The 57,671-nt window shown below is 61.6% G+C and carries 47 protein-coding genes and 2 pseudogenes (2 of these 49 cut by a window edge); 26 read left to right on the top strand and 23 right to left on the bottom strand.

The genetic code is table 11. The annotated features are described in order from the left end of the window. The 4 genes from FJ946_RS06155 to FJ946_RS06140 form a co-directional block, all read left to right on the top strand. Positions 1-792: the 3' portion of a sugar ABC transporter ATP-binding protein gene (locus tag FJ946_RS06155; protein WP_140498344.1), read on the top strand. 720 nt of this gene lie to the left of the window's left edge; the window shows 792 of its 1,512 coding nt (coding positions 721-1,512); its start codon lies off the left edge, out of view; its stop codon occupies positions 790-792. A gap of 9 nt (positions 793-801) precedes the next feature. Continuing rightward, positions 802-1,764, top strand: a complete 963-nt coding sequence (locus FJ946_RS06150) for an ABC transporter permease (RefSeq protein ID WP_140498343.1) — start codon at positions 802-804, stop codon at positions 1,762-1,764. 3 nt (positions 1,765-1,767) lie between these two features. After that, positions 1,768-2,721, top strand: coding sequence for an ABC transporter permease (locus FJ946_RS06145; RefSeq protein WP_140498342.1), 954 nt, complete (start codon positions 1,768-1,770; stop codon positions 2,719-2,721). An 88-nt stretch (positions 2,722-2,809) separates the two neighbouring features. Continuing rightward, positions 2,810-3,493: an SGNH/GDSL hydrolase family protein gene (locus FJ946_RS06140; RefSeq protein WP_140498341.1), complete on the top strand. Its 684-nt coding sequence runs from the start codon at positions 2,810-2,812 to the stop codon at positions 3,491-3,493. Positions 3,494-3,720: 227 nt separating this feature from the next. Here FJ946_RS06140 and FJ946_RS06135 read toward each other — a convergent pair whose 3' ends face one another. After that, positions 3,721-4,629: a hydrogen peroxide-inducible genes activator gene (locus tag FJ946_RS06135; RefSeq protein WP_140498340.1), complete on the bottom strand. Its 909-nt coding sequence runs from the start codon at positions 4,627-4,629 to the stop codon at positions 3,721-3,723. A 127-nt stretch (positions 4,630-4,756) separates the two neighbouring features. On the opposite strand from FJ946_RS06135, the gene katG reads away from it, so the two are divergent. Beyond that, entirely contained in the window at positions 4,757-6,955 is a 2,199-nt protein-coding gene (gene katG, locus FJ946_RS06130; RefSeq protein WP_140566498.1) for a catalase/peroxidase HPI, read from the top strand. 77 nt (positions 6,956-7,032) lie between these two features. On the opposite strand, the gene FJ946_RS06125 is transcribed toward katG, so the two are convergent. After that, the gene (locus FJ946_RS06125; RefSeq protein WP_140498338.1) at positions 7,033-7,710 is read right to left on the bottom strand and encodes an MIP family channel protein; all 678 of its coding nucleotides are present in this window, start codon (positions 7,708-7,710) and stop codon (positions 7,033-7,035) included. A gap of 317 nt (positions 7,711-8,027) precedes the next feature. On the opposite strand from FJ946_RS06125, the gene FJ946_RS06120 reads away from it, so the two are divergent. The 4 genes from FJ946_RS06120 (at position 8,028) to guaA (ending at position 12,324) form a co-directional block, all read left to right on the top strand. Then, on the top strand, positions 8,028-9,317 hold the full coding sequence (locus tag FJ946_RS06120; protein WP_140566501.1) for an RsmB/NOP family class I SAM-dependent RNA methyltransferase: 1,290 nt from the start codon (positions 8,028-8,030) through the stop codon (positions 9,315-9,317). A 128-nt stretch (positions 9,318-9,445) separates the two neighbouring features. Further along, positions 9,446-9,904, top strand: a complete 459-nt coding sequence (locus tag FJ946_RS06115; protein ID WP_027146613.1) for a PaaI family thioesterase — start codon at positions 9,446-9,448, stop codon at positions 9,902-9,904. Positions 9,905-10,038: 134 nt separating this feature from the next. Further along, positions 10,039-10,707 (top strand): 5'-methylthioadenosine/S-adenosylhomocysteine nucleosidase, encoded by a 669-nt coding sequence (locus FJ946_RS06110; RefSeq protein WP_140566504.1) that lies wholly within the window; start codon positions 10,039-10,041, stop codon positions 10,705-10,707. Positions 10,708-10,761: 54 nt separating this feature from the next. After that, the gene (guaA, locus tag FJ946_RS06105) at positions 10,762-12,324 is read left to right on the top strand and encodes a glutamine-hydrolyzing GMP synthase (protein ID WP_140498335.1); all 1,563 of its coding nucleotides are present in this window, start codon (positions 10,762-10,764) and stop codon (positions 12,322-12,324) included. A 401-nt stretch (positions 12,325-12,725) separates the two neighbouring features. Here guaA and FJ946_RS06100 read toward each other — a convergent pair whose 3' ends face one another. The 9 genes from FJ946_RS06100 to FJ946_RS06060 form a co-directional block, all read right to left on the bottom strand. Next, positions 12,726-13,478: a TIM barrel protein gene (locus FJ946_RS06100; RefSeq protein WP_140566507.1), complete on the bottom strand. Its 753-nt coding sequence runs from the start codon at positions 13,476-13,478 to the stop codon at positions 12,726-12,728. After that, positions 13,478-14,131, bottom strand: coding sequence for a 3-oxo-tetronate 4-phosphate decarboxylase (otnC, locus tag FJ946_RS06095; protein WP_140566510.1), 654 nt, complete (start codon positions 14,129-14,131; stop codon positions 13,478-13,480). The genes FJ946_RS06100 and otnC overlap by 1 nt, the downstream gene beginning before the upstream one ends. Further along, the gene (gene otnK, locus FJ946_RS06090; protein ID WP_140566513.1) at positions 14,128-15,393 is read right to left on the bottom strand and encodes a 3-oxo-tetronate kinase; all 1,266 of its coding nucleotides are present in this window, start codon (positions 15,391-15,393) and stop codon (positions 14,128-14,130) included. Before otnK ends, otnC begins: the two co-directional genes overlap by 4 nt. A gap of 53 nt (positions 15,394-15,446) precedes the next feature. Next, on the bottom strand, positions 15,447-16,433 hold the full coding sequence (gene denD, locus FJ946_RS06085; RefSeq protein WP_140560426.1) for a D-erythronate dehydrogenase: 987 nt from the start codon (positions 16,431-16,433) through the stop codon (positions 15,447-15,449). Positions 16,434-16,474: 41 nt separating this feature from the next. Continuing rightward, on the bottom strand, positions 16,475-18,430 hold the full coding sequence (locus tag FJ946_RS06080; RefSeq protein ID WP_140566515.1) for a hypothetical protein: 1,956 nt from the start codon (positions 18,428-18,430) through the stop codon (positions 16,475-16,477). A 15-nt stretch (positions 18,431-18,445) separates the two neighbouring features. Next, a complete protein-coding gene (locus FJ946_RS06075) occupies positions 18,446-19,384 on the bottom strand; it encodes an ABC transporter permease (protein ID WP_224619126.1) in 939 nt (312 codons plus the stop codon). Positions 19,385-19,407: 23 nt separating this feature from the next. Next, positions 19,408-21,315, bottom strand: coding sequence for a sugar ABC transporter ATP-binding protein (locus FJ946_RS06070; protein WP_140515078.1), 1,908 nt, complete (start codon positions 21,313-21,315; stop codon positions 19,408-19,410). A gap of 80 nt (positions 21,316-21,395) precedes the next feature. After that, a complete protein-coding gene (locus FJ946_RS06065; RefSeq protein WP_140498327.1) occupies positions 21,396-22,379 on the bottom strand; it encodes a substrate-binding domain-containing protein in 984 nt (327 codons plus the stop codon). 51 nt (positions 22,380-22,430) lie between these two features. Beyond that, on the bottom strand, positions 22,431-23,177 hold the full coding sequence (locus FJ946_RS06060) for an FCD domain-containing protein (protein ID WP_140566516.1): 747 nt from the start codon (positions 23,175-23,177) through the stop codon (positions 22,431-22,433). 97 nt (positions 23,178-23,274) lie between these two features. On the opposite strand from FJ946_RS06060, the pseudogene FJ946_RS31070 reads away from it, so the two are divergent. The 3 genes and pseudogenes from FJ946_RS31070 to FJ946_RS06045 form a co-directional block, all read left to right on the top strand. Further along, positions 23,275-23,412: pseudogene (locus FJ946_RS31070) on the top strand (tyrosine-type recombinase/integrase); the annotation flags it as partial. Between the two features lie 261 nt (positions 23,413-23,673). After that, the gene (speB, locus tag FJ946_RS06050; protein WP_140498325.1) at positions 23,674-24,642 is read left to right on the top strand and encodes an agmatinase; all 969 of its coding nucleotides are present in this window, start codon (positions 23,674-23,676) and stop codon (positions 24,640-24,642) included. A gap of 17 nt (positions 24,643-24,659) precedes the next feature. Next, entirely contained in the window at positions 24,660-25,292 is a 633-nt protein-coding gene (locus tag FJ946_RS06045) for an urea carboxylase-associated family protein (protein ID WP_140566519.1), read from the top strand. A gap of 75 nt (positions 25,293-25,367) precedes the next feature. On the opposite strand, the gene FJ946_RS06040 is transcribed toward FJ946_RS06045, so the two are convergent. Continuing rightward, positions 25,368-26,327, bottom strand: a complete 960-nt coding sequence (locus tag FJ946_RS06040; RefSeq protein ID WP_140566522.1) for a LysR family transcriptional regulator — start codon at positions 26,325-26,327, stop codon at positions 25,368-25,370. A 298-nt stretch (positions 26,328-26,625) separates the two neighbouring features. Between FJ946_RS06040 and FJ946_RS06035 the strand changes: the two genes are divergently transcribed. From FJ946_RS06035 to FJ946_RS06000, 8 genes are all read left to right on the top strand, one after another. Beyond that, positions 26,626-27,480: a transporter substrate-binding domain-containing protein gene (locus tag FJ946_RS06035; RefSeq protein WP_140566525.1), complete on the top strand. Its 855-nt coding sequence runs from the start codon at positions 26,626-26,628 to the stop codon at positions 27,478-27,480. A 110-nt stretch (positions 27,481-27,590) separates the two neighbouring features. Beyond that, entirely contained in the window at positions 27,591-28,238 is a 648-nt protein-coding gene (locus FJ946_RS06030) for an amino acid ABC transporter permease (RefSeq protein WP_140515083.1), read from the top strand. A 3-nt stretch (positions 28,239-28,241) separates the two neighbouring features. Further along, positions 28,242-28,892: an amino acid ABC transporter permease gene (locus FJ946_RS06025; protein ID WP_140566528.1), complete on the top strand. Its 651-nt coding sequence runs from the start codon at positions 28,242-28,244 to the stop codon at positions 28,890-28,892. A gap of 30 nt (positions 28,893-28,922) precedes the next feature. Beyond that, positions 28,923-29,741, top strand: a complete 819-nt coding sequence (locus FJ946_RS06020) for an amino acid ABC transporter ATP-binding protein (RefSeq protein WP_140498319.1) — start codon at positions 28,923-28,925, stop codon at positions 29,739-29,741. Positions 29,742-29,782: 41 nt separating this feature from the next. Further along, on the top strand, positions 29,783-30,793 hold the full coding sequence (locus tag FJ946_RS06015) for an agmatinase family protein (protein ID WP_140547660.1): 1,011 nt from the start codon (positions 29,783-29,785) through the stop codon (positions 30,791-30,793). 61 nt (positions 30,794-30,854) lie between these two features. Continuing rightward, complete coding sequence (gene speB, locus FJ946_RS06010) at positions 30,855-31,799, top strand: agmatinase (protein WP_140498317.1); 945 nt, start codon at positions 30,855-30,857, stop codon at positions 31,797-31,799. A gap of 88 nt (positions 31,800-31,887) precedes the next feature. Beyond that, positions 31,888-32,331 (top strand): transposase, encoded by a 444-nt coding sequence (locus tag FJ946_RS06005; RefSeq protein ID WP_348640509.1) that lies wholly within the window; start codon positions 31,888-31,890, stop codon positions 32,329-32,331. 416 nt (positions 32,332-32,747) lie between these two features. Continuing rightward, positions 32,748-33,113 (top strand): hypothetical protein, encoded by a 366-nt coding sequence (locus FJ946_RS06000; RefSeq protein ID WP_140566533.1) that lies wholly within the window; start codon positions 32,748-32,750, stop codon positions 33,111-33,113. Positions 33,114-33,280: 167 nt separating this feature from the next. On the opposite strand, the gene FJ946_RS05995 is transcribed toward FJ946_RS06000, so the two are convergent. Together FJ946_RS05995 and FJ946_RS05985 are read right to left on the bottom strand one after the other, a co-directional pair. Next, a complete protein-coding gene (locus FJ946_RS05995; RefSeq protein ID WP_140515085.1) occupies positions 33,281-33,580 on the bottom strand; it encodes a DUF1236 domain-containing protein in 300 nt (99 codons plus the stop codon). An 823-nt stretch (positions 33,581-34,403) separates the two neighbouring features. Next, a complete protein-coding gene (locus tag FJ946_RS05985) occupies positions 34,404-35,858 on the bottom strand; it encodes a caspase family protein (protein ID WP_140498313.1) in 1,455 nt (484 codons plus the stop codon). Positions 35,859-36,047: 189 nt separating this feature from the next. Here FJ946_RS05985 and FJ946_RS05980 point away from each other — a divergent pair, with 189 nt between their 5' ends. From FJ946_RS05980 to FJ946_RS05965, 4 genes are all read left to right on the top strand, one after another. Then, positions 36,048-36,773, top strand: coding sequence for a hypothetical protein (locus tag FJ946_RS05980; RefSeq protein WP_140498312.1), 726 nt, complete (start codon positions 36,048-36,050; stop codon positions 36,771-36,773). Positions 36,774-37,008: 235 nt separating this feature from the next. After that, a complete protein-coding gene (locus tag FJ946_RS05975; RefSeq protein WP_140566536.1) occupies positions 37,009-39,684 on the top strand; it encodes an autotransporter outer membrane beta-barrel domain-containing protein in 2,676 nt (891 codons plus the stop codon). A gap of 246 nt (positions 39,685-39,930) precedes the next feature. Then, the gene (locus FJ946_RS05970; RefSeq protein WP_140566538.1) at positions 39,931-41,037 is read left to right on the top strand and encodes an OmpA family protein; all 1,107 of its coding nucleotides are present in this window, start codon (positions 39,931-39,933) and stop codon (positions 41,035-41,037) included. Positions 41,038-41,056: 19 nt separating this feature from the next. Then, on the top strand, positions 41,057-42,301 hold the full coding sequence (locus tag FJ946_RS05965) for a caspase domain-containing protein (protein WP_140560437.1): 1,245 nt from the start codon (positions 41,057-41,059) through the stop codon (positions 42,299-42,301). 56 nt (positions 42,302-42,357) lie between these two features. Here the strand turns inward: FJ946_RS05965 and FJ946_RS05960 are convergent, their stop codons facing one another. Further along, complete coding sequence (locus FJ946_RS05960; RefSeq protein ID WP_224619122.1) at positions 42,358-42,867, bottom strand: hypothetical protein; 510 nt, start codon at positions 42,865-42,867, stop codon at positions 42,358-42,360. A 259-nt stretch (positions 42,868-43,126) separates the two neighbouring features. Between FJ946_RS05960 and FJ946_RS05955 the strand changes: the two genes are divergently transcribed. Continuing rightward, positions 43,127-43,660 (top strand): OmpA family protein, encoded by a 534-nt coding sequence (locus FJ946_RS05955; protein WP_140498307.1) that lies wholly within the window; start codon positions 43,127-43,129, stop codon positions 43,658-43,660. Between the two features lie 68 nt (positions 43,661-43,728). Here FJ946_RS05955 and FJ946_RS05950 read toward each other — a convergent pair whose 3' ends face one another. The 8 genes and pseudogenes from FJ946_RS05950 to FJ946_RS31510 all read right to left on the bottom strand — a co-directional run. Further along, complete coding sequence (locus tag FJ946_RS05950; RefSeq protein WP_140566541.1) at positions 43,729-46,059, bottom strand: M23 family metallopeptidase; 2,331 nt, start codon at positions 46,057-46,059, stop codon at positions 43,729-43,731. After that, positions 46,056-46,463 (bottom strand): DUF1036 domain-containing protein, encoded by a 408-nt coding sequence (locus FJ946_RS05945; protein ID WP_181165311.1) that lies wholly within the window; start codon positions 46,461-46,463, stop codon positions 46,056-46,058. Before FJ946_RS05945 ends, FJ946_RS05950 begins: the two co-directional genes overlap by 4 nt. A 104-nt stretch (positions 46,464-46,567) precedes the next feature. After that, positions 46,568-48,994, bottom strand: a complete 2,427-nt coding sequence (locus FJ946_RS05940; RefSeq protein ID WP_140566543.1) for a serine/threonine-protein kinase — start codon at positions 48,992-48,994, stop codon at positions 46,568-46,570. Further along, positions 48,994-49,773 carry a protein phosphatase 2C domain-containing protein gene (locus tag FJ946_RS05935; protein ID WP_140515093.1) on the bottom strand — a complete coding sequence of 260 codons (780 nt, stop codon included), beginning with the start codon at positions 49,771-49,773 and terminating at the stop codon, positions 48,994-48,996. The genes FJ946_RS05940 and FJ946_RS05935 overlap by 1 nt, the downstream gene beginning before the upstream one ends. A gap of 158 nt (positions 49,774-49,931) precedes the next feature. Continuing rightward, a complete protein-coding gene (tssM, locus tag FJ946_RS05930; protein ID WP_140566546.1) occupies positions 49,932-53,486 on the bottom strand; it encodes a type VI secretion system membrane subunit TssM in 3,555 nt (1,184 codons plus the stop codon). A gap of 22 nt (positions 53,487-53,508) precedes the next feature. Further along, positions 53,509-54,873 carry a type VI secretion system protein TssL, long form gene (tssL, locus tag FJ946_RS05925; RefSeq protein WP_348642170.1) on the bottom strand — a complete coding sequence of 455 codons (1,365 nt, stop codon included), beginning with the start codon at positions 54,871-54,873 and terminating at the stop codon, positions 53,509-53,511. Positions 54,874-55,347: 474 nt separating this feature from the next. After that, positions 55,348-56,127, bottom strand: a complete 780-nt coding sequence (gene tagH, locus FJ946_RS05920; protein WP_318012495.1) for a type VI secretion system-associated FHA domain protein TagH — start codon at positions 56,125-56,127, stop codon at positions 55,348-55,350. After that, a pseudogene (locus tag FJ946_RS31510) lies at positions 56,128-56,397 on the bottom strand (FHA domain-containing protein); the annotation flags it as partial. A 275-nt stretch (positions 56,398-56,672) separates the two neighbouring features. Between FJ946_RS31510 and tssI the strand changes: the two are divergent. Next, positions 56,673-57,671, top strand: the 5' portion of a protein-coding gene (tssI, locus tag FJ946_RS05915) for a type VI secretion system tip protein TssI/VgrG (RefSeq protein WP_140566554.1). The gene runs 1,329 nt beyond the window's last position; the window shows 999 of its 2,328 coding nt (coding positions 1-999); the start codon lies at positions 56,673-56,675; its stop codon lies off the right edge, out of view.

Below are 57,671 nucleotides of genomic sequence, written 5' to 3'. Positions count from 1 at the left end.
GAACTCCAGGACCTGTTCCCAGATCGCACGGGCGACAGGGGCGGCGAAATCCTGCGCGTCGAGAATCTCAGGATCACCGAGACATCGCAGCCTCTGTCGCTGACGTTGCACAAGGGCGAGATCGTCGCCCTCGCCGGGCTTGAGGGACAGGGCCAGCAGCGCTTCTTGCGCTCCCTCATCGGCCGCTACCATCCTTTTGCCGGGACGATTTCCATCAACGGCAAAACGCTCGACATGCCGCTCCCGACATCATCAGGCGTTCGCCATTTGCAGCAGCTGAAGGTCGGTTTCGTCCCCGAGGACCGCAAGGAGGAGGGGCTCTTTCTCGCTTTGCCGATCGCCCACAACATCGCCATCGGATTGCATTCGAGGCGACGCGAACTTGCGCCGGCGCGGCCCTATCGAAGCGTCATCGCCCGCATGATGGATGTCATGAACATAAAGGCGACAGGGCCGTCCGCTCCGGTCGGTTCGCTGTCGGGCGGCAATCAGCAAAAAGTACTGCTCGGCCGCTACCTCGCCGCGGATCTCGATCTTCTCCTGGTGGAAGAGCCGACCCGTGGCGTCGACATCGGCGCCAAGTCCGAGATCTACCATCTGCTGCGCGACTTCACCCGCAAGGGTGGCGCGGTGCTGGTGCTGTCGCGCGAGACGATCGAGCTGATCGGGCTGTGCGACCGCATCTATGTCGTCCACCACGACACAGTCGTGGCCGAAATGCCGGCAGCACAGGCGACGGAGCACAAGATCCTCGACGCGGCCCTGACGGGCGGCTCGGCGCGCCGGCACTAGGGGCCTTCCATGTATCGTAGCCTGTCCAACATCGTGAGTGGCCGGAACACACGGCAGGGCCAATGGGTTCTGCCATTGTTGGTTGCCTTGCTCATTTCGCTGTGGCTGTCGGTTCAGACGACGCAGTTCGCAACGGCCGAAAACCTTTTCAACCTGGTTGCGCAGGCGATGCCGCTGGTCATCGCGGCGGCCGGACAACTCGTCGTCGTGCTCGTCGGCGGGCTCGATCTATCGGTCGGCTCGGTCATCAGTTTCACGACGGCGGTGCTGGCGCTCGACCAGCCGGCGATCGTGCTGATCCCGGCGGTCTTCGTGCTGGCCGCATTCATCGGGCTGATCAACGGCCTGGCGATCACCCGTTTCAACGTCCATCCAATCATCGCCACGCTATCGACGCAGTACATTGTCCTTGGCATCACGCGCATCTTGCGTCCCGTCTCCGGCGGCACCGTTCCGGAGATCGTCATTGCTGCCGTCTCAGGCAGTTTCCTCGGTATTCCTTATCCGGTCTTTTGGGGAATCGTCGTGATGCTGTTGGCCTGGAAGCTGCTCTACGGATCGCGATACGGCCTGCATCTGTTTGCGATCGGCGGCGGCATCGCGTCGGGGGCCGAAAGCGCTGCCCGCAATTTCGGCGTCTCCGATCGCCGCAACATCATCCTCGCCTATGTGGTCTGCTCCTGTTTCGCGGCCGTTGCCGGTGTCTTCCTGGCCGGGCGCATCGTGTCGGGTGATCCAAATGTCGGGTTGCTTTTCGAACTCGACACGGTCACCGCCGTGGCACTTGGAGGCACCCAGCTTTCAGGCGGAATCGGCAGCTTGCACGGCACGGTGATCGGCGCGCTTGTGATGGCACTGCTGGCCAATGGCATGAACCTCGCCAACGTCTCGCCCTTTGTCCAGACGGCGATCAAGGGCGGCATTCTCTTGGCCGTGGTCGGGCTGCAATCCCGCAAGAAGATGGGGCTCTGAGCGATGACTGCCGTTCTCGCAAACCCGATCGCCCGGCGTCTGCTTCGCATACCGCCGTCCTACTTTGTCTTCCTCGTGCTTCTGGCCACGCTGTGGGTCGCACGGCCGAACATGCTCAACCTCAACATCATGGGCATCTTCATCAGGCAGATCGTTCCGCTCGGCATTCTCGTGCTGGGGCAGCTCGTCGTCATGCGCGTGAAATCGATCGACCTCTCCGGCGGCGGCATCATCCTGCTGATCAACTATTTCATCTCGTCGGGCAGTTTCCCGGGCGCGTCGCTGCCCTTCTTCGTCGTACTGGCGCTCGCCACGGGCCTCGTCATTGGCCTGTTCAACGGCTTCATGATCGGCATCCGGCGGGTGTCGGCCGTCATAGTCACGCTGGCCGTCAGCATCATCCTGGTCGGACTGGTGCAGTTCCTGTCGAGCGGCAATCCACCCGGCGATGTGCCGAAACTGTTCAACGACCTCTACAACACGAAGTTCCTGTCGGTTCCGACGCCGGTGCTGTTCTGGATCATGCTGACCGCCGCGGTGTGGCTGCTTCTGTCGCAGACAGTGTTTGGTCGTTACGTGGCCTCTGTCGGCGAGAATGCCGAAGCCGCCCATTTTTCCGGCGTGCCGGTCCAGCGCACGGTCATCCTGGCGCATACGCTCGCCGGCCTGATCGCGGCGATCGCGGCCCTGGTACAGACAGGTTCAATCGCCGTCGGCAGCGTGCGCGTCGGTCTCGACCTGCCGATCCTGGCAGTCGCGGCGACAATCCTTGGCGGCGTCGCCTTCGGTCGCGGCGACGGCGGCGTCTGGGGACCTTTCTTCGGCTCGCTGTGCTTCGCGCTTTTGTTCGTCGTGATGACGGTGCTCGGCATCGACGAACCCGGCAAGCTCATCGCCCAGGGCGTCATCATCCTCGGTGCGGCGATCTTCTACGGAGTGCGCGTGCGAACCTCCTGAATCGAAACAAGGCAAGCCGGCACCGGCGTTAGGGCTGGATCGATAGATCTGCACGTTCAGACAACTGCAAACAGATGGAGAAACATGGATGTCACCGCCAAAAAATATCATGTGCTACGGCGACTCGCTGACCTGGGGCTGGGTTCCGGTCAAGGAAGGGTCGCCGACCTACCGCTACCCCTATGATCAGCGCTGGACGGGTGTTATGGCGGCGGCGCTGGGAGCGGGCTACCACATCATCGAAGAAGGTTTGAGTGCGCGCACGACCTGTCTCGACGATCCCAACGATCCGCGCCTCAATGGCGCCAATTATCTGCCCTCGGCCATCGCCAGCCATCTGCCGCTGGATCTGGTCATCGTCATGCTGGGCACCAATGACACGAAGTCCTATTTTCGCCGGACACCCTACGAGATCGCCAACGGAATGGCGAAACTGGTCGGGCAGATCCTGACGAGCGCCGGCGGTATCGGCACGCCTTATCCGGCTCCGAAGGCGCTGGTCATCGCGCCGCCGCCGCTGACCCCGATGCCCGATCCCTGGTTCGAGGGTATGTTCGGCGGCGGCCACGAAAAGTCCAGGGAGCTGGCCAGGCAGTACAAGGCGATGGCGGATTTCATGAAGATCGACTTTCTGAATGCCGGCGATTTCGTCACCACGGACGGTATCGACGGCATCCATTTCACCGCTGGCAACAACGCCGATCTCGGCCGCGCGGTCGCCGACAAGGTCAAGTCTATTCTTGAGCCAAGCCGCGCCAGCACCGCCGCCTGAAGTCGCGACGCCCGCCGGCTTGCGCAACGGCCGGTTCGCAGGCGTGTCGCATTCTTCCTGTATGCCATTATGGACCCAACGATGAGCCCGGTCCGTAATTCTGCCCAACACGTTCCGTGGCACTTGACCCACTTGCTTTTATGAAGACGAGCTATCCACTCAAGCCGTTCAACAGGCGCACATTCGAGGTTTGCCTGGGCCGATAGTAAGCTTGGGCTCCTCGTCCTTCACACCGCCTGCACCGCCGCCGCCAATCCTCGTATGATCTTCGCCAGCTCCCTGCACTCATTGTGCAAGGTGCTGTTGCGCCGCCAGGCAAAGCAGATCGTGCGCTGCGGCATGGGTTCCTGGAACGGCACGATCTTGAGATCGGGGATAGTGCCGGCAGGTCCCGTGGCCATTTCCGGGATCAGCGTCACGCCGAGCCCGTGCGCCACCATCTGCAAGAGCGTGGTCAGGCTGGTGGCGCCGTAGCTTGCCATCGCCACCGGCCGCACATTGCCGCAGACAGCCAGTGCCTGTTCGCGCAGGCAATGGCCCTCCTCCAGCAGCATCAGCCTTTCCAGCGCCGGGCTTTCAGGCGGCACCGGCGGCGAGGCGAAAGCCGGATCGCCTGACGGCACGGCCAGGAAAAACCGGTCGGGGAACAAAGCCTCGGTCACCAGGCCGGGATGGTCGAGCGGAAGCGCGGCGATGAAGGCATCGAGCTTTTGCGACGCGATGTCCTCGACGAGCGAGGCGGTCACCGCCTCGCGCAGTTCGAGCAGCAAGTCCGGGAAATGCATTTTCAGCTCGGGCAGCGCACGCGGCAAAAGATAGGGCGCGACGGTCGGGATGATGCCCAGCCGGAAGCGCCCTCCCATGGCAGGGCGGCCACGCCGGGCGATGGTCTCGACCTCGCGTATGTCGGAAAGGATGCGTTCGATGCGCGGCAAAAGGGCTGCCGCCTCGTCGGTCATGCGCACCGATTTGCCGCCGCGTTCGAACAGCCGGCAGTTCAGCCGCTGCTCCATTTCCGCGATCTGCGAGGACAGCGCCGGCTGGCTCACGCCTGCAAGTTTCGCCGCACGCCCGAAATGCAGCGTCTGCGCAAGTGCGTCGAAATAATGCATCTGGCGGACGGTTAGGCCTATCATAAGAAAATCCTATTGAAAGGAACAGGAAAGGCAATTTGTTTTTATCGGCAGGCTGGCCTAGTCTGGAATCATTCCAGGATGGCGGCGCTGGCTGCCCGGAACCCTCGGCAAAAAATTGGAGTGCAAGATGGACGCGAAAACCGACGACAACAGCGCGGGCAACTGCCCTGTCGCGCATGGACCCGGTGCCAGGACCAACCGTGACTGGTGGCCCAACCAACTGGACCTCAGCGTTCTCCACCAGCAGTCGAACCTCTCCGACCCGATGGGCGAGGACTTCGACTATGCCAAGGAATTCGCGAGCCTCGATCTCGACGCGGTGATCAAGGACCTGCACCATGTCATGACGGATTCGCAGGATTGGTGGCCGGCCGACTTCGGCCATTACGGGCCGCTGTTCATCCGCATGGCCTGGCACAGCGCCGGCACCTACCGCATCGGTGACGGCCGCGGCGGCGCCGGCGCCGGCCAGCAGCGTTTCGCACCGCTCAACAGCTGGCCTGACAACGCCAATCTCGACAAGGCGCGCCGCCTGCTGTGGCCGGTCAAGCAGAAATATGGCCGCAAGATTTCCTGGGCCGACCTGCTGATCCTCACCGGCAATGTCGCCCTGGAATCGATGGGCTTCAAGACCTTCGGCTTCGCCGGCGGCCGCGCCGACGTCTGGGAACCCGAGCAGGACGTCGATTGGGGATCGGAAACCAAATGGCTCGACGACGAGCGCTACTCCGGCGACCGCGAGCTTCGCGGCCATCTCGGGGCCGTGCAGATGGGCCTGATCTACGTCAATCCGGAAGGCCCGAACGGCAAGCCCGATCCGCTGGCCTCGGCACGCGACATCAGGGAAACCTTCGGCCGCATGGCGATGAATGACGAGGAGACGGTGGCGCTGATCGCCGGCGGCCACACCTTCGGCAAAACCCACGGCGCCGGCGATGCCTCGCTGGTTGGCGCCGAGCCGGAAGGCGCCGGCATCGAGGCGCAGGGCCTCGGCTGGTCGAGCAAGCACGCGTCGGGCATTGCCGGCGATGCCATCACTTCGGGGCTCGAGGTCACCTGGACCACGACGCCGACCAAATGGAGCAACAACTTCTTCGACAACCTGTTCAACTACGAATGGGAATTGACGAAAAGCCCGGCCGGCGCCCATCAGTGGACGCCTAAGGGCGGCGCCGGTGCCGGCACGGTGCCGGACGCGCATGATCCCTCCAAGCGCCGCGCGCCGGCCATGCTGACCACCGACCTCGCGCTGCGGGTCGACCCGGCTTACGAGAAGATCTCGCGGCGGTTCCACCAGAATCCGGATCAGTTCGCCGACGCCTTCGCCCGCGCCTGGTTCAAGCTCACCCATCGCGATATGGGCCCGGTCGTTCGCTACCTTGGCCCGCTCGTGCCGAAGGAAGAGCTGATCTGGCAGGATCCCATCCCGGCCGTCGATCATGAACTGGTCAGCGAACAGGATATCGCATCGCTGAAGGCCAAGATCCTGGCCTCGGGCCTGTCTGTTTCCGAACTGGTCTCGACCGTCTGGGCTTCGGCCTCGACGTTCAGGGGTTCCGACAAGCGCGGCGGCGCCAATGGCGCCCGCATTCGGCTAGCGCCGCAGAAGGACTGGGACGTCAATCAGCCTGCTGAATTGGCCAAGGTGCTTGCCACGCTCGAAGCCATCCAGAAGACCTTCAACGCCGCACAGACCGGCGGGAAAAAGATCTCGCTGGCCGATCTGATCGTGCTCGGCGGCGTCGCCGCGATCGAGAAGGCGGCGAAGGATGGTGGAAACGAGGTGAAGGTGCCGTTCACGCCGGGCCGCATGGATGCCTCGCAGGAACAGACCGACGTCGCCTCCTTTGCCGCGCTTGAGCCGAAAGTCGACGGCTTCCGCAACTATGTCCGGGGGCCGCAGCCGATGTCGATCGAGGCGATGCTGGTCGACCGGGCACAGTTGCTGACGCTGACCGCGCCGGAGATGACGGTGCTGGTCGGCGGCCTGCGGGTGCTCGGCGCCAATACCGGCAAGTCCAGGCACGGCGTTTTCACCGACAGGCCGGGCACGCTGACGAACGACTTCTTCGTCAACCTGCTCAGCATGAACACGGTCTGGGATCCGGCCGCCGGTTCGGATGAGATCTACGAAGCGCGCGACCGCAAGACCAAGGCGGTCAGGTGGACCGGTACCCGCGCCGACCTGATCTTCGGCTCGCATGCTCAACTGCGTGCGCTGTCTGAGGTGTACGGCTCCGCGGATGCCGGGCAGAAATTCGCCAGGGATTTCGTCGCGGCGTGGACCAAGGTGATGAACGCCGACCGGTTCGATATCACCGCCTGATTCAGGCGGAATTTTTCCATCCCATAAAAAAGGCGCGAGGCTCGGCCCCGCGCCTTTTCTTGTCCAGGCTTTAGAAATCAGTCCTTTTCGAAGACGCGCGCCTTGGCGACGACGCCGGCAATGGCGCCGCCGATCAGCGGCGCGACGATGAACAGCCAGAGCTGGCTGATCGCGGCGCCGCCCGAGAACAGCGCCGGGCCAATGGAACGGGCCGGATTGACCGATGTGCCGGTCACCGGGATCATGGCGAAGTGAATACCCGCCAGCGTCAGGCCAATGACCAGTCCGGCGAAGGCCGTCGCATGCCTTTCCGCGGTAACGCCGAGGATCACGGTGACGAAGGTGAAGGTGCCGATCAACTCCCACAGGAACGCGGAAGAGACGCCCCATTTCGTCTCGTCCCAGCCATTGGCGCCGAAGCCGCCAGTGTGTCCCCCGGCCTGGCCGGAGACGATGATCCACAGCGCCAGCGATGCCAGGATGGCGCCGATGATCTGCGCGATCCAGTAGGGGATGACGTCCTTGGCCGGCAACCGGCCGGCAAGGAACACGCCGAGTGTTACAGCCGGGTTGAGATGCGCGCCCGAAATGGGGCCGATCGCGTAGGCGGCCGCGATAAGGCCGATGCCGAAGGCCAGCCCGATGCCTTCCTGCCCGAGCGGCAGCGCGCCGCCGAAGCCACCCGTCACCACCGACGCGGTACCGATGAACACCAACAGAAATGTGCCTAGAACTTCCGCCAGATAAGTCTTCATTGCCATCTCCTCGTGACGATCCGCCGGTCCACGCTTTCCGCGCCGCGAATCATGGCGGCAAGAGTATTCCCAACCGAAAAACTTGGAAAGCTGAGCTGTCGCATCCCTACCGTGCTTGCAGCCGCCAGTTAAGAACATTAGAGAGCTTGCATCTATTGACGATCTGCTGTTGACCGCACCGGAAGATTTACTGCTCGAGCGGTTTTCGCCGATCCCAACAGGCGGCCTGCCGTCGCGAGAGGGGGCGGGGTTCAATCTCACCGTGAAAGGCTCTAAGAGCAGACCGAGATGATGCGCTCGATTTGGTGGACTGAAGAATGCGACTAGGCGGACGGCTGGCTGCGGCCATCGAAGTGCTGGAAGACATTGGCCGGCGTCACCGGCCGGTGGCCGATGCGCTGAAGGACTGGGGCCTGTCGCACCGTTTCGCCGGCGGCGGCGATCGTGCGGCGATCGGCAACATCGTCTACGATGCGCTACGCCGCAAGCGCTCGGCAGGCTGGCTGCTGGGCGAGGACACGCCGCGCGCCATCGGCTTCGGCGCCCTGCTGCTCGAATGGGGCCAGACCGCGCGCTCGCTCAACGAAGCGCTCGACGGCGACAGGTTCGCGCCGCCGTTGCTGACGGCTACCGAACTCCAGGCAACCGACGAGCGGCGGCTTGCCGACGCCTCGCCCGCGGTGCGCGCCGACATACCGGATTGGTGCGAGCCGCTTTTGCAACGCGCGTTCGGTGAGGCCTGGGTCGAGGAGGGCGCGGCGCTCGCCACCCGCCCGCCGCTCGACATCCGCGTCAACACTTTGCAGGCCGATCGGGCCAAAGTGCTGGCGGAACTTGCCGAAACCGGCGCCAAGCCAGCCCAAATCGCACCCCAAGGCATTCGCATACCGCCGATCGACGGCGACGGCCGGCATCCCAACGTGCAGGCCGAGCCGGCTTTCCAGAAGGGCTGGTTCGAAGTCCAGGACGAGGGATCGCAAATCGCCGCCGCTCTTGCCGGCGCCGAGCCTGGAATGCAGGTGCTCGATTTCTGCGCCGGCGCCGGCGGCAAGACGCTGGCGCTGTCGGCGGCGATGGGCAATACGGGTCAGGTCTTCGCCCATGATGCCGAGAAGGCGCGGCTGGCGCCGATCTTCGACCGCATCCGCCGCTCGGAAAACCGCAACGTGCAGATCGTCACCAAGCCGGCGGAATTGTCGCCGCTCACTGGCCACATGGACCTCGTCCTGGTCGACGCGCCTTGCACCGGCAGCGGCACCTGGCGGCGGCGCCCGGACGCCAAATGGCGGCTGACGCAAAGGCAGCTCGACGCCCGCAAGGGCGAGCAGATGGCGATCCTCGATGCCGCAAGCAGCTTCGTCAAGCCGGGTGGCCTGCTGGTCTACGTCACCTGTTCGGTGTTCGACGAGGAGAATGGCGACCAGGTCGCAGCGTTTTGCCAGCGCAATGGCGGTTTTGCCCCGGTCGACCATCGCCGGCTCTGGGACAGCCGTTTTCCCGGCCATGAAACGGCGATGCGGCTCGGCGCGCTGGGCGGTATCTGCCTGTCGCCGGCGCTGAGCGGCACCGACGGTTTCTACATCTGCGCGCTGCGTAGGGCTTCCTGAATGGAGCGGAAGCGAAACTTGCGCTTCCGCTCTCGAGATCAAATTGCTGCAGTGCAGCATTGGATGATTGCTTGCCGCTCACGCCTCTGCAATAAGCTTTTCCGGCAAAGGTGAAAGCAGCGACGGCCATGGCAGCAAAGATCGTACCCGCTCCGGATTATGAGGACCGCGTCAGGGCGTCCTTCGCGCGCCAGCAGGCGATGGCGACCATCGGCGCCGAATTGACGCTGGTGACGCCCGGCATCATCGAAATCGAAATGCCCTATTCGGCCGCACTCACCCAGCAGCATGGTTTCCTGCATGCCGGCGTCATCTCGACCGCGCTGGACTCGGCTTGCGGCTATGCGGCCTTCTCGCTGATGCCGGAGAATTCCGGCGTGCTGACCATCGAGTTCAAGGTCAATCTGCTGGCGCCGGGCAGGGGCGAGCGCTTCCTGTTCCGCGGCTCGGTGACCAAGCCTGGCCGCACCATCATCGTCGCCGACGGCCAGGCCTATGCCTTCGCCGCCGACGGCGAAGCCAAGTTGATCGCCACCATGACCGGCACCATGATGACGATGGTGGGCCGCGACGGGATTGCTGGGTGAGTCGCAGGTTCGCCGCAGGCGAATTCATCGTGCCAGTGGCACGATGAAAGGCCACGAACGCCGGGAGCTGCCTCAGGCAGCGGGTCCCGGCGAGCAGGCGGTGAAGACTGCAGGACAGGGAGGAGTAAATCATCATGACCGACAAAGTGTCGCGCCTGTCCGGCAAGAACGTCCTCTTCGTCATGGCGGTGCAGGCCGAATACGGGCCGCATCTACAGCGGCTGTTTACCCCGCTGATGACCGGTGTCGGCCCGATCGAGGCAGCCGTCCGGCTTGGCGCCGAATTGTCCTGGCTGAAGTCGCAAGATGCGCTGCCGGACCTCGTCGTGTCGCTCGGCTCCGCCGGCAGCCGGACCTTGGAGCAGACGGAGATCTATCAGGCGGTCTCGGTCAGCTATCGCGACATCGACGCCTCGCCGCTCGGCTTCGAGAAAGGCGCGACGCCATTTCTCGATTTGCCGGTTACGGTGCCGCTGCCGTTGCGCATCCCGGGCACAAAGGAGGCGACGCTGTCGACGGGCGGCGCAATCATCACCGGCGCGGCCTTTGACGCCATCGCGGCCGACATGGTCGACATGGAGACCTTCGCCTGCCTGCGCGCCTGCCAACTGTTCGAGGTGCCCCTGATTGGGCTGCGCGGCATTTCCGACGGCGCGGCTGATCTCAGGCATGTCGGCGACTGGACCGAATATCTGCACGTCATCGACGAAAAGCTGGCGGATGCCGTCATGCGCCTCGAACAGGCGATCGGCTCGGGCTTGCTTCGGACGGCATCTCCCGGTGACGTGACGGGACCGGTCTGAAAGTCAGGTTCGCAACCCATTGCGTCGACTCGTTTCTTTCTCTAAACGCTCGCCATGAAAACAGCCAATCAACCCGACACCGTCCTGATTGTCGATTTCGGCAGCCAGTTCACCCAGCTCATTGCCCGCCGCATCCGCGAGGCCGGCGTGTTTTCCGAGATCGTGCCGTTCCAGTCGGCCGAGGCGGCATTCAAGCGCATCAATCCAAAAGCCGTGATCCTATCCGGCGGTCCGGCCTCGACCACGGATATCGGCAGTCCGCGGGCGCCGCAGATCGTCTTCGAGGCCGGCGTGCCGGTGCTCGGCATCTGCTATGGCCAGATGGCCATGTGCGTGCAGATGGGCGGCGTTGCCGAAAGCTCCAATCATCGCGAATTCGGCCGCGCCTTCGTCGAGATCGAGAAGGAAAGTCCGCTGTTCGAGGGCCTCTGGGCAATCGGCCAGCGTCACCAGGTGTGGATGAGCCATGGCGACCGCGTCATCTCCTTGCCCAAGGGGTTCGAGGTGTTCGGCAAGTCGGAAGGCTCGCCCTTCGCCATCTTCGGCAATGTCGAGCGCAAGATGTATGGCATCATGTTCCATCCGGAAGTGGTGCATACGCCCGACGGCGCCCGGCTGCTCAGGAATTTCGTCCACAACATCGCCGGCATCGAGGGCGACTGGACGATGCGCGCCTACCGCGAGCACGCGGTCGAGGCGATCCGCAAGCAGGTCGGCAAGGGCAAGGTCATCTGCGCGCTCTCGGGCGGGGTCGACTCCTCGGTCGCCGCGCTGCTCATCCACGAGGCCGTCGGTGACCAACTCACTTGCATCCTCGTCGACCATGGCCTGATGCGTAAAGACGAGGCCGCCGGCGTCGTTTCGATGTTCCGTGAACATTACAATTTGCCGCTCATTCTGGTGAACGCGTCGGATCGCTTCATCGGTGCGCTCGAAGGCGAGGCGGATCCCGAGAAGAAACGCAAGACCATTGGCCGGCTCTTCATCGAGGTGTTCGAGGAAGAGGCCAAGAAACTCGGTGGCGCCGATTTCCTGGCGCAAGGCACGCTCTATCCCGACGTCATCGAAAGCGTCTCCTTCACCGGTGGCCCGTCGGTGACGATCAAGTCGCACCACAATGTCGGCGGCCTGCCCGAGCGCATGAACATGAAGCTGGTCGAGCCGCTGCGCGAACTGTTCAAGGACGAGGTCCGCGCACTTGGCAAGGAACTCGGCCTGCCCGAGAGTTTCATCGGCCGCCACCCGTTCCCGGGCCCGGGTCTCGCCATACGCTGCCCCGGCGGCATCACGCGCGAGAAGCTGGAGATCCTGCGCGAAGCCGACGCCATCTATCTCGACGAGATCCGCAAGGCCGGCCTCTATGACGCCATCTGGCAGGCCTTCGCCGTGCTCTTGCCGGTGCAGACGGTCGGCGTCATGGGCGACGGCCGCACCTACGAATTCGTCTGCGCGCTGCGCGCCGTCACCTCGGTCGACGGCATGACGGCAGATTTCTATCACTACGACATGGCCTTCCTGGGCGCCGCCGCCACCCGCATCATCAACGAGGTCCGCGGCATCAACCGCGTGGTCTATGATGTGACGTCGAAGCCGCCGGGAACAATTGAGTGGGAGTGATTCAGGCCCACTCAAACGCCGCCGAAAACACGCCAATCCGCGACGTAACTGTCTGATAACAAATATAAATCCTATCTGGGACAATCAGCCACAATCGGTGCGCAGAGAAGATCGCCAACCCCGGCTGATGACGCGAACGACGTCTTTGCGCCGTATATCAGTCCAACAGACTTGCACTGCAAACTTCTGAAAGGGGACATTTGTCCCTGATCGCAGCATAGCAGCATATGACCCTGGCAGTTGCATTGGCCCCTCGAACGCAAGGTCGGCTTTCTAGCCTAGGTCATCCCGAACGCGGCAGATCCGCTATCGATCGGGTATTCTCGCGCCTCCTGTCTGGCGTGGATATCGGCTCCGCCGGGGCCGAAAGCGTGCCGCGCCAAGCACGCGCACTCAGGCCTCTAGTGGTCAAAACGCTTCATCCATCCGAACGAGTCGGTAGTGGGGCGATATTCGGCGCCGAATGCGCCATCATAGCCGGCGTCCGCGATTGCGCGCAGGAGCCAGCCATAGTCCACCTCGCCGTGATCGGGCTCGCTACGATCCGGTACGGCGGCGAATTGGATATGGCCGATCTTGTCGGAAAATTGCCTTACCGAGTTAAGCAAATCGCCTTGAATGATCTGCATGTGATAGCAGTCGAACATTACCTTTACCGCACCGTCTGTCGCATCGATCACACGCAGTGCGGTGGAAAGGTCGGAGAGGAGATAGCCCGGCGCATCGCGCGGGTTCAGAGGCTCGATCAATATGCCGATGTGGTGCCGTGCCGCCGCCTTCGAAGCGTACCGCAAATTGCCGGTGAACGTCGCGAAGGCTTCGTCACCGATTGCCTTTCCTGCCATCACATGGATGTTGCGACAGCCTGTTACGGCTGCCCATTCAATCGCCTGGTCGATCGCCGCGCGCGCTTCCGTTTCACGGCCCGGCAGCGCGGAGAGGCCGAAATCGCCCGCCCCGACATCCCCCCGGGCCGTGTTGATGCCAAGCAGCGGAAGACCGGTTTCGGCGAGCAGCGCCGCGACCACCGATGCGTCGGTATCGTACGGCCAATGCATCTCGACCGCCGCGAAACCGCGCCGCTTGGCCGCGCGGATCGCATCCGGAAGCGCTAGGTCACGAAAGAGAAATCCCAGATTGGCCGAAAGTTGCATCAGTCGTCCCACTCCACGTCAAAGTGTTCCACCAACTCGCGAATTTGCGGAGCCGCGAGGATCTTGGGCCGCAAGCCCTGGGTGAGAAGCGTGAGCTTGGCCGTTTCCTCAAGTTCCTCCATCGCGTAGGCGGCGGCTTCGAGATCCTTGCCGGCGACGACGGGTCCGTGGTGGGCCAGCAATACGGCCGACCGTTTCCCGGCGAGTCCGCGCACGGCGTCTCCCATCGCCGGGTCGCCGGGCCGGATGTAGGGCAGCAGTTTCACCTTTCCCAGCCGCATGATCGAATAGGCCGTCAGCGGCTTGAAGACGCTGTCGGGATCGATGTCGGGCAGAAGCGAAACCGCGACGGAATGGGTCGAATGAAGATGGACGACCGCTCCGGTGCGCGCGCCGCGTGTCTCGTAGAACGCCTGATGCAGCGGCATCTCCTTCGTCGGCTTGTCGCCGTCCAGGAACCGTCCCTCGGCGTCGAAGAGCGACAGGCGGGCGGGGTCGAGCGCGCCAAAGGACGATCCTGTCGGCGTGACGAGCAGCCGACCGTCGCCGAGGCGGGCGGAGATGTTCCCCGAGCTTCCCGCAGTGAGGCCGCGCGCGAACATGGACGCAGCGATGCTGCACATCTGATCCCTGAGTCTTGTTTCATCGCTCATCGTAGAACGCCTCCCGTAAGGACGTCGGCTGCCTTTTCGAAGAACCCGGCCGAACCGAAATTGCCCGATTTAAGGGCGAGCACCATATCCGGGTCACGGGCCTTCAACGCCGGAACACCGGGGTCGATCTCGGGTCCGATCTCGAATGACGAAATGTTGAGCGCCGATACGACGGCCCCCGATGTCTCGCCGCCCGCCGTAACCAGCCGGCGTACGCCACGCGCCGAAAGCTGACGCGCCAGTTCGCCGAAAAAACCTTCAACCGCCGTCGCGACGCGCTCCTTCCCGTAGCGGTTCTGTGCGGCGGCGACGGCTTCGGGCTCGGCCGACGAGAACACCAGTGGCAAGCCGTGGTGCTGGCGGTCGATCGCCCACTCGGCATATTCAACAGGATTGGCCGTGCCGTCCACGACCGCATCCACCTCCACAACGCGCGTCGGATGGCTTTTCCGGTGCTCGGCAATCTGGCGCCGGCTCATGGTCGAGCACGAACCGCAAAGCGCGGCCGCCGGCCCCTGTATTCCCATCCAATGCGTGGCCGCCGTGCCGATCAACCCGGCCCGACGAAAGTTGGCCGGAAGTCCAAGGGCGATTCCCGAACCGCCGCTGAGCAGGATATCCGCTTCGGCAGCCTCGCCAATGGCGACAAGATCCTTGTCCAGAATGGCATCGACCACGACGTAGCGAGAGCCGCTGGCAGATGCCGCCTTCAGAGCATCCCTGATCGGGCCGCTTCCTTCCGCCACGACGCTGTAGGGGACATGACCGATCGCGCGCCTGGTCTGTCGTGCGAGCCAACGTCTCAGATCGGGATCCGTCATCGGCGTAAGCGGATGCTTCTCCATGCCGGATTCGCTCAACAGCCGATCGTTGACGAAAAGATGCCCCTGGTAGATCGACCGGCCGGTTGCGGGAAACGCCGGACAGACGATCGCGCGTGCCGCTCCCAACGCGTCGCCAAGAGCGTCCAGCACGGGACCGATATTGCCTTCGGGCGTCGAGTCGAATGTCGAGCAGTACTTGAACAGATATTGGCGGCAGCCTTGGCGTCGAAGCCACTCCAACGCCGCGAGCGACTGCTTCACCGCCTCCGAGGCGGATATCGTTCTGGTCTTCAGGGCAACGACGCCCGCGTCGACCGAGCGGTCGGAGGCGGTGTTGGGAACGCCGTTGTACTGGACCGTGCGCATGCCCCCCTTGGCAAGCGTGTTGGCCAGGTCGGAAGACCCGGTGAAATCATCGCCTATGCAGCCCAGAAGCATCGGAATTTCCCAGTTTCAACTTTCACGGAACTTTGGCGACCATGCCCTAACGGTTAAGGGATGGTCTTCGGGGCGTCGTCCGCCAGGTAAACCGCGATCAGTTCGTCGACCGTGCTTTCGGCCACAAAGCCCAGACTGGTGGCCAGCCTGGGCGTGAAGGATTTCGGCCACCCGGCAATAATGGCCTCGATCGCCTCGTCCGGCGTGCGGTCTATCAACGCCTCGGCTTCGGCCCCTGCCACGCGGCGGAGCGCGGCAATCTGGTCGGAGACCGTGGCCGCGACACCCGGCATGTTCAGCGTGCGCCGGGCGCCCAGCGCGGATGTATCGAGCATCGCGGCATGGATGAGGAAGGCTACCGCCGAGCGCGGGCTCGCCAGCCAATGCTTGACGGTCTCCTTCACCGGCAGCACGGAGCGCTGCCCGGCGAGTGGCTCGCGCAGGATGCCGGAGAAGAAGCCCGAGGCTGCCGCGTTGGGAGTGCCGGGCCGAATGACGATCGTCGGCAGGCGTATCCCGACGCCGTCGAGGAAGCCGCGGCGCGAGTAGTCGGCCAGCAACAGCTCGGATATCGCCTTCTGGGTGCCGTAGCTGGTCAGCGGGGCAAGGATGTAGTCGTCGGGAATAGGGTCGGGCAGAGGCGCGCCATAGACAGCAACCGAGGAGGTGAACACCAGCCTGGGGATATATTTCCGCCGGGTTCCTTCCAGCCGGATCGCCTCGAAAAGAGCGCGCGTGCCGTCCATATTGATGCGATAGCCCTTCTCGAAATCGCGTTCCGCTTCGCCGGACACGATGGCCGCGAGATGGAAGATCACATCCGCGCGGCGCGCGGCCAGATCCTGCGCTGCGCCGGGAGCGGAAATATCGGCGGCAATGGCTTCGACAAAACCTATGTCACCGGTTGGCACCGGCGGCTTCGTCACGTCCGCCAGCGTCATCCGGTCGATCTTTCGATCTCCAAGCGATGCTGTCCGCGAAAGCTCGGCCGCGAGTTTGCGGCCGATCATTCCACCAGCGCCAATGATGAGTATATGCATGGATGCTCCGTTCTCTTCCGGGACTGGTTTGTGATGCCGCTTCAGACCGGCCTGAGCGCGCGCACGACTGCGTAGGCTTCGAGCGACAGGGTTTGCGTTCCGTCATGCGTCAGCCGATCGAGCAGATCCGGTTGGCGCGATGCCGCGACGAAAGATGAGGCGTCAAGAATTGCAGCGCGCGCGAAGCCTTCGGGGAGGCGCACCTCCAGCGCGTTGGGCGAGGGGTTGCATAACCACAGCTCGGTGCCTTTTTCGGTAACCGCCGCGATTCCTCGCACTGCGCCAGGGACCGACGATCGCAGCGGACGGAGCGGGCAGCCTTTGAGCTTCGCCAGGCCTCGCACGATGTGCCAGACAGGATAGAGCTCGCCCTTGCCTTCGAACCAGGGCTGCGGAAATGACGTCGGCACGGAGAGGACGCCGAACGGGCCGACCGCGGCGCCGAGCGCGATGGCCGCCGCGCCGCCTTCCGCGAAGGCGGCGAAGTAGCCGAGGTTCCAGGCCGCTCCCATGACGCCCCGCTGGCGCGGATCATTGAAATTGACCGCCTGCCGGATGTTGGCGGGATTGGCGACCGGCGCTTCACCATAGGGATTGTCGCGCAACCCGATTGCGGACGGCCCAACGGAATATGGGCGGCCCTTGGCGATCGCCGGCACGGTCCTGGCAATATGCGGCAGGCATTCGAGCGTCTCCATCAAGGAGCGGTCGTCACCAGCGTGGAAGATCGCCGCCGTCGTGAATGTCACGAGGTCTATCGCCTCGGCCGGGGGACGTTTGCGGTTGAGCTCGGTGAAGAAGCTGAACATGCCTCCGCCGATGCGAGATCCGGGGAAGGCCGCGCGCGCGGCCGTATAGAGCTTCGCCGCATCCGGCGCTGGCGGCCAGATGCTGCCGGGCAGCGTGCATTTAAGATCGGGTGCGGGCGACACCAGAACCGTCGTGAAGCGATGATCGAGCCTCGCGGCCACCTTGCCCAGGGAGTCGATTTCCGCCGCGGCGCCAGCATCGTCGGCATGCTCGACCACTGCTTCGAGCCAGGGTTGGGCGCCCATTGCGATGGCGATCTCGACCTGCCTCGCCAGCGTTTCGGCATCATGGCCGAGCCGCGGATCGTAATGGCAGATGACATGGGCGACGCCGAGCTGGGCAAGCGTCTCGACATGCCGCAATGCGGCCGAAGCGTCATCGGGATGCAATCCGACGCCGAGAGGTGGAATCGCGTCCGCCGCCTCGCCGAGCGTCAGGGCGGCGATGCCTCCCGCCTGACGCGACGGACCCTTGGGAGAGCCCTTGACGGTCAGGGTGATCTTCTGTTCGACGACCTCGCCGGGCTCGATCCTGTATGGCCAGGGCAGAGCGAGGGGACGAACATAGGTCTTGTAGGAGGCGTCGGTCCAGTTCCGCTGGTCCTCCATCTCGAACGCGTCGCCCTCCATAAGGCAGCTGACCTCCAGCCCGCCGGGAGTACGGTGCGAGATTTCACGCAGATCCATCATCGGCTGCACCGGATCGATCTCCACAGGAAACCGTGTCTCGACCCTCTCGCCGCTTGTGTGCGTGATCGTGGCGGCCGCGCCGCTTATGCCCTCTATGGGATGCAGGACGACAAAGCCGGTCCGGTTCGTGAGAAGCCCGGTCGGCGTGGTTCCGCGAGCCGAATAGGTCAGAACGCCTGCCGCGGTACCAGCGATGCCCACGTCATAGCCGAAGGTCTCGCCTTTGCTGGCAACGCTTGCGCGATAGGCCACACGAAAGCGATCGTCGTCCTTTTCGACGACCAGGTCGGTGATCTTCGGAATGAGCGTCGCCCAGTCCTTGTCGCGGACCACGAACGAGATTGCGCGGATCACCTCTTCGCCATGCATGCGGCAGTCGCGCAGGTTCGCGCCGTCGAAAAGCACGCTGAGGGGCCCGGCGCTCAGTAGCCGCTCCTCTGCCGGTAGTTCTTCGGTGCCGTAGAGGCGGACGGCGCGGGAAGGATCGGACTGTGTCATAGGATTCTCCCGGTCTCAAACGCGGCGCGATTTCCAGGTGATGAGGCGCTCGGCCAGCAAGGCGAGGATGATGATGGCGCCGATGGCGGTCCCCTGCCAGAACGGCGAGACGCCGAGCAGGTTGAGGCCATTGCGGATCATCACCATGATCAGAACCCCCATCAGCGTGCCGAATATCGTGCCTCGTCCGCCGTAGAGGCTCGCGCCACCGATGACCACGGCCGCGATGGCGTCGAGTTCAAGCTGGTTCCCCCCGATCGGGTCAGCCGACATGATCTGCGCCAGCGAAAAGGTCATCGCCGTCGCCGAAAGGGCACCGGACGCCACGTAGGGAAAGATCGAGTAGAAGAGGGTGTTGAGGCCGGCCGCCCGGGCGGCTTCGATGTTCGAGCCGACCGCGTAGATGGTTCGCCCGCCCTTGGAATATGTCAGCCACGCCCAGGTGGCGAGGTAGAGCGCGATGAGGAAGATGACGTTGGCGGGGATGCCCAGCAGGTTCGTGTAGACGATGTTCTGCAGCCCCATGGGCAGTCCCGAAATCGAGCGCTGTCCCGACACGATATAGGCGAGACTGCGCCCCATCGCCATGACCCCGAGCGTCACCACGAAGGGCGCCAGGCCGAACACTGCGATGAGAACGCCGGAGAAAAGCCCGATCAGGGCGCCGCAACCTATGGCGAGCGCGATCGCCACCGGAATGGGGAATTCCTTCAGGAGTAGGGCGAGGATGATGCCGGTCACGCCCGCGACCGACCCGACGGACAGGTCGATGCCGCCAGTCAGGATCACCAGGGTCATGCCGACGGCAACTATGCCAAGCACCACCGATTGGTCGAGTATGTTGAACATGTTCCGCTCGGTGAAGAAGTGCGGCGAGATGAACGACAGGATCACCGCAAGCACCATGGCGAGGCAGAGCATCCGGAACTCAAGCGTGCTGGCGAATCTGGGCATCGCAAACGATCGTGTGGGCGCGTTCATGCGTCGATCTTTTCGTCTTGAGGTGTATCGAACAGGCCGGCGATCCGGGCCGACAGGGCCCCGGCGTCCGGCAGCCTGGAGCCGGCCGGCAGGCTGAGCCCGATCCATCCCAGATCGTGCCCTCGGCGATTGGACAGTGGTGCAAGCAAGGTAGAGCGGCCGTCATTCTCGGTCACGATGCCGGGTTGACGCCTTCCAAGCGCGAGGGGGATTGCCGTCTCCTGCGCAAGATAGACATGCCCGGCCGCGAGTCCCATCGTTGCACCCGGCGTACCCTCGGCGAGGGCGAGGCAGACGAACCGGTCGTCGTCGATCAATCCCCAAAATGCCGTGCCGCCATGGCCGGCGACAAGATCGCGCAGGAATGCCGTGTTGCGCTCGGCTGAGCTTCGGGGCGCGGCGAGCAGCGTCAGGCTCTCTTCGCTCAGTCGCGAGGCGGGCAGGTCGGCGATGGTATAGCCGTCACTCACCACGACGACCCGCTCGCAGATCCCCAGTAATTCCTGGAAATCCGAGGAGATCACGACTACGGCTATCCCCCTTTCGGCCACCTCGCGCAGCAGTTCGTAGATTGCCTGGCGTGTCCCTATGTCGACGCCTTTCGTAGGCTCGTCGAGGATGAGCACTTCGGGCTCGATCAGCAGCCAGCGCGCGATAATGATCTTCTGCTGCATGCCGCCGGAGAAGTGCAGAAGGTTTGCATCCATGCGGTCGGTCGGAAGGTCGAGACGCGAAATCAGCTCGCTGGCCTGCTTGCGGCGCGCCGAATGGCCTCGCCCGAAACCCCTGTGCTTGCCCATCTGGGCGAGGAAGAGATTTTCGCCGACCGTCATGTCGGGCACGATGTTCTGGGCCCGCCGGTCCTCGGCGACCATTCCGAGACCGGCGCGGATTGCCGCGATAGGGCTGTTGGGGGCAATCTCCTTGCCGCCGACAAGGACGCGCCCGCGGCTGCGGTGGCGCAGTCCGAATATCGCTTCGGCGCTCTCCGAGCGTCCAGCTCCGACAAGCCCGCCGAGGCCGAGAATTTCACCCCTGCGCACCGTGAACGAGACGTCACGCACGAAAGGCGGGGCTTTGAGCCCAATTACCTCCAGAGCCACCGGCTGCTCGTTAGTGGTCACTCGCGAGACGGCCTTTCGATACACATTTCCGATGTCGCGTCCCACCATGTGGCGGATGACGTCGGCCTGCGTGAGCCCCGCCGTAGGCACGCTTTCGGCCACGGTCTTGCCCTCGCGCAGGATTGTGACGCGATCGGTGACTGCGAAGACCTCCTCGAGCCGATGCGACACGAAGGCGAGTGCCTTCCCGCTGTTTTTCAGCCGTCCCATGATCTCGAACAGCCGGTCAACCTCGATCGGCGAGAGGGAGGCCGTCGGCTCGTCGAAGATGACAAGATCGGCGTTGAGGGCCAACGCCTTGGCTATTTCGACGAGTTGGCGTTGCGCTGCCGAGAGCCGGCGCACCTCGATGTCGAGTGGCAGTACGTGGTCGTGGCCAAGTTCCGACAGGATGGTCTGCGCCCTGTGTCGCAACTGGCTGAAAGACAGACGGCCCGGCATCGCGTAGCTGGGTAGGAAGATATTCTCCAGCACGCTCATGTCGGGCGCCAGACTGGTTTCCTGTGCCACGAGGGCAATGCCGGAACGCAGCGCGTCGCGCGCGGATCCGACGGTCAAGGGAGCACCCTTGAAGAGTATCTCGCCCGATGAAGGCGGCAGGTGTCCGCAAACGATCCGTGACAGCGTCGATTTTCCCGCGCCGTTCGCGCCCAGCAATCCGCAGATCTCGTACCGGCAGAGCGCTATCGACGCGTTGCTGAGCGCGTAGGCGTTCCCAAACAGGCGGGTGACGCCACGAGCCACGAGAAGCGGCTCGGGAATCTTGCTGCTGTCTACCATCCGAGGACACACTCCAAGTGGTACGAATAAAGCGTCCGGGGGAGGGTGCCCCCGGACGGCCTATGTCGGCCAGGCCCCGATTACATCTCGTTGGCGAAGACCGTTTCCTTGATGGTTGGAAGCTCCTGCTCGATGTTCTTGCTGGTCACGATCTTGATCGGCACGAGGATTTTCTTTTCGGGAGTCTTGCCGCCGAGATGGTCGACCATCGCGCGTCCCGATTCCTGGCCCATCAGATACGGCTGCTGCATGCCCGAAACGACCAGTTCGCCCGACTGCAGCAACGGCACGAATTCCGGCACGCCGTCGAAACCGGCAACCAGCACGTCGCCGGTGAGGCGGGCCGCCTTGATTGCCTGCAAGGCGCCCAGCGTCGGGCCGTCGGTCTGGACGAAGAGGCCCTTCATGTCCGGATTCGCGGTCGTCATATCCTGCGTGAACTTGAAGGTTTCGTCCGCGGTGTAGGTCTGCATCTGCTGCAGCCCGGCTTCCTTGGTGATGCCAGCCTCTGTCATCGCGTCCTTGAAGCCCTTGGTGCGGGCCTGGCCGTTGAGGCGGGCCTGGCTGATGCCGACAATGCCCACGCTGCCGTCCTGCTTGCCGGCGGCCTTCATTGCCTCGGCCAGCGCTTTGCCGACGCCGTTCGCGCCCTGATAATTGTCAGAGATGATGAAGGACACATAGTCGCCGCTGTCCGTGCCGATGTCGGCGATGACCACGGGAATGTTTGCCTGCTTGGCGAGATCGAGCACGGCCGGCGCGGTTGAACTGTCTGTCGGAGAGATGATGATCCCGGCGACGCCGCGGGCGATCGCGTCCTTGGCATTTTTAAGCTGGGTCTGGGCATTGTTGCCCGAATCCAGCGCCTGATAGGTGTAGCCTCCCTTGGTTGCGACATTCTCGATGCCCTTGGAGAGGTATCGCCAGAAGGCAAGATCAAGGCCTGGAGTCAGATAGACCAACTCCTTGGATTCGGCGAGAGCGGCGGTCGCCGTCCCGGCAATGCCGGTCAGCGCGACAACGCCCGCGAGGGCTGCGGTGGCAAAAAGGCGTCTTGTCAGCATGGGAACTCCTCCTGTTGTGCTGCATGGTTGCCCGGCAATCCGCCCCTATTCTTATCCCTTTCGAGCGGATCGCGTTAAAAGCTGCTTGGTCGTGGTGTAGATGCGTGTTTCGTGGACCGCGAAGGCCCTTGCGGCCGCCTCGGAATCGCGCGCCTCAAGTCCCGCAAGAATGGCACGGTGATCGGCGATGCTCGTTGCGATGCTTGAAGGCTGGGCGACTGCTCGCCGCCGATGGTCGAGAAGGTAGGAATAGAGATCGGCGGCGATATCCGCCAGCGCGGCATTGCCGCCCGCCCGATAGATGGCCGTGTGAAATTCGCGATCGCAAATGAGGAAGCGAACGGGATCGTCGATCGCCGCTTCCTGCGCCTCGATCGACTTTTGCAGGGTCTCGAGCGTCGCGGCTTCAACCCGGACGGCCGCGGCCCGCGCCACCTGATCTTCGATCAGCAACCGCGCCTCATGCACGTCGTCAAGACTGTATCTGGAAATGTCGCGATAGCGGGCCGATTGAACCGCGAGTTCCCCGACTTCCGTCGAGGCCACCACTGTCCGCGTGCCCTGGGCGACGGAAAGGATGCCCTTTGTGGAAAGGATCAGGATCGCGCCGCGCACCGTCTCGCGGCTTACCGACAAAGCGCCCGCAAGTTCACGCTCGCTTGGCAACGGGTCCCCCACGTCAAGAATGCCGGTCGCAATGAATGTCGCGATCTTCTGGACGACGAAGTCCTTCATCGAATGCTTCGGCACGCCGCCAAGCGCACTCCCGTCGTCGGTCAGAATCGCTCGTAGGTCCATCCGTCCTTACATCCGAAGAGGTCTAGTGGTCCGGTATATGTACCAGTAGGCCTGCTTCAGCTGTGCGTCAATAGCGAGACGCGGCCGTCAAATCTCGGCTGACAAGAGATATTGCTTTGGGAGCGGTGAGAACGTTCTCAGCCCGCATACTCTCCGGCACAGCTTCGCCACTCACCTGCTTGAGCAGGATGTCGACATCAGCGTCATCCAGGTGCTGCTCGGGCACAGCAAGCTCGAACGACAGCGCTCACCGGCGGAGCGGGAGTCTTCCTTCCATGGATTTCGGGCTGCTCTTGTTCTAACCCTAATACGGCCAATTTCCGGATAAATCGATATGAACGCCCGATACTCGTGATGGATAGGAGTGGCGGGACCATGCTAGCCACGAGGCAGACAGACCGCAGGCCTGTCGTGCTTCACTCCAGCTTAAGCGCTTCGGCTCATATCGAAGGTCGCTGCCGGATGGCGTGAGGGTTATCCGAAAGGGAGAGTCTCGATGTCTGGACACGGGTATGAGGGTGGGCGGCTCGATCTCCCCTTCGTTGGGCTTAGCACCTTCGGTAAACGGCCGATCTGCCTTGATTGGGACAAGATCGACGCGGATGTCGCCGTGCTGGGTGTGCCCTTCGACATGGGGACCCAGTACCGCTCCGGTGCACGTTTCGGCCCCCGCGCCATCCGCGAGGCCTCGACGCTGTTTTCCTTCGGTCATGCCGGCGCTTACGACCATGAGGACGACCAGATCTATCTGCCGCTCGACAAGGTGCGGATCGTCGATATAGGCGACGCGGATATCGTGCATACCGATACCGTGGCCAGCCACGCGAATACGGAAATGGCGGTCCGCAAGATTCTTGAACGCGGAGCGCTGCCCGTCGTTCTGGGCGGCGACCATGCCATCAACATTCCCTGCGTCAGGGCGTTCAGCGAACATGGCCCCATTCACATCGTGCAGATCGATGCGCATCTCGACTTTGTCGACGTGCGTCATGGCGTGCGCGAAGGACACGGCAATCCGATGCGCCGCGCGGCCGAACAGTCGCATGTTAGCGGCCTCAGCCAGATCGGCATCCGCAACGTCTCCTCGACCGCCCGCGACGGTTACGAGGATGCGCGCCAACGCGGCTCGACGATCCTTTCCGTCCGCCAGGCCCGCAAGCTCGGCGTCGAAGGTGTTCTGGCGACCATTCCGGAAGGCGTACGCTACTATGTGACGATCGACATCGACGGTTTCGATCCGTCGATTGCGCCGGGCACTGGCACGCCTAGCCATGGCGGCTTCCTGTATTATGAAGTAATGGAAATGCTCCGGGGCCTTGTGAAGCGCGGCGACGTCGTCGGCATCGACCTCGTCGAGGTGGCCCCGGCTTACGACCCTTCGGGCATCACCGGCTTTCTCGCAGCACAGGTACTCCTGAACTTTCTCGGCTATATCTTCGTCGAACACGGAGCGCGCGGACGCTGAACGAAAGGAATTCAACGATGCCAACGAACGCAAGTAACGGTCAGGTTCACGTCATTCCTGCCCGCCAGGGCGTGGCGACGCGCGTTGCCCAAGGCCAGGTGATCACCGTCATCAACACCCACGGCACCCAGGTGGTGGACACCTGGGCCTTCTGCGCCGACGATATCGCGGAATTCATGTCGATGGAGCACAGTCGTGGAGCCATGCTCAAGGTGAACCCGCAGAACGGCGACACGCTGTGCAGCAACAGGCGGCGTCCGATGCTGACCCTGATACAGGACACGTCGGGTGGCGTGCACGATACGCTGATCGCCGCCTGCGACCGCTATCGCTACCAGCAGTTGGGCCATGTCGGGCACCATGACAACTGCACCGACAATCTGGCGGCGGCCCTCGGCGCGGTCGGGCTGACGCCACCCGAAACCCCTTCGCCGCTCAACCTGTTCATGAACATTCCCGTCGGCGAAGACGGTTCGGTCACCTTCGAGGCACCGGTGGCGGGACCGGGCTCCTATGTGTCGATGTGCGCGGAAATGGATTTGATCGTCGCGTTCTCAGCCTGCCCGCAGGACCTCATTCCGGTAAACGGTCAAGGCTGCGTTCCCACCGAAGCGCATTATCGGATCGACGCCAAGGCGCCGCGCCTTTAAAGCGCAGCCCTGCATCCAGACCATTGATCCCGAAAGGCGGCTCTCGCTTTTCGGGATCAATGCATAACGGAATTTTTACATGCCGCGTACCTTGGGCGCCTTGTTTTTTGCGTCGGCGGCTTGCCCTTTTCCGGCCGATTTTTCGGCACTCCCCACCCTTTTGCGCAGTTCCTGAAAAAAAATCCTCTGCGACAGCGACGCTTTCTTGTGCTTTGGCGCGATGATGACGAAGGGCGAGCGGATCTGCGCCTCGGGAATAAGCAGCGCCTTAAGCCGGTTGTTCTGTCTAAACGTGGCGGTCATGTGATCCGGCAGATAGCCGACGAAGTGGCCGCTCAGGATATACATCGCCTGCGCCTCGATATTCGAAGCATAGGCGCCGACATGCGCGTTGGGGAAATGCTGCAATTCCGACTTGTTGGCATAAGGGCGCACCACCATCTGCGATGCTTCCACATCAGCCTTTGTCACCAGCTTGCGGGAAAACAGCGGGTGGCGCTCGCTGCAGTAGAGCGAGTTGATTTCATAATGGAACTCGGTCTGCGAATAGCCGGGCAGCAATTTGATGCGGGGGGAGATCGCGAAGTCGATCCCGCCCTTGGCGGTTTCCGCGATAAGCTGTTCAGGCGAGCCGATGGTGATGCGCAGATCGACTTCGCTGGCTTTCTTGATAAACTGATGAATGACGTCATCGAGGCCCAGGGCTGAATCGGTAACGGTGGCATCGACGATCCCGACGCGCAGCACACCCGTCGCCTTGGAGCGCAGTTCGCCCAGTTGCATCTCGAACGCCGACAGCGCTGAAGTCAGCGAATGGGAATATTCATAGACCGCGGTGCCCCTATCGGTCAGTTCGAAGCCGCGCCTGCCGCGTTGGCACAGCGAAAACCCCAGCCGTTCCTCCAACGCGTTGATTTGGAAACTGATCGTCGATTGGCTCATCGCCAAAGCAAGCTGTGCTCCGGTAAATCCGCCATGCTCGACCACCGAGCGGAAAACCCTGAGCGCACGAATGTCGGCAACCGACAGACGCATTCTGACACTCCTCCCTGAGCCTCTCAGACGGTGTTGGGTATCAGCCTTACATCGTCAACTTCGATGTATAGTCTATTCCTTCCATGTTTATCAAAGATTCAATCCTGCCATGCTGCCCTACCAGATGGTGCCGTGCCGTCATGCCACTGGGGAAGCAAACAATCGGGCCGGCATTGCAACCGGCTGACGACCTGGAGGTTTAAGGCTCGTCACGCATGCGAGATTCCTGAGCGCGTACAGAAGCCTCGGACTCCAAATAATCCATAATAAACGGGAACATACGAAACTGGAGGAAGTTATGCGATCCGCTTTGAAACTGTGCACTTCGACGCTGTTGGCCGCGTCGCTCTCGCTCGCCGTGGCGAGCATTGCCACCGCCTCCGATCTTCTGGATCGGATCAAGGCAAAGGGGGAAATCACCATCGCGTCCGAGGCCCGCTACCCGCCGTTCGAATATGTCGAAAACGGCAAGATCGTAGGCTACGGAGTTGACCTCTTCGAAGAAGTCATGAAGGCGCTGCCGGACGTGAAGGTGAACCGGCTCGACCTGCCGTTCCAGGGCTTGCTGCCCGGTTTGCAGACGGAGAAGTTCGATGCCATCATAACCTCCGTCACCGTTAACAAACAGCGCTACGATACCTACAGGCTGTCTCTGCCAATCGCCGACGCGTCGTTCTCCTACGTCAAGCGCAAAGGCGACGCCGCCTTGAACACGCCCGAAGACCTGAGCGGCAAAAATGTCGGCACGCAGGCCGGCTCGGCACAGCTCAAGGGCACCGAGGCCTTTTCCGAGGATTTAAAGGCAAAAGGCCTGGCGCCGATCGCTAACATCCAGACCTATGTCGACTTCAATGAAGCCTATGCCGATCTCGCTGCCGGGCGCACGGATGCCGTCGTGAATTCCCTGCCCAATCTGCTCTACCTGCAGACGCAGCGCGGCGACGTCTTCGAAACCATCCGCACAACGTTCGGGGACCCGACCTATTTCAGCTGGGCCTTCCGCAAGGACGACGACAGCAAGGCGCTTGCCGACTTCATCGATGACCAGTTCCGCAAGCTCGCCGCCGATGGAACCATGGCCAAACTTCAGGAAAAGTGGTTCGGCTTCACCATGAAACTGCCGACGGACGCTCTGCCCGAACCCAAGAGCTGACGAGTCGGCGTCCAACGCCCGGATAAGGGCGAGGCTTTCCAGCCTCGCCTGCCTAAAAACGCACAGGCTGCAAGCCTGGCCTCAAGTCCATAAGGTCTGACGACTTGGCAATGTTCGCCCTCATCCAGAACAACCTGCCCATCATGCTCTGGGGCGCGGGCATGACCATCCTGGTGTCGGGCGTCGCCATCATCCTCGGCATGCCGCTCGGCCTCGTCCTGTGCTTCGGCGTCACCTCGAAGAAGGCGTGGCTGCGCTGCTTTTCGCGCATCTATCAAAGCGTGTGGCGCGGCACGCCCATCCTCGTGCAGTTGCTGATTATCTATTATCTGCTGCCGCTCATCGGCATCAATGTAGCGCCCATTCTCGCGGCCATCCTCGCGCTGACCCTGAACACGATCGCCTTCCAGGCCGAGATATTTCGCGGCGGACTTTTGGCCATTCCACCAGGGCAACTGGAGGCGGCGCGCATGGTAGGCATACGCAAATGGGCGGGGCGCCAGCATATACTCGTGCCCCAGATATTGCGCCTCGTCATCCCGTCGCTGGTCAATGAGACTATCAGCATCCTGAAAAACTCATCGCTGGTCTCCGTCATCGCGGTGACGGAACTGATGCGGGTAAGCCAGCAGATCGTCGCGACCACCTATCGCCCGTTCGAAATCTACATCACCGCCGCCGTCATCTATATCGTCATCAATTTCCTTCTGTCGCTGATCGGCCGCATGGCCGAGCAACGGCTGGCGCGGAGGGCCTGAGCCATGGCGCAATTCTTCGACCTGTGGGTGCAATATGGACCGCTGATGCTGGCCGGCCTAGCGACGACGGCCTGGATCTGCGCACTTGCCACAGCCCTCGGGCTGGCGATCGGCCTGTTGCTCGCCTGCCTCGAGAGCACGCCGTTCACGCCGCTGCGCTGGGTCGTTCGTGCCTATATCGAGATCATGCGCGGCCTGCCGATCCTGATCCTGCTGTTCGTGCTCTATTATGGCGGCCCGAGCATAGGCCTCCGGCTGAGTGCCGAAGCGGTGGGTGTTTTCGGCCTCGGCTTCTATGGTGCCGCCTATTTCGCCGAAATCTTCCGCTCCGGTTTCCAGTCGATCTCCAAGGGCCAGATCGAGGCGGCGCGCATGGCCGGGCTCTCAGGCACGCAGATCATCCGCCATATCAAGCTGCCGCAGATGCTGGTCATGATCACGCCACCGATGGTCAACCAGATCATCATCCTGATCAAGGAATCCGCGGTGCTGTCCATCATCACCGTTGCCGAGCTGACCAAGAACACGACGCAATTCGTCAACGAGACCTACGCGGTCATCGAACCTTATCTCGCCGCCGCCCTACTGTACTGGCTGCTGGTCGAGGCAGTCGCGCAGCTCGGCAAATATGTTGAGCGCCGGGTGCGGTTCTAGGCCGCTCAACCACCAATTTGGGAATAAACGATGGCCACTGAAACCACCGAGCCCGTCATCAAGATCCGGAATCTGACCAAGGATTTCGGCACATTCGCGGCCCTGTCCGGGATCTCGCTCGACATCAACCTCTCCGAGGTCGTCTGCATCATCGGACCCTCGGGGTCGGGCAAGAGCACGTTGCTGCGTTGCGCGAGCTTCCTCGAGGAATATACGAGCGGCGAGATCGAGATCGAGGGCCGGTTGCTCGGCTACAAGCGCGGTGCCGAAGGACTGGTACGAGAAAGCGACCAGAACATCGATTCCGTGCGCCGCAACGTCGGCATGGTGTTCCAGCACTTCAACCTATGGCCGCATATGACAGTGCTGGATAACGTGACGCTGGGATTGCGTCTTTCCAAGCGCGCTCCCGCCGCCAAGGCGAAGGAAAGCGGGCGCCGTGCGCTGGCCAAGGTCGGCCTCGCGGATTTCGCCGAGCGCTACCCCTCGCAGCTTTCCGGCGGCCAGCAGCAGCGCGTCGGCATCGCCCGGGCGGTCGCGATGGAGCCGCATGTGATCCTGTTCGACGAACCGACCTCCGCACTCGATCCCCAGCTCGTCGGCGAGGTTCTCGACACCATGAAGCAACTGGCCGTCGAGGGCATCACCATGGTGGTGGTGACGCACGAGATGGGCTTTGCCGCCCAGGTCGCCGACCGTGTCGTCTTCATGGACCGCGGCAAGGTGATCGAGCAGGGCCCGCCCGCCAAACTCTTCAACGATCCGCAAAGCCCGCGCTTGCGTGAATTCCTCGACACTTGGAGACAGCGCAACATGCTGTTCCAGAGCGAGCCCACCGCCGGCCAGTAGGGCAGCGGCACAATCGACACGACAAGACGGAGGACCGTACCATGAGCGAAGGTTTGAGCCCGGCAGGTGTTCCCCGCATGTATGGCGACGTGCCACCCTTCATGGCATTTCCCTATGTGCGCGATCTGGCAGGTCTTTCCGCCGACGCTGTGGTGGTGGGCATGCCCTATGACGGCATCGCCACCTTTCGCGGCGGCGCGACCCGCCGCGCCCCGCAGGAAATCCGCAAATACTCGCTTCTTTACGGCAGCTACAGCTTCGACTGGGACCTCGACATGCTGGCCCATATCACCGTCGCCGATGCCGGCGACATCGATGTAGTGCCGGGCGACAATGCCGCCAGCTACGCCCGCCTCGAAGCGCGGCTTGCCGCGGTGCTGGTCCACGGGGCGGTGCCGCTGACCATCGGCGGCGATCACGGCATCAGCTATCCGGCGGTACGCGCGGTCTCCGACGCCGGCGACACCCCGGTCGGGCTCATCGTCTTCGACACCCATCTCGATCTCAGCGAATCCTTCGGTGGCGACCGCCTCACCCGCGCCTCGCCCCTGCTGCGCATTGCCGAACTCGACAAGGTGGCCCCCCGCCGCATCGTTGTCATCGGCGCGCGCGGCCCCCGCAACCTGCTCGAATGGACCCCGCTCTACCGCAAGCTCGGCATCACCGTGTTTTCCATGGAGGAAGTCGAGCGCCTCGGCATCGAAACGGTTGCCGAACGCGCACGCGCCATCGCCAGTGCCGACGGCGCGCGCCTCTATATCAGCCTCGACATCGACGGCGTCGATCCAGCCTTTGCCCCGGCAACCAACAGCCCCGAACCAGGCGGCCTTACCTCGCGCGAGATCATTCGCGGCGTAAGGATAGTGGCCCGCGACGGCTTTGCTGGGTTCGACCTCGTGGAGGTATCGCCGGATTTCGATGCTTCCAGCGGCACCACCAGCATCCTGGCCGGCCGGCTGCTGGCCGAGGCCCTGTTCTGCCTCGCGGCCAAGCGCGCTGGCAAGCAGAACGCCTGGCGCGACGCCCACAGGTCCGACTTCCAACAGAAATAGCACCACCTTCGGAGTGCGCCTCGCGGTCAAGCGACCCGATGCGCCAACAGGACACAAGACCATGAGCATTACAAATTTCCAGCCACTCGATTCCGGCAGCGTTCCGCGTTTTGCCGGCCCTTCAACCTTCATGCGCCTGCCCATGGCTACCCCCGAGCAGGTCGACATCGCGCTGATCGGCGTCCCCTTCGACGGCGGCACCACCAACCGGCCGGGCGCGCGCCATGGACCGCGCGAAATCCGCAACCAATCCAGCCTGGTGCGGCGCGTCCACCATGTCACGGGCGTCTCGCCTTTCGAACAGGTTCGTGCCGGCGACTGCGGCGACGTGATTGTAAACCCGCTCGACCTGCCCGGCTCGCTGGACACGATCAGCGCCTTCTTCGAAAACGTCCACCACTCCGGCGCCCGGTCTCTGGTCGTCGGCGGCGATCATCTGATCACGCTGCCCATCCTGCGCGGCATCGCCAAGGAACCGGCCGGCCTCATTCACTTCGATGCCCATTCCGACACCTATGACGAGTTCTTCGGCAACCGCTATAATCACGGCACGCCGTTCCGCCGCGCCGTCGAGGAAGGCCTGCTCGATCCCAAGCGCATGGTCCAGATCGGCATCCGAGGAGCGATCTCCGATGTGGAAAACTACGATTTCGCCCGCGAGGCCGGCATCCGGATCATCTTCATCGAGGAATTCATGGAGCGCGGCGTGGGCGCGGTGATGGCCGAGGCGCGCTCGATCGTCGGCGACGCGCCGACCTACGTCTCGTTCGACATCGACGCGCTCGATCCGTCTTTTGCCCCCGGCACTGGCACCCCGGAGATCGGCGGCATAACGACGCGCGAGGCCCAGAAGATGATCCGAGCGCTGGCCGGCGTCGACATCATCGGCGCCGATCTGGTCGAAGTCTCGCCGCCGCTCGATCCTTCGGGCGTCACCGCGCTAACCGGTGCCACCCTCCTGTTCGAGCTTCTCTGCGTCATGACGGTGCAAATACCGGCTAAATGAGACCCATGTGTGGAGTGCGCCCCTCGGGCCGGACAGGATGAACAAGCAGAATTGACTTGGAAGCCGGGCTTTCGAAGGATGGAAGCCCATGGTGACTTATCGCACGCACAGCATCGAGTTCAAACGTCAGGTAGTGCAGGAGTTCCTGTCCGGCGAGACGCTGCATGGTCTCGCCAAGCGGCACGAACTGGCGCGTAACCTGATCCGCATCTGGGTTCAGAAATACGAGGCCGGCTCCTTCGACGAAGACGTGGCGGCGGCCGACACAATGCAGACCTATGAGGCGCGGATTGCAGCGCTGGAGCGGCTGGTAGGCCGGCAAGCCTTGGAAATTGAGTTTCTAAAGGGGGCTCTGAAAAGCGCACCACGTCCAAGAAGCGGGACTACATCCGGATCAAAATTTCTCCCGCCTCCAACGCCCCTGCTACCGATTGAGCCCCGGAGGCGGGGCAAGGAAGCCATAGTTGCGTCGGGAACAAGCGGCGAGACCGATCCGCCGATCTCGAATTCCCATCCGAAGAGTTCCGCGTAAAGCGGCGCAGGTTCGCAGGATCACGCCCTATTATTTCAAAGTGGATGATTGGCTTGGCCATGATGTCCAACCTTTTAGACGGTTCGCAAAACAGTCGCAGCCCGAGCGGCAGCGGCTGCTGGCTCGGCAGGTGAAACACCTCCCAGGTCGCCCGCATCTGGCCACAATCGTTCTGTGCGACAACACCGCGGGACCGTCAGATCGGGGCGACGATGCGGAGAAGGCAACGGTTCACCGAAAAAAAAGGCACGAGAGAAAAGAGCGCACCTCGGATGTTGCGCGCGAGTCGATCGAGGTCGAGCGGGCGGCACGGGATGCGAAGACAGCTCGGCTCCGAGAGCAAGGGCTGATGACTGAGATTCGCAGCTCAGCACCTAAGAAGGTGCAGCCCCGATAACTGCTTAAGGGAGGCAGCGATGCTCGATACCCATACAGACATTGCGCGGGCGGCTATTGAAGCCACCTTCCTGCCACGTCGCGCCGCATTTCCGCGCGATATTGATCACTCCCGACGCGTGCTCGCGGCATCACGCGAGCTTCTGAAACGCCTGCGCCAAAGCCATGGCGATGACACCTCCCGAGCTTGGGGGGATGCAGACCCGGTTCCCTTCGCTATCTCAGCGTTCGATGCCGATGTTCTCCGGGCAGTGTTCAAAGATTTGGTGTTGGGAACATACGCGCCCAAATGTCGATGGCGCGATCTGGCTAAGACCCTGGTACTCGAATACGCCGGGTGCGATCAGGTCGAAGTTGGCTTGCTGGATTGGATCACCAGGAAGTAAGTACCTTGTGCCAAGTCGAGTTGAGCGCGTGTTCTAGAGATCCACCAGGCGCGCCACGAGGGGGTTGCGACGTCTCGACTTCAGGAGTTTATCTCAACTGTCCGAATGGCGATTTGACATACCCAACCCGCCGCCAGCTATGGCGGAGGTCGGGTTCGTTCTAGGTCTCAGTCGTAGACTTTGACGATCTTGCGGGTGCCCGGGTCCACCAAAACCGTGCGGTTGTCGATCACCACATACCGGTATTTGACATTGGGGACCTCATGGAGCTCGACCGTGTCCGGCAGAGCCGTGCCGACATTCAGCTCAAGTCCGAGAAGGTTCACGGAAGCCAGCGGTTGCTTCTTCACGTATTTGCGCACGACGGTGTCCTGTTCCGGTGTGATGACAACATCCTGTGCCGCAACTGCGCCGACGCCGGCCAAAAGCAATAGCGCGGCAGCGGTGCTGGTAAGGGGGATCCTCATGGTTTTTCTCCTGTTGTTCCGGCGACAGCACAAGTCTTCTGTGCGCCAGGCAACTGAACACGTCGGCAGGCCGAACGTTCCTCGATCAGGCTTCAGTCGGAATCCTGACCAGACCAAAGGCCGATCACAAAACGCAATGGTCTTATCTCTTGAGACTAGGCGGAACGGCTTAGGGCTAGGCTAGTTGCTTCTCCAAATCAGGAGAAAGCAGATGGATAAAAGCATTGGCCAAGCGCGTTGGTTGCTCGCGCCAACTTTCGCCGCAGCCGTCACATTTTTGGTGATCGGCATATTCCTTGGCTGACATGTCGTGGATCGGCACAGCTACGTCCCTTCCTGTGCTGATAGGGCCCGCAAGCCGCTTCGGTGGCTGGCGGGCCCTCTATTTCCAGTATGTTTGGTGAGCAAAAGACAATGACATCGATCCAGAGAACCAATGAGAGTGGCAACGCAAACCAACCGGCAAATGACAACGATGATCATGCGCCTGCGCTACTGGACGCTGTTTCTTTGACGAACGAGGAAAACATTGCCGACCTTGTCAGGCGAACCGAGCGCGTGGCGATTTTGGTAGTGTTGGGAATGGGGGGCTGGTTGATGTTAGTCCCCGCTATCTACCTTGTACTGAGCCACCGAATATGAATGAATAATTACGCCAGCATATGATCGCCCGTCTCAGGGGCCGGGGTCGGACAGTTTCATCATCCGCGCAGCTTTTCGCCTCGAATTCCAGCGTGGCGCTCGTTACCGTGACGCTTGATCATCTTGTTGGGCTGCAGCACCTGATCTGGAACTCGAGCGCGGCCCATTGCTGACCGGCTCGCTAAAACACACCACCAATGCCTATGCCGCCACTGATGTCCGGTGGGGGAGGCGCGGGACGTCTCGGGGCGGCCTGCGAGCGTTTCGCAGTCGTCCGTACGGAGCCGTTTCGTGAAGGGGCGGCGTCCGACGCTATCTTAGCCGGCTTGGCCTTCACGATGACCGGCTGCTTGCAGATTCTGCCTGAGCGCAAAAAGAGATCGCCCAGCAGTCCGACGCTCGGCTCCGTCGTCGCCGCGACTTGCTTGGTATTCTTGTAGTAGTCGGTGAGAGCACGGATTGAACCCGTGCCCCAATCTCCATCAATCTGCATCCGGTAGCAACCCAAGCGACGAAGTTCGGTCTGAACGTTGCGCGCAAGATCGGCTGTCTTGTCTTTGTCCGCCTCGCCCATAGATGCGCCGACAATGAGCGTTTCGAGACCGGAGACGACGCTTTGGCGAGCGTCCTCAACCCTTTCGGTCGGAGACAGATTGGCGACCTGTGTGCCAACCGGCTCCGGTGAACTGGCGGACGGTGCCGGAATCTCGACCGACCGCAACGTCTGTCCGACGATTAGCACGGCGGTCTGCAGGTCATTGGAGGCAAGTTCGACTTGCAATCTCTTCTTTGCCGCAGGGTCCGCAAGGATGCGTGAAAGGCTTGCGCTCAACTGTCCCGGATCGAGTACCTGTTGCTCCGTGAAATAGAACTGCTCACGCAGGTTCGATTGATCCCACGGCACTTGACGGCCAACCGTCAACGCTTCGGTTTCGTTGCGGACGCGGATCATCATATCCGAAATGCTGAGCCCGGGGATCTCGAGATTCTTCAGCAGCGCAATGGTGAACGGGCTGTTTTCGCCGCCGCCATCGGCCGTGACATTGCCTGGCTGGGTGGCAAAGGCAACGAACGTGTTTTCACCGACTTCAACTTGCGCCAGACCATTGCCGGCACCGGCACCGAGCGGATTGTTGCGGCACGCGTCCAGGAATATGAACGTCTGGCGGTCGCGGCGCGCGAACCGCGCGATCACATCATTCAGCTTGATGGCCGTGGCGGTGAGTTTTTCCAGGCTTTCAGGATCGGGCGTATCGACCGGGAGCAGGTAGTTTTCGCCGTTCAACTGCACGCCATGACCGGCGTAGATAATCAAAACTGCGCTGACGGTAGGCAGCCTTGCATCAGCTTCTCGAAAGATTCTGGAAAAATCTTGGGTCGAAAGATCGGTGCCCGTCAGGACCTCAAAATTTAGCCGCTTCAAGCTCTCTGAGAGCTTTGCGGCATCATTTGCAGCATTGGGGAGATGCTCAAGTCGGCTGCTTTGATAGTTCGAATTCCCGATGACGATCGCTAGCCGGTTGCGTGGCTGCGGCGCCGCGGTCGGCTCGACCGCGGCGCGAGCACCAGCTGAGCCAAGAAGCAGGAAAATGAGAAACAGTGGGACACGAAACAGAAGTCCGTTGCAGTGGGTCATGTCAGCACGCTCGCTCCGGCCTGCCTCAATCTTGGTCCAGCAACTTCCCAACGCACCACGACGCAACCGCAATCAGCCTGAGCGCCTGCCCCATACCGGCGAAGGTCACCAAAATTTATACCAAGAATCCTGTCAAAGATAGGGAAAAGGGATTTGTATGCGATCAGTCATTGGACTGTGGAGGACAAGATGCCGACCAAGATCAATCTTGCGCTGCCGGTTTATGGAGCAGCCTACAAAAGCGTGTTCGTTCGCAGCCTGTTCGCGGCCTTAACTCATAAGAGCCTGTCCAACTACGCCTTCACGCTGTCGGAAATCGAGTACACGGATATTCCATTTTCGCGGAACTATCTGCTCACGAATTTCTACTACAATAAACCGGATTGCAGTCACATTCTGATGATCGACAGTGACATGGGCTTTTCACCTGATCTTATCGCGGCGATGCTGGCGCTGGACAAGCAAGTCGTCGGCACCCTGTATCCGCGGCGCCGGATCGATCTGCGCAAACTCCATTCCCTCTCGACACTGCCCTTCGACAAAGCCTTTGCGCAAAGCCTGGAGTTCATCGGAACCGTCGTCGAACCTCGGCAAGAGCAAGAAGGCTTTGTCCGGGTAACGTCATGCGGCACGGGCATCTTTCTGGTCTCCCGCGACTGCGTGACGGCCATAATCGAGAAGTTACCCGAGACGGTGGACCGGTCTCGTTACAGAAAGAGCAAGTACACCGCTCAGTTCGAGAATTTCCTGACGCCATTTGCGAAGATTGTGACGCCGGAACTGGACCTCCCTACCGATTTCTCGTTCTGTCACCGCTGGGTTGAGCAGTGTGGTGGCGAAATATGGGCAAGCTACCATCGCAAGATCGCACATGCGGGAGATCTGACTGTTTCGGCGGCCTATTCTGATCTTTAATGATGCCTTTGAAGATTGTCCACTGCTTTTGACCGGTTCATTTAAGTTTACGATAGTGTCCTTGTCGCCACAGATAGCCTTATAGTCTCCTGAGAGCGAACGCCAAACCATTGCCGTCCAGCAACGCGACGCGTACAGTGCCGGTTAAGCAGTCAACGATCCCATGAGATGGATCGTTGATCTATTTAATTGCCTTGATTTGTGACGGTATCGATTTCTCGTAAGGTGGGGTCGAATGAGAGTGTCGCGCGAGGCCTATCAATTGACGGGAGTCTCGTTGCTCGCCTTAGCGGCGGCGTCCACGTTCCAAGTCTCTGGCGCGGCGGCCTGCTCCGCTACTGCAAACGGCGGCGGCACTCCCTTCCAGGCGACATCGGTTACCGTGAACTGCACGACGACCGGGGATTTTCAGGACGTCGATGGCGTATTCACCACCCGATTTAGCGGGTTCGAGAACTCGTCGGAAGTCATCGTCAACGACTACGACGGCAATGGCGACGACGTCGTGAGAATTTTTGGCGGCCTCCTGACCGATAAAGCGGCGACAACACCCGGTGTAGGCGGCCTGCCTGCGGGAGGGTCGACCTCCTTGCAGCCGGCGGACGGTACAATCGAACTCCTCGGCGGCAACGACCGGTTTGAGATGTTCTATGGGGATTTCTTGGGGGTTCCGTACGCCCCAACCGTCGCGGCCAATCTCAATACCGGGGCGGGGGATGACCTGGTCGTCATCCAGAGCGGCAGTATTCAGGACATTGACCTTGGAGATGGTGCCGACAGCGTCGTGATATTCGGCGACGGTACACAGGTTGGCAACGTGACCGGCGGCAGTGGTGACGACCTGTTATCGATCGGCATCCTCACTACCGAGGAGGGAATTTTTTTCAGTGCGCCGACCGTCGGCGTTCTCTCCGGGGGCGATGGCAATGATACCATCATCATTGCGGGGGGCACAGTTGATGCCCTGGATGCCGGGGCTGGCAATGACCGGGTCAGCGTCAGCGGCAGTGCCGCGGTCGACCTCGACCTCGACGGAGCGGGCGGAAACGACACGATAATGGTCGCTGGCAACGCCACCATTGGCGGCAGCATATTCGGCAATGACGGCGACGACACCGTCAACATAAACGGCGGAACCATAGGCGCCACGACAGGCGGCAACATCACCGGCGGCCTAGGCTTCGACAGCGTCTCGGTCGTCGGCGGCGACATAAAGGGCGGCATCGACGCCGAACATGTCCATTTGTCGGGTGGCACGATCGAGGGTGACATTACCGGCCTTGGACCCAACACGCTAACCATCGATCATATCGGCGCCGTCGAGCCGCTCATCCTTAGCGACGGGGTGCTATTCAGCGGTACAGGCGCCAACGGCACAGTCGTCGACACCGACCTTGCCGCCGGCGGCAAGAGCCAGAACTTTGCCGGCTTCGACAATTTTTCGGCCGACCATTCGACCCTTCGCTTCAGCGGTGGCACGCAGGGCATAAACCAACTCAACCTCGGTAACGGTTCAACGCTGTTCATCAACGGCAACGTCACTATGCCGGGTTCGATCATCGCGACAAATTCCCTGATCAACATGATGGACGGTGTCGCCGACGACGTGTTGATGCTCGGCGGCCTCGCCCTCCACAGCGCCACCATCGGCCTCGACATCAACCAACAGACGCTACGGTCGGATCAACTCGTTGCCAATGCGTTTTCGGCTGCCGGCACCAGCACCATTATTGTCAATCTGCTGGGCACCCCCCAATTCGCCCAAGTGACCAATATCCCGATCATCGTCTCGGCCAGCGGACCGGTTGCCGGCACCTTCCGTCTCGGAAGTATTTCCGGCACGCCGGGTTCGCTTTTCAGCTATGAGATCGTAAACGGCCCGAATGGCGGCTTGTTCCTGCGTGCCACGCCGGCCAGTTTCGGCATTGCGGCGGCGCCGACCAGCGCGACCAACGCGGGCGCGGTCGAGGTGGCACTCGACGCTCTCTACGGCATAAACCGCGACGCGATCGATGCTGACCTCCACCTTTCGCCTGCATCCGGATCTGGAATGGTACCGGTTTCTTCGAGCTTCGGGGTCTTTGCTTCCGGCCAGTTCGCTCATACCGAGCATGACGGCTATAACATCAGTGGCGGCGGCTTGAATGGCCCCGGCCCGAGCTTCGATGCCAATGATTTTTCGGCTGCCATCAGCCTGGACTTCAATGCCGCCAAGCATTTCCAGTTCGACAATGAGTATGGCCTGAACATCGGTGTATTCGCCGGCTACGCCTCGACTGACGTCAATCTCGGAGCCTTCCAGGGATTTGATGCCATAGGGGAAGGTAACAACAAGGCCGGACTGTTCGGCGGCTACGCACTGTTGCGCAAGGACTACAATTACGCGCTGGTCTCGGCCTCCGGTTTCTTCGGCCGAAGCGACGTGATGAACGGGGTGCTTGACACCACCGGCAGCTATGACACCGAGGGCTACGCGGTCACGGGATCTGTCGGCCACATCTTCGCGCTGGGCGAACGCACCCGTTTCGATCTGCGTGGCGGCCTGCTTGGTGTTTCATTCCGCGGCGATCCCTACACTGACAGCGGTGGCAATCAGTTCGGCAAGAGCCGGCTTTCATTTGGCGCCATCAAGTTCGAGCCTGGCATTTATGGCGATTACACGCTGAGCAACGGTATGGTGTTCAGCCCCTATGCGCGTGGCGAATTGCAGCAGCGTTTCGGTTACAAGAACACGACCGAGATCGGTACCAGGACGATCGCCTTCGACGATGCGGATTTTTCCGTGGCGCTATCGACGGGGTTCAACCTGAAAGTCTCGGAGTTGACGACCGTCAACGGCGAAGTCCGTGGTAAGGCCTCGTCGGATAGCTCCACTATTGGCGCCAAGCTCGGACTTAAGATAGCTTTCTAGCGGTTCCTCGATCCGCGGATCATCCGCGCCCGCGCTGAGTTCCTGACGTCTTTGGGATGGGAATAGCAGGACCTTCGAATCCCCCGCACTCAGGCAAGGTGCGGTATCGCGATGCCGGGATCGCGGGCTGGCCAAACACACCAACCGGGATGCTCGCCAATTGGCAGCAAGTGCTCTATGCTCTCTGGAGACACCGCATGGTCGTGATGTCGATACGGGGTTCTGTTGTCGTAGGCAGGGGGAGCCATGTTCGAAGTTCTCGGAGTCTGGCGCAAAGCACGGTCAAGAAGCAGAGTCGCCGCGAAGACGCTTGGCTTGATCGTTTCGTTGTTCGTGTTGTTTTTGCCCGGACTGGGAACGGCGAACGCGCAGACGAACTGGGCGCTCGATCCGACCGCTTCGGTCCTCACCTATCAGTCGGTCAAGAAGAACACGATCGTCGAAACCAACAAGATCAGGAATATTTCCGGCAGCCTTACTTCGACCGGCGACGCCAAGGTCTCCTTTGACCTCAACTCAGTGGATACCGGGGTCGACCTGCGCAATGTCCGGATGCGGTTCCTTTTCTTTGAGACCTACAAGTTTCCAACCGCCGAACTGACAGCGAAAGTGGATCCGGCGGCATTTGCCGACCTCGCCACCAAGCGACGTATGAAGGCGGTTCTTCCATTCCGTCTCAACCTGCATGGGGTCGACAAGGATCTTGAGGCCAATGTCGTGGTGACCATGGTCAGCGACACCATGGTGTCGGTCGCCTCGGAGGCCCCTGTCGCGGTGCATGTGGAAGACTTCGGTCTATTGCCCAATGTCGACAAACTCCAACAGGCGGCCAGTGTGACCAACATTGTTCCTACCGCATCGGTGTCGTTCGATTTCGTGTTCACGGCCGACGGAAGCAAGCCGCCCCCCGCCCAGACCGTTGCGGCAAGCACCGAGGTCGGGCCCGTCGCCACCGATGCGACGAAGACCAACTTCAACGATGAGGAATGCCTCAACAGGTTTGCGGTGCTGTCCCGTACCGGGGCGATCTATTTTCGCCCCGCGAGCGCGCGGCTCGATGCCCAAAGCCGCCCGCTCCTCGCTGAGGTCGTCGGTGTCGTCAGCAAATGCCCAGGCCTAAAGGTCGAAGTTTCCGGACACACCGATGCCGATGGACCGGTTGCAGAGAACAAGCGCTTATCGGAGCGCAGGGCCCAGGCAGTGGCCGACGCCATTGTTGGAGCGGGCATTCCGCGCACGCAGATCACGGCGACCGGCTACGGCGAGGAACGCCCAGTCGCCGGCAACGACACGCCGAAGAACAAGGCGCTCAATCGGCGCATTGAGTTTTCCGCCACCAAGCTCGTCAACTGAGGAAGGATCTGTTGTCCCGGTGGGTTTCGATCTGATCGCCCGTCGCAGTAGCCTTCTGCGCGCAATCGGGCTCGCGGCAGTTGCGCTGCTTTTCACTTTGACGGCAGCCGATGCCGAGCGCCGTACAGCGCTGGTGCTTGGCAACTCCCAGTATCAGCACGCCCCGGCACTCGCCAATCCGGTGCGCGACGCCAAAGCCATGGCCGAAAGCCTGAAGGGTCTTGGTTTTGACGTCGTTTCCGGCTTCGACCTGACCAAGTTGCAGACCCAGACGACAATAGCGCAGTTCGCAAAGCAGGTGCGCGGGGCGGACATCGCGCTTTTCTTCTATGCGGGCCATGGCTTGCAGGTTTCAGGCAGCAACTACCTTCTTCCGATCGATGCCGCCCTGGAGGACGAGACTTCGCTCGACTTCGAGGCGGTGCCTGTCGATTTCGTTCTGCGACAGATGTCTCGCGAGACCAGCATAAGGCTTATTTTCCTCGACGCCTGTCGCGACAATCCTCTAGCCGAGGTGCTGGCAAAGACCGCCGGCGTCAGGGGAGCAAAAAGCGGCCTTGCGGAAATCTCGATCGAGAATGGCGGTGCCGGTACGCTTGTCGCGTTCGCCACCAGTCCAAATCAGGTCGCCTACGACGGATCCGGCAAACATTCGCCGTTCACCTCGGCGTTGCTTGCGCACATTGGCGAGACAAATGTGTCCATCACTGAGGCGATGAACCGTGTTACCGCCGATGTGTTCAAGGCAACCGCTAGCAAGCAGCGCCCCTGGAGCAACGTCTCGCTGACCACCGAGGTCGTCCTGCACAAGGTTGATCTCAACGCACCGCTGATCGTCGGTGAGGCGGGCGTTCCCGGACCGCAAGGCGGCTCGGATACGCGCAATGCCACTGCTAATCCGTCGAGCTCCGCCAATGACGCCCAACTCGCACTCAATGTGCTCCGTCAGAAAATCCCAAAACTCGCCTCTGACGACCCGATCTTTTTCGACGTTCCGATCGATTTCGGCGACCCCGAAATCGATGGGAAGAGTATTGCGGAGCTCATAAAAGGCGAGCCACGCTTCAGTCCGGTGGAGGGCCTCGACAATTCGGTATGGCAGGGCAAGCACTGCGACGGCTGCCATGAGTGGAACGAGACCCGACTGTGTGATCAGGCGAAGAATTTCGCCGCCAACGATGTCTCCGTTCTGCGCTTGCAGCATCCGCTTGGGACACGCTTCAAGGTGGCGCTCGCCAAATGGGCTCAAGGGGGTTGCAAGTAGGCGGGACGGAGGGCGTCCTCCAGTTCTGTGGGTGCCGGTCGTGTGGGCGAGTGCCCCTAAGATGCATCCGTTGACTGGTGGAGGGCCTCGATCTCGGCCATCTGGATACCGATTTCGACGAACGCCGACAGCACCGAGAAACGGTCCACGAGCGCCACGCGTGCCAGACCGGCCAGAATTCCGGCATTGATTGCATAGGCAGCAGGAGAAGGTTGCAAATCCAGTGCCGGCATCGCGGCCACGGCTGACCGATCTTCACGCGATCCCGCAGCCAGGATAATCCAGCCGACCGGGGTTGTTGGCGATTTCGCCGCGGCGGCTCTGATCTCTGTTCGATGGCGGGGGCTGTCGGGTTCGCTCACCCAGTCGCGGACAAGACCGAGCAACCGGTGATCGGTCTCATCGAAGAGGTCGCTCAGATGGCTTAGGCATTCGTGGGCCCACCAGACTGCGGCCCGCTCGGGAAGCAGGTAGGCGCAAAATGTAATCGCTTCCTCAGGAATGCGCCCGGCGAGGAGGTCGCGGCAAAACGCGATCGAGTGCTGTTCGGTCGGAGGAGTGCGCATGTCCCTGGTGATAGCGGGACAAGCTGCGAAAAGATCCCGTGCCGTTTTGAATCGGAGCCCATGGGCCATGAACGCCGCGCTTTCATCGAGGAACTTTGGCCACTCAAGCCTCAGGCACGGCGCGGGTCAAGTCTCAAGCCGTGCCACGGCCAAAACAGTCGCGATGATCGCACCTCCAACGTTTGGCCACAGACAATTGCGCTGGAATTTGATATGTTCGCGATCGATCAAAATCGGATACTCAAACAGGAGGAGCGCTATGCAGTGGAGTCGTTCAGCCTTTGTGTTGGCGGTCGTGTTTTTCTCGAACCATGCTTCCGCCGATCCGGCTCGGAAATCAGAAGACATCGTGAAGTTTTTTGCCGGCGCAGCCGATCTTGGCAAATCTCGAGGAATTTGTGTCGGTTCCGAAGAGGAGTGCAACAAGAGCAACACCAATGGGCAGCAGGAAGGCAGATCCAACCTCGACATGCTGATCAATTTCGGGCTGGATTCGGCCCAACTCGACGCAACCGCGCGCGCTGAGCTCGAAGAGTTCGCCAAGGCTTTGAAAGACAACCGGCTGAGCACGTTCAACTTCGTCGTCGAAGGCTACACCGATGCGACGGGCACGCTGCGCTACAACGAAGGTCTGTCACAACGAAGAGCGAAATCGGTGGCAGCTTTCCTGACGGCCAGCGGTGTCGAGGCCGCGCGCATCAACGCCGTCGGCATGGGCGAGAAGAACCCTCGCAACGCCAACCCGTACGATCCTGCCAACCGCCGCGTGGAAATGCGGATAAAAACGCAATAACCGTCGAAACTGCGCGGCAAACCGAGGGGGAACCCTTCTGCGCAAGAAACTCATGCCAGACCTGACGCTCAGAGCGTATTTGGGATCGAGCCCATGAGAGCAGTGATGGCCTGTTTGTATTTTTCGAACTCCGGCGACGTCTGACGGATTTCGGTGGTCGTTGTCTGTGACCCGGCGTCGGTTGCCTGATGAGTCAGCTTCTGGCCCATTTTTCTTTCGGCCCAGTCCACCACGTAGCTGGCTGTCTTGCCGGTGAGGAACGGGTTGGCCTGGATGACGGCCGACCCCAGGACAGCGCTCAGCTGCGCCGAACCTGATGCCGACAGAACCTGATGCGCGCCTTCCATTCCAAGGAAATGACAGAGATAGAGCCGGCCGGCCGTGATTTGGTGGCCGCGCTGGCGCAGGTAGGCCTCGCCTTCGCGCGCCAGGTTGCGCACCATCTCTCGCGAGATCGTGGCGTCGTAGCGCAGGGCGAGTAGGTCGTCGGTCGACAGCGTGCGTGCAAGCTCCGGGCGGTAGGTATTCATCATCCTGATCCAGGTCTTGGTTATGAACTGGCCGGCGCCCGTCGCGGAAGAATTAGGATTCTTGGCGCGAGCACTACCGCCACTTTCGACGTGAACGATGCGCTCGGTGAGCGTTTCGACCGCGGAATCGTTCGATGCGACCGCGGTAACCGTGCCCAAGGGGTCGATCGCCTCGCCGTTTTGGTAAAGCTCGAAATGCAGGTGAGGGCCGGTCGATAATCCGGTGGTGCCGATATAGCCGATGACGTCGCCTGCCTTGACCTTGGTGCCGACGCCGGCTTCGATTGCAAATTTCTGCATGTGCGCATAACGCGTCTCGCGGCCGTTTTTGTGCAAGATCTTGACCAGATTGCCGTAGCTTCCCCCATCGCCCTGGAAGGTGATCTCGCCATCGAAGGCGGCTGCGATCGGCGTGCCGACGGGTGCCGCCCAATCGACGCCCTTATGGATGCGCACGGTCCCCAGAATGGGGTGCTTTCGTGGTCCGAAGGTGGAGGTCATGACGCCATTCACCGGCGTGACCATGCCGTTGGTGACTGTCAGCGAGCGTACCTGATCGTCACCTGTAACACACGCAAACTGGCCGTCGCTTTGCTGGAAGACAAAACAGTCGAGGCTTTTCTCGCTCCCCTGCACGCCCACATACAGAACCCGTCCCGCGCCCTCGTCCTTGCCCCTGGGCGTCTGTGAATAGATCATCACCAGACGCTGGTCCTCGCTTGCAAAGGCGTCCAGATCCTGTCCTCTCGAAAGATACATGATCGCCTCGCCGATCACGCCGGTTGGAACATTGTTGCGGGCTGCCGTCGAATAGATGGCGTCGAGCAGACGATACTGTCGTTTATGCGTACCTTCTTCCTGTGCGCCCGAATAGTTGAACAGATCTTCGCGAACCCAGGGATCAACACCCGACACGAAGGCGCCCGCGCCGTTGCGCGTCAGCGTGCCGACGAACAGGTTCTTGGCGTAGATCGAAACCTGCATCAGGGACATTGCGCTCGTGTCGCGCGTCGGCCTGAACCCTCGCATCGCAACGACGTAACCCGCTGCCAGGCCGTCCCGGTGGAAAAGCGCGCTCAGGGCCTCGCCTGCCAGCTTGGCATCCTGCGCGGAGAAGTGCGCATCCAACGCTACGCTGTCCAGACTGCGATCATTGAGAACCTTTACGAACGTGTCTTCGGTCGCCGCGAATCGCTGGTACTCATTGGTGACGGCTACGACGCTCGTGTTGTTCTCGATCTCGGTCTTCTGGAATGCCGGCAGGGCTGCATCGCCTGCATCGATCGTCTCACCCCATCCGGCTTCGGGATCGTCGCTGTCGGCTTTCTGACCGGAAGCCGCTTCAAGTTCCCTGGCGGGAGGCGAGGGTTGAAGATCGTTCTCCAGATCGCCCGATGGCGCGGCAGCGGTTTTTCGTTGCGCTTGGAAGAATGCGAAATCCTCCTGCGTCGACGGTATCGTCGTCATGAATTTTTCGCTGGCGCTCAGCATGACGTCTGACAGGACTTCGAGCTGGGGAGAAACGTCGGCCTGATCGAGTTCTGCCGGACGCGGGACCACTCGGCCTTTGGTTGCGGCGCCGGCATCTGGCGCAAGGGTGATCCACATCGGGTCCCCCGCCAGATCGATCAGCGCTGGCACGTAGACGGATGCGTCGGCCGGCACATCGTCCGCCCCCTCGACCGCATGCAACTCCTCGTCTTCGTCGCCGAATGACCAATAGTCCGCGGTCAGGTAAAAACCGGCGGCCACGCAAAGCAGCACAGCCGAGGTCAAACCCACCATCAACCTACGCCATAGCGTGCGCCTGCGAAGGGCGGCGCGCGCCTGCTTCTTCTGTCTGAAGCTCGTGTCGATATGGTGTGTCACGGATTGCTTGCGGTCAGGAAGAAGGTCCACCGCACCTGTTCGAGGGTGTCGACTTCCAGAAACCGGGCGGTGATGTGGCCGCGCTGCCAGCATTCGTCACTGCCGCGGATCGAGAAACGTCGCCGTTCGATGCACATTTCGGTCAATCCGGCGAGGATGGCATGACCAAACACGTCAGTTGCATAGATGTAGACGTAGCGGTTGGTCAGTTCCTCCCGGATAACGTTCACGCATTGGTTTGCGCCGATGGTCCACCATCCATCGGTCTGGTCCGCATTGTCGACCTTCTGGCCGACGGCGAGATTGACGACATCGAGTGTCTGATTGCAGACCGTGAACTCGGCTCGCGCTTGGCTGGACAACAGCAGGGCGAGGGGAGCGCCCAAAATGATCGCGAGTTTCATGCGCGCCCTCGGGGCAGATAGGGCTGGAACCGGACCTGCTGCTTTTCGGGCAGGGCAGACCAAGTGGTCAAACACCAGCGGCGGCGTTCCATGCTAGGCCCACGCTATCCGCCGAGCCGGAAATACTTGGCAGTGGCTGAGAACCGAGATCCGTCGGTCTCGACTTCCTCGATGATTTTGGGCAACAGCGCCGAAGCTGGCGTGGGATCGGAGAAGGCAGCCGACTGAATGTCGCGAGGGCCCGTGATCACCAGTATTATCTGCGGCACGGACTTTCCAGCAGCCTTATCGGCCGTGCCGAGACCAATCGGGATCCTGAAGGTCGCCTTGTCCGACCCCGTGACGATGCGGTCGTCGAGATTGAACACCATGCCTTTGTGGTCGATCAGCAGAACGCTGGAGATGAGCCCTCTGCGCGTTACCAATGTACCGCTAATCGGCGTACCGTTCGGCACAGATGTTCGGTCGAGAACAAGCTGCGGCTGGTCGGCCGCGGTCTGTCCCAGAAAGCGCAGAAAATTGGTTACCTCGCATTGGCTTGGCTCAATGAGGCGGACGCTGATGTCTGGCTCGACATGGAATTTTGCCTGGAAATCGCCGAGCATGCGTTCGAATGGCTGGACGGCCGTGCCAAATCCTTCGATTGCGGCGGCCTTGTCGGTAGCAGATGTGACGGCGGCATAGAAACAGTCGCCGCCGCCGAAGGCGCGAACCCAGGCGACGCGTTGAGCGATATCGTCGACCGCCGGGGGGATCGCTGGTTTGGGCACGTTCAACGCTACAACGCGTTGGTTCGGCTGCTTGCCTGTCGGCAATGCAGAAATCTGGCTGTTGCCGTTGGCATCCACCGCTGGACCTGCATTCGATTTCAGTTCCGGGATTGGGGCGGCCGGCGGGCTGGCCCGTGGTTCGGGCTTTTTGATCTCGACAACCTCTGTCTCAGCCGGCAGCGGAGTTGGGATCGTTTCGGCTTCTGGCGGGGTTGGAGCGGTCGTATCGGGGGAAGTCGGCTTTTGCCTATCGCTGGCCGTCATGTCAGGCTGGATTGCCGGCGATGCTCTTCCTGGCGGCGGCGCGTTCGTCGGGATTGGCTTCGGCGGCGCCTCGGTTCGTAGAGGTATGTCGACAGGCTTGGCCGACGGCAGTCTTTGAGCTGCCACAGCATCTGGCTTGCCCTCGGCCGGCGGTGTGCCGGCCTGCGTTTTCGGCTGCGCCGGCGGAACAACATGTGGCGGCTCGGGCGCGTTCGCCGCATTCTGCGTAGCGGCGGGCTGTGACGTTTGGGGCGCGGGCTTTGCTGGCTCTGCCGCGGAAAGCGACGTCTTGCCGACAGTCGGCGTCGCAGGCGTCATGACGCCGCCCAGATAAAGGCCGCCTCCAGAGGCCACGGCTAGCGCCGCCAAGGCACAGAGCGCGATCGTTCGGGTCCTTGTGGATTTGCCAGGCGCCTCGGCTGTGGCGGTACGTGCAGCGCCGACGGGGCCCGGACGCGGCGGTCCAGACAAATGCGCGGGCCGCACATGCTGGACGAAGCGCGGCCCACCTGAACCCGTCGCGGCTGCCTCGTCGTGCCGCTCGACCTCATTCTTGCTGGCTGGAGCCGCGGCTTGCCCTATCGGCGGCAAACCCGGCCTAACGCGGGGTGTGAGGGAAGTCGGCGGGATTGTCTCCTCGTTTTCATCACGCGTCATCCTGGCGATTTCGGCCATGCTGACGGGCCGGTCTCGCGGATCCGGTTGAAGCATGGCTTCGACAATGCCGCGAAAATCGTCATCGATATCGGAGAGATTAGGCACGGTTCGGCGCTTTTCGATGACTTCGAACTGCGAGCCGCTCATATCGATCGGCTTGCCGCGCAAGGCGGCGACCAACACCAGCCCAAGGCTGTAGATGTCGGACTGCTCTCTGACGTCGCCGCTGTAGAGCCCGAGTTGTTCGGGCGAAACATAGTTGTACTTTCCCGCGAACCTTCCGCCTATCAGGGTCTCTCCGCCCACCGTCGCCGAGCGTGCGATGCCGAAATCGATGATCTTCGCACGGTCAACCCGGTCCCCCGGCAGAATAATGTTATCCGGCGAGAGGTCGCGGTGTATTGCTCCGGCCTGGTGCACGGCGCTTAGACCGGAGGCGAGGCGATGGCACAGCTTTCGTACCTCTCCCGTCGGCATCGCCCCACGTCGCATGATGTCGAACAACGACGCTCCATCGACGAATTCCATGGCGAGGTAGGGACGACCGATCCCCGGATCGATCGTGAAGACGTGATAACGCACGACCGCGTCATGCGACAGGTGGTTCAGGATAGTTGCCTCTTTGCGAAACAGGGACAAGATCGTTTGGTCGCGCGCGAATTCCGGCAAAACGATCTTGATCGCGACGTGGTCGCCGGTCTGGATGTTGTGGCCCCGGTAGACTTCGCCCATGCCCCCGAATGCGATCCGCTCGTCAAGTTCGTAGATACCGCTCAGTTGCGTGCCCACGGCAGTGTTGGCCGCGCCTGGCGATATCCGCGTCTTGTCGTCGGCGCTCATCAGCCCCGCCCCCGCGCTTTGTACGCAGCTGGATGGGGCGACTGGCTGTCGTATCCGCCCGCGACCCTGACAAGCACGATGGTCACATTGTCTGTTCCGCCACGCGCCAGAACCGTTTCCAGCAGGTTTTCACACGCCGACTGAGGTGTCGCGGACACTGTCGCAGCCTTGATCTCAGCATCGGTGACATGCGCCGTCAGGCCATCGGTGCTCAGCACAAAGATGTCCCCCGGCAGGATTTCACCTTGCTGGAAATCGATGACAATCTCGTCGCTGACGCCGACTGCCTGCGTAATGACATTGCGGCGCGGCCAGGTGAGCGCTTCGGCTTCGGTGAGCATGCCTTTATCGATGAGTTCCTGAACCTCGGTATGGTCCTTCGATATTTGCGAGATCGAGGCCTCGCGGATCAGATACACGCGGCTGTCACCAGCCCAGAGGCAGGCGAACCGCCCGTCTATGGCAAGCAGGGCGGCAAAAGTTGAGCCGATTGTTATCCCGCGAGACTGGGAGATGCGGCGGATCTCGGCATTAGCCCTGCTCAGCCTGTCTTCGAAGCGCGCCCGAAGATCCGGTGCGGAGCTGGCAATCCCGATCGTTGCCAGATGATTGACGATACTGGCTGAAGCGACTTCTCCGGCGTCGTGACCACCCATCCCGTCGGCGACCAACCACAGGCCAGCCTGGGGCTCGACCAGGTAGTTGTCTTCATTGAGCTCCCGCACACAGCCTCTGTGGCTCACGCCGAAGCTTTCAATGGGAAGGGCGACATTGTTCAATTTGCCACCAAACGCTTCACCCAGCGTCCTCCGCGGCGCACCTTCGGGCGCGTTCGTGCCACTTTGCCACAGGCTCAAACATTAGAGTATCGAAAACTAAAATATGTGTGTGCCTGGTTTTGCGCTTCTGCGGCTTACTGCCCAGGATCATCTCAATCTCAGAACGCCTTGGGACAGGTGAACCCGGAAAGGGCAGGGAGCAGGAAGGGGTTGGTGCCGGACCCTGTCTGGATCGTGTAGGTGACGTCGCGCCCGCCGATCACGAAGCGGGCCTGCATGCTGCCCTCGTTGCCCGTGATAGCCGCCTTGCTCAGAAGCCGCGTCAAGGCCCACGGCCCTTCGAACGTGATGGCGGACTGGCGCCCTGGCATTTCTGGTGTCAGGCTGAGGCTCGCGAATGGGCTAGCCGTACCGGTCGGCCAAGTCACCGTGCTCGGCCCATTTCCGGTCTGGTTGCTCTGAACGGTCTGGCCATCGACATCAAGTACGGCCATGTCGGCATCGCCATGCAGCGAGAAGGGTGTAAAGGTGACGCTGACGGAGGGTACTGAAGCGCCCGATGGAAAAAAGGCAATGCGGATTTCCGCAGCCAACTGGAAGTCCTTCAAGGTCGATTTCGACAAGTTGCGTCCAAAGCGCGTATCCTGTTTCCAACGCCAGTCCTGGCCGGTCATGTCGATCAGCGAGGCCAGATTTTGTGCAAAGAACCGGTCCATCAGTCCGCCTGGGGCGAACAGCTTCGCGAAATCGGCCATGGCGACATCCTCGGTGCTGCTCCCGTCGAAGGGGTAACGGCCGTTGATCGCTGCCTCGCAGGGGGCTGTGACCGTCTGGTCGAGTATCTGGGTCAAGTTTGTCACCGAGGTTTCGGCGACGTTACCTTCGAACTCATCTGCCGTCGTGTTGACCATCCGGCCGAGTTGCTTGGGCAGACGCGAGACATTGGCGCGAAGGGTGGCAATCTGTAGCTGCAGATTACCGTTGAGCCGCTCCACCTGCGAAGGAACTTCGGTGGCCAGTCGCAGGCTTTGATAGATGTCGCTGAAGTTCTGGGTTAGTGCGTCGATCGGGCGATGTCCGGTGGGCCCGTTCACCAGGACCTGGAATGATTTGAATCGCGCTTCAATGTTCGCGCCCGGATTCAAGTTCTGTACGTCAGCGGGCTGTGCGCCGGCGCGGATTTGCGATTTGCCGTTGGCTATGTGTATGCCGATACGGGCTAAGCCCTTGGCTAATTCTGCGGCGCTGCGTTGCTGGTTTTGAGCCGCGGATTCTGTCTCGGCGCCAGGACCGTCACCTGGGTCCCGTGTCAGCGCCGTCTCGTTGGCGATCGCCGAAAACAGCCGCTCTATCGGCGAATTGGGGGAGGCAGCGGCTGAAAGCGCGGTGTAGTGCGGCTTGTCTGTCAGCATCGCCTTGAATTTCAACTGGTCGAGAACGCTGTTCCACGCGACGGCGAACGCCTTGCCGTAGCGATCGAGAAGTTCGGGGCCGAGCCTGAGCAATTGCTGATCGATGTCGCCTTGCTCTCCGCCACCACCGAGAACCCACTGCTCGTCGACGAGCATCTGCGCAATGCGCGAGAGTTGGGCAAGGTAGAACCTGTTGAAGCCGGAACTGGTGTAGAGACCGGGAACACGAAGGTCCGCCAGCTCGCTGCCATCGATACGTTCGAACAGCAGTTGGGCTTCGGGACCACCTTGCTGGGAAACGGAGAAGTCATCCAGCGCCGCCGCGTAGATCGCCGACTTGATCAAAGCGGTCGCTCGATCGGCAAGGCTCATGCGTTCGAGAGAGCGTTGTGCGGCTTCAACAAGTGGCTGGTTCAGTTCGAAAACGGGGTCGTAGGCGTCGTCCAAGGCGAGCATGGCGCGCAGGTGCTTTTCGAGGTGCGCTCGTCCCTCGCGGTTGTTTTCGCCCGGGTATCGGTTCTGTTCCCAATCTTGCTTCATCCAGGAAACGATCAGCGCGTCATCGACCTTCGGCGCTTTGCCACCAAGCATGAGGTAGATTTTCAACGGCTCGTAGAGTGCGGCGGGATCGCCCATCTTGGCTTGGATCGTTCGCTCGGCCTGGATCAGCAGGCGCGAGCGCAACATGCGTTCCAGGCCTTTCCGATAAGCGGTCCGGGACGCGGAAAGAAGTCTTTCCCGCTGACTGAGGCCGAACGTCTCCCCGATCGGTGTCGCTAGCTCAGCGGCTTCGAACCCGGCCGGCAGGTCGCGCAACTGGTCGAGCGGGCCGATGACGTTTTCAAGGTCCACATCGGTAACCGTGGCCGCCTTGAGCAGCTTTTCCGCCATCGCGCGATACTGGCCCATGGCAACCGTTGCGGACGCGATCAGCGAGCGGTTGGCCGCGAAGCTCAGAGCGAGCGTACCGAGTGCGGCAGCAGCGATCAGCGCTATCGTACCGAGGCCGCCAAATCTGGCCACCGCCGCCCGCCTCGCAGCTGATTTGTCATACGAAACCCATCCGGATTCGGCAAAAATGACGTCCGTCAGCAGATCATGCAAAAAGAAGCTTTTGCCGGTTCCGGAAAGGTGCGGGCGGGAATTGCCCCCGAAATTGCGGCCGATTGCGCCCAGCACCTGATCGATGGGCGTTCCCTCTTGCGTGCCTGACGAAAAATAGAGTCCACGCAGGCTGGCGTTCACCTGGCTGCGGGACGGGTCGAATAGACCGGCGACAAAACTGGTAATGCGAGCCCTCAGCGCGCCGAACTGAGCCGGAAAGCCGAAGATGGAGATGCGCGTGACCGGATCAGCCTCTTCCTGGAGGCGGTCGGCCATCTCGTCCGCCAGTCGTTCCGCCAGCCCATCGAGTTCGGCAGGAGCCGCGGCGGCCATGTTCCTATCGCGCTCCGCCGTCTGGAATGTCGTGCCCCATACCTTGCGTCTGCGCGCCTCGTCGAAACCGCCGAAATAATCCGTGAACCCTGAAACCAGATCGGCCTTGGTGAAAAGCAGATAGACGGGAAACTGGATCTTCAGCGTCTCGTGAATTTCTCTCAGGCGGCTGCGTATCTCGACGATGTGGGCATCAAGCTGCTGATCATCGAAGCTCATCACATCGGCAAGGCTGATGGCCAGGATGACGCCGTTTATCGGTTGTCTGGTGCGGTACCTCTTGAGTAGTGACAGGAATGCGAGCCAGCTCTTCTTGTCAATCTCGGGATTGGAGTCCTGCGTCGTATAGCGTCCTGCGGTGTCGATCAGCACGGCCTGATCGGTAAACCACCAGTCGCAGGCACGTGTTCCGCCAACACCGACCACCGGTTGGGCGTCCCCCGAACCGGCAAGCGGAAAATTCAGGCCTGAATTGACCAGGGCCGTCGTCTTGCCGGCACCCGGCGGGCCGATGACAACGTACCAGGGGATCTCATAGAGAAAGTTGCGCTTGCCGCTCGACCGTTTGAGCGCCGCCACGGCCTCGTTCATCCGCGCTTCGAGCACCCGAGAATCGTCATCGCGGTCGTCATTGTGCGCAACGACGGCTTCGAGCGCTTTTTGCGCCTTCCTCGCTTTCCAGAAACGCAGCGCGTAAAAAAGCGCCAGCAGCGCGAGGATCACACCAATGATCGTCGCGCGCAGCCACCCAGGTCCGAGCGGCCGGGTGTCGGCGAAGCGGATCAATGGCCCGGCAAACCACACTGCCGCGGCGAAGCCGACCAGCGCGATCACGCTGAATATCCGCAACAGCCAACGTGTCATGGGTGGTTCCAGCGGGCCGTGCTCACAGTGTTTCCTCCCTGGGGATCATCACATCGACACGGCGGTTCTTGGCGCGGCCATCCGGTGTCGCATTGTCGGCGATTGGCTCGTCCTCGCCCTTACCCTCGACCGTCAGTCGCGAGGGATCGGTGAATTTCACTGCCATCAACACTTCGACTGCCTTCGCCCGGGCGACGGAAAGGTCGAAGTTGGATTTGAACGCGCTCGACTTTCGTGGTTTCACATTGTCCGTGTGGCCGACGATCCGGATTGGTCCAGGCTCGTGTTCCAGAGCCGCGGCGATGTCGGTGGCAATGGGCTGGAATTCCGGCCTCGCCTCGGCCCTGCCGGACTGAAACAGCAGGAGATTGTTGATTTCCACGACGATGAAGTCGCCCTTGGTGCCGATGGTCAGCCCGCCGCCTTCGAGATCCTTGGCCAATGCCGCACGAATACGATCAATCTGCGCGGTGGCCGCCGGTGGGGTGACTTTCGCCGGCTCAGCCAACGGCGCCACGCTGGCGCGTTCTATGACGACTGGTGTTGATGGGTCGAGCGCCAGCAATTCACCCGCGACCGCCTCACCTTCATTGGTGATGAAGACCCGCAATGCGAAGAACGCCGCTGTCAGCAACGCGGTCGCCGCTGCCGCGACGACCCAAAGCGGCAGGCGGGCGGAGGACTGCGCCATCGTCGCCGCTAGGCCCTGCCAATGCGGCGAGATGTCTCCACCGGAACGCGGCCTGAAATAGCGAAGCGTCTCGTAGACGTCGCGACGAACGCGTTCGAGATTGTTGTCTTGTCGCGTCACGCCTCGATACTGGCCTTCGAAACCCAGCGACAGGCAGGCATGCATCAGTTCGAGCAGATCGTAGTGTTTTTCGGGACTGGCCAGGATCTTGTTCAGCGCTTCGTAGAAGCCGGTGCCGGTGGGCTCGAGGTGAAAGAATTGCCGCAGCATCCCGTGTGGCGCCCAGGCGTCAGTCCTGGGCCACGGCAGGTTACCGATGAGATCGTCGGCGGTTTCGCAGAGGGCGAATTTCGCAATCCGGGCATCCTCTTCGGCAACGCCTGACTTCTCAACTATCCGGTCGAATTTCTCAATCGCCTCCGTGACATGTTGCGCCAATGGCGCCGCCTGTCTTTCAACGGGCAAGAGCCTGAACTGTCCGAGCAGCATCAGCAAAGGTGCCGCCGCGGCGAGAATGGGGTTTGCCGCGGCGTATTTGATGCCGCTCCCGGCGTTGAATAGGCTTTCCTGCTCGATGCCTGTCCTCGGCGCAGTCCCAGCAGAGCCTGTCGGCGTACCAACATCGCCGGGGCCACCTTGATAAATCACGGTTCCGGATGCCCAGCCTGGCGACCACCCGCCGCCTGGATCGAACACCGTCGAATCCTTGATTGGAGAGGACTGGCCTCTGTCCGCGAAGGGCAGCTCGGGAACTAGCGTCGATTTTTGCTTGCTCCGCGGATTTGCGCGAATGACCGTCTTGCCCGCCGGGCCGAAGGGGTCGTCCTTCGAACTCATCGCAGATCGTCCGTGCAGGCGGGGCGCCGGCGATGGGGTGAGATGGGCGCAGAACGGTTTCCGGCCAGGTAAAGGAAAGGCAGCCGCTGCCGGCCGTGGCAATGGCTAGAAGATGCTATCACGTAGTGACATGACATTTGCCGCAGACCCTCAGCTCAATGAGTCTTACCCGCTTGGCGAACTGTCTTATGCGATCGTAATCTCAGAAATCGTCGATTGGAACCGGACGCCGGGCGTCAGCGAGACTTTTCTTCGCCGACTGCCGTGCCATGCATTTTTGGCCATATGCTTTTTGGCCATACGTTTCCCGGGGCCGTGCCTTCCTGGGACCTCCTATTTCTGCTTGCCGGCCTTGGCGTAGGCCTCGCTGAAATAGGCCAGGAATATATCAAGCATGCCGTTTTCATGTGCCTCCTCCATGGTCCGCCATGTCGCGACATAGACGTCCCAGGCTTGGCTCTTCTTCTTCGTAAACGAGGTAGGCGGGAGTTTCCTGCCGATCGCCTCGGGCGACAGGTCGTCAAGCAGCCGGGAGAGCGCGGTTTGCATCGCGGTATAAGTGGCAAACTCGTGAGTCTTGAGATCGCGGAATGCATCTTCGATGCTGCGCCTGGCATCAAGATAGCCGGTCCTGCGCCGGGCGAACATGATTTCCAGGATGTCGTCGGTTCCTGGAACGAACTTCATCGGATTGTTGTCGGCGGCGCTGATCATCGTTCGCTGTGTGCTTTTGGCCAACATTTTCGCGGCCGCGCGTGCTTTCAGCAGCAGGGTCAGCTCCTCGACCACGTCCCGCAAGACCGCGCCGATTTCGGCGGCAACTTCATGGGGGTCGCGCGATTGAAGCAATTCCGGCGAAATGCCGGCTGCGATCGCGATCTCCCGCAGCACCTCGTCCCTGGTTGAGGGCAGGGCAGGCGACGAGAATGTCGGCGCGGAAATGCGCTGTGCGGACCGTTGCTGCGCGGGCTCGAAGAAAGGCCCATCTCCGAATTCCAGCGGCCGGCCTGTCGCGACCGGCGTTTCCCGCTGTGTCGAATCGCGGCTGGGGTGGTCTGCCGTGGCGCGCTCTTCTTCGACCGATACCAAGACGACATAGCGGCCGATCAGCATCCGGTCGCCATCGACCAGCCGATGCGGGCCGCTCATGCGCTGGCTCGATCCATTGATGAAGGTCCCGTTGCGCGAGATGTCGTGCAGCCAGAACGCGCCCGCCTCGTATCGAATCTCGCAGTGCCGACCCGAGATGAACTTGTCGGGGTCGGGCAAGGTCCAGTCACAAGCATAGCGCCCGATTTCGAAGCCGCTATCACGCGCCACGTAGCTGGTCGAGGTGCCAGCGAGCAGGGCGTCGACATTGTTGATCCGCAGACTGATGTACATCCAAGATCGCCGTCGATCGTTGATCGATACTCCAACATTCTAGCAGCTTGCAGGCAAAACAGGACAGCGGCGTTTCAAGTCGACGAGAAGGCGGGTAAGATTCTGTCGCCCGCCTGTACTCTTTGGTCAGCGGGAAAACATGTGATAGGCTAAACATGGCCTGGCGTGGCGGATTTGGAAAGTTCCTGAACGTAACACCGCTAATGACACCGTTGATATAGCGGGAACAACAAATCCATCACACTGGCGGCCGCGTCCAGGAGGGGGCTCGACCCATGCCGAATGAACGTGCCACCGTTGTCCGCACACCGGTTGGCTCCGACTTGTTGACCTTCACGCATCTTATCGGACGCGATGAGATCAGCCGTTGTTTTGCCTACACGGTCGGGTTCGTGAGCACAGATTCCGATATTGACCCGTTGAAGATGCTGGGCGGGCCTGTCTCGATCGAAGGTGAATCCGATCCGAAGCGCTGGCTCAGTGGAATCGTATCGGAGTTTCGGCTCACCCGCATGGAGGACCGGCTGGCCTACTACGAGGCCGTCATCAGGCCGTGGCTCTGGTTTCTCGGCAACACCACAGATTGCTATATTTTCCAGAACAAGAGCGTCGTTGACATCGTCAAGGATGTCTTCAAGAAATACGGTATCTCAGAATTCGATCTACGCCTGCAAGGGTCCTATCCGGCGCGTGAATATTGCGTGCAATACGACGAGACCGATCTGGACTTTGTGCAGCGGCTGCTGGAGCACGAAGGCATCTTCTATTTCTTCGAGCACGATGACGGCAAGCATACGCTTGTCCTGGCTGACGCGATGAGCAAGCTGAAGCCTGCGCCGGGCTACGAGAAAGTGCTCTATAACTTTGAAGGTCAGGGCTCCCGGCGCGACGTCGAATACATCACCGAATGGATACCGGGCAGCTCGGTGCGCCCAGGCGCCTATGCCCACACCGATTATGATTTCAAGAAGCCGGGCGCCGACCTCATGGCCAAGTCGGCCCAGCCGTTCAGTCACAAACTGTCCGCGGGTGAGAACTACCGCCAGCCGGGCGCGCATCTCGAAGTAAGCCGGGGCGACAGCCTGGCTTCGATCCGGCGCGAGGAGATCCAGGCCTTGCACCAGCGCATCGCCGCGGCCGGCACCGTGCGCGGCTTGTATTCCGGCTGCACGTTCAAGCTGGACGGTTTTCCGCGCGAAGACCAGAACCAGGAATATCTGGTGGTCAGCGCCGAATACAGGCTGTTTGACCCCGGCTATAGAGCCCAGGCCGAC

Origin of the sequence: Mesorhizobium sp. B2-4-7, assembly GCF_006442685.1 — a bacterium.
Classification (GTDB): domain Bacteria; phylum Pseudomonadota; class Alphaproteobacteria; order Rhizobiales; family Rhizobiaceae; genus Mesorhizobium.
This window is presented reverse-complemented; position numbering and strand designations above follow the sequence as displayed.

Bases quoted from the DNA above. Each gene is read 5' to 3' on its own strand.
- FJ946_RS06150 (WP_140498343.1), top strand. From the start codon at position 802: ATGTATCGTAGCCTGTCCAACATCGTGAGTGGCCGGAACACACGGCAG.
- FJ946_RS06145 (WP_140498342.1), top strand. From the start codon at position 1,768: ATGACTGCCGTTCTCGCAAACCCGATCGCCCGGCGTCTGCTTCGCATA.
- FJ946_RS06140 (WP_140498341.1), top strand. From the start codon at position 2,810: ATGTCACCGCCAAAAAATATCATGTGCTACGGCGACTCGCTGACCTGG.
- FJ946_RS06135 (WP_140498340.1), bottom strand. From the start codon at position 4,629: ATGATAGGCCTAACCGTCCGCCAGATGCATTATTTCGACGCACTTGCG.
- katG (WP_140566498.1), top strand. From the start codon at position 4,757: ATGGACGCGAAAACCGACGACAACAGCGCGGGCAACTGCCCTGTCGCG.
- FJ946_RS06125 (WP_140498338.1), bottom strand. From the start codon at position 7,710: ATGAAGACTTATCTGGCGGAAGTTCTAGGCACATTTCTGTTGGTGTTC.
- FJ946_RS06120 (WP_140566501.1), top strand. From the start codon at position 8,028: ATGCGACTAGGCGGACGGCTGGCTGCGGCCATCGAAGTGCTGGAAGAC.
- FJ946_RS06115 (WP_027146613.1), top strand. From the start codon at position 9,446: ATGGCAGCAAAGATCGTACCCGCTCCGGATTATGAGGACCGCGTCAGG.
- FJ946_RS06110 (WP_140566504.1), top strand. From the start codon at position 10,039: ATGACCGACAAAGTGTCGCGCCTGTCCGGCAAGAACGTCCTCTTCGTC.
- guaA (WP_140498335.1), top strand. From the start codon at position 10,762: ATGAAAACAGCCAATCAACCCGACACCGTCCTGATTGTCGATTTCGGC.
- FJ946_RS06100 (WP_140566507.1), bottom strand. From the start codon at position 13,478: ATGCAACTTTCGGCCAATCTGGGATTTCTCTTTCGTGACCTAGCGCTT.
- otnC (WP_140566510.1), bottom strand. From the start codon at position 14,131: ATGAGCGATGAAACAAGACTCAGGGATCAGATGTGCAGCATCGCTGCG.
- otnK (WP_140566513.1), bottom strand. From the start codon at position 15,393: ATGCTTCTGGGCTGCATAGGCGATGATTTCACCGGGTCTTCCGACCTG.
- denD (WP_140560426.1), bottom strand. From the start codon at position 16,433: ATGCATATACTCATCATTGGCGCTGGTGGAATGATCGGCCGCAAACTC.
- FJ946_RS06080 (WP_140566515.1), bottom strand. From the start codon at position 18,430: ATGACACAGTCCGATCCTTCCCGCGCCGTCCGCCTCTACGGCACCGAA.
- FJ946_RS06075 (WP_224619126.1), bottom strand. From the start codon at position 19,384: ATGCCCAGATTCGCCAGCACGCTTGAGTTCCGGATGCTCTGCCTCGCC.
- FJ946_RS06070 (WP_140515078.1), bottom strand. From the start codon at position 21,315: ATGGTAGACAGCAGCAAGATTCCCGAGCCGCTTCTCGTGGCTCGTGGC.
- FJ946_RS06065 (WP_140498327.1), bottom strand. From the start codon at position 22,379: ATGCTGACAAGACGCCTTTTTGCCACCGCAGCCCTCGCGGGCGTTGTC.
- FJ946_RS06060 (WP_140566516.1), bottom strand. From the start codon at position 23,177: ATGGACCTACGAGCGATTCTGACCGACGACGGGAGTGCGCTTGGCGGC.
- speB (WP_140498325.1), top strand. From the start codon at position 23,674: ATGTCTGGACACGGGTATGAGGGTGGGCGGCTCGATCTCCCCTTCGTT.
- FJ946_RS06045 (WP_140566519.1), top strand. From the start codon at position 24,660: ATGCCAACGAACGCAAGTAACGGTCAGGTTCACGTCATTCCTGCCCGC.
- FJ946_RS06040 (WP_140566522.1), bottom strand. From the start codon at position 26,327: ATGCGTCTGTCGGTTGCCGACATTCGTGCGCTCAGGGTTTTCCGCTCG.
- FJ946_RS06035 (WP_140566525.1), top strand. From the start codon at position 26,626: ATGCGATCCGCTTTGAAACTGTGCACTTCGACGCTGTTGGCCGCGTCG.
- FJ946_RS06030 (WP_140515083.1), top strand. From the start codon at position 27,591: ATGTTCGCCCTCATCCAGAACAACCTGCCCATCATGCTCTGGGGCGCG.
- FJ946_RS06025 (WP_140566528.1), top strand. From the start codon at position 28,242: ATGGCGCAATTCTTCGACCTGTGGGTGCAATATGGACCGCTGATGCTG.
- FJ946_RS06020 (WP_140498319.1), top strand. From the start codon at position 28,923: ATGGCCACTGAAACCACCGAGCCCGTCATCAAGATCCGGAATCTGACC.
- FJ946_RS06015 (WP_140547660.1), top strand. From the start codon at position 29,783: ATGAGCGAAGGTTTGAGCCCGGCAGGTGTTCCCCGCATGTATGGCGAC.
- speB (WP_140498317.1), top strand. From the start codon at position 30,855: ATGAGCATTACAAATTTCCAGCCACTCGATTCCGGCAGCGTTCCGCGT.
- FJ946_RS06005 (WP_348640509.1), top strand. From the start codon at position 31,888: ATGGTGACTTATCGCACGCACAGCATCGAGTTCAAACGTCAGGTAGTG.
- FJ946_RS06000 (WP_140566533.1), top strand. From the start codon at position 32,748: ATGCTCGATACCCATACAGACATTGCGCGGGCGGCTATTGAAGCCACC.
- FJ946_RS05995 (WP_140515085.1), bottom strand. From the start codon at position 33,580: ATGAGGATCCCCCTTACCAGCACCGCTGCCGCGCTATTGCTTTTGGCC.
- FJ946_RS05985 (WP_140498313.1), bottom strand. From the start codon at position 35,858: ATGACCCACTGCAACGGACTTCTGTTTCGTGTCCCACTGTTTCTCATT.
- FJ946_RS05980 (WP_140498312.1), top strand. From the start codon at position 36,048: ATGCCGACCAAGATCAATCTTGCGCTGCCGGTTTATGGAGCAGCCTAC.
- FJ946_RS05975 (WP_140566536.1), top strand. From the start codon at position 37,009: ATGAGAGTGTCGCGCGAGGCCTATCAATTGACGGGAGTCTCGTTGCTC.
- FJ946_RS05970 (WP_140566538.1), top strand. From the start codon at position 39,931: ATGTTCGAAGTTCTCGGAGTCTGGCGCAAAGCACGGTCAAGAAGCAGA.
- FJ946_RS05960 (WP_224619122.1), bottom strand. From the start codon at position 42,867: ATGCGCACTCCTCCGACCGAACAGCACTCGATCGCGTTTTGCCGCGAC.
- FJ946_RS05955 (WP_140498307.1), top strand. From the start codon at position 43,127: ATGCAGTGGAGTCGTTCAGCCTTTGTGTTGGCGGTCGTGTTTTTCTCG.
- FJ946_RS05945 (WP_181165311.1), bottom strand. From the start codon at position 46,463: ATGAAACTCGCGATCATTTTGGGCGCTCCCCTCGCCCTGCTGTTGTCC.
- FJ946_RS05940 (WP_140566543.1), bottom strand. From the start codon at position 48,994: ATGAGCGCCGACGACAAGACGCGGATATCGCCAGGCGCGGCCAACACT.
- tssM (WP_140566546.1), bottom strand. From the start codon at position 53,486: ATGACACGTTGGCTGTTGCGGATATTCAGCGTGATCGCGCTGGTCGGC.
- tagH (WP_318012495.1), bottom strand. From the start codon at position 56,127: ATGCTGATCGGCCGCTATGTCGTCTTGGTATCGGTCGAAGAAGAGCGC.